Source organism: Pseudoxanthomonas suwonensis, from assembly GCF_010093235.1.
GTDB lineage: Bacteria > Pseudomonadota > Gammaproteobacteria > Xanthomonadales > Xanthomonadaceae > Pseudoxanthomonas > Pseudoxanthomonas suwonensis.
On record NZ_PDWP01000023.1, the window covers coordinates 1 to 57,671 of the forward strand.

The 57,671-nt window shown below is 69.1% G+C and carries 46 protein-coding genes and 1 tRNA gene (1 of these 47 running past the window's edge); 16 read left to right on the plus strand and 31 right to left on the minus strand.

The genetic code is table 11. The annotated features are described in order from the left end of the window. Positions 1-179 precede the first annotated feature (179 nt). A complete protein-coding gene (locus CSC68_RS11800) occupies positions 180-398 on the plus strand; it encodes a polyprenyl synthetase (protein WP_162203755.1) in 219 nt (72 codons plus the stop codon). A 195-nt stretch (positions 399-593) separates the two neighbouring features. Here CSC68_RS11800 and dcp read toward each other — a convergent pair whose 3' ends face one another. The 3 genes from dcp to CSC68_RS11815 all read right to left on the minus strand — a co-directional run bounded on the left by dcp (position 594) and on the right by CSC68_RS11815 (position 3,733). Beyond that, entirely contained in the window at positions 594-2,660 is a 2,067-nt protein-coding gene (dcp, locus tag CSC68_RS11805; RefSeq protein ID WP_425501248.1) for a peptidyl-dipeptidase Dcp, read from the minus strand. Positions 2,661-2,921: 261 nt separating this feature from the next. Continuing rightward, positions 2,922-3,155: a DUF378 domain-containing protein gene (locus CSC68_RS11810; protein ID WP_162203757.1), complete on the minus strand. Its 234-nt coding sequence runs from the start codon at positions 3,153-3,155 to the stop codon at positions 2,922-2,924. Positions 3,156-3,187: 32 nt separating this feature from the next. Then, positions 3,188-3,733, minus strand: coding sequence for a fasciclin domain-containing protein (locus CSC68_RS11815; protein WP_162203758.1), 546 nt, complete (start codon positions 3,731-3,733; stop codon positions 3,188-3,190). A gap of 114 nt (positions 3,734-3,847) precedes the next feature. Here CSC68_RS11815 and CSC68_RS11820 point away from each other — a divergent pair, with 114 nt between their 5' ends. Continuing rightward, a complete protein-coding gene (locus CSC68_RS11820) occupies positions 3,848-4,798 on the plus strand; it encodes a MerR family transcriptional regulator (RefSeq protein WP_162203759.1) in 951 nt (316 codons plus the stop codon). Here CSC68_RS11820 and htpG read toward each other — a convergent pair. The 5 genes from htpG to CSC68_RS11845 all read right to left on the minus strand — a co-directional run bounded on the left by htpG (position 4,776) and on the right by CSC68_RS11845 (position 11,668). After that, the gene (gene htpG, locus CSC68_RS11825) at positions 4,776-6,668 is read right to left on the minus strand and encodes a molecular chaperone HtpG (RefSeq protein ID WP_162203760.1); all 1,893 of its coding nucleotides are present in this window, start codon (positions 6,666-6,668) and stop codon (positions 4,776-4,778) included. The two genes, CSC68_RS11820 and htpG, sit on opposite strands and share 23 nt — an antisense overlap. Before the next feature lie 1,263 nt (positions 6,669-7,931). After that, a complete protein-coding gene (locus CSC68_RS11830; RefSeq protein ID WP_162203761.1) occupies positions 7,932-9,026 on the minus strand; it encodes an ABC transporter permease in 1,095 nt (364 codons plus the stop codon). After that, positions 9,023-9,982: an ABC transporter ATP-binding protein gene (locus CSC68_RS11835; RefSeq protein ID WP_246193551.1), complete on the minus strand. Its 960-nt coding sequence runs from the start codon at positions 9,980-9,982 to the stop codon at positions 9,023-9,025. The genes CSC68_RS11830 and CSC68_RS11835 overlap by 4 nt, the downstream gene beginning before the upstream one ends. Then, positions 9,972-10,955 (minus strand): HlyD family secretion protein, encoded by a 984-nt coding sequence (locus CSC68_RS11840; RefSeq protein WP_162203762.1) that lies wholly within the window; start codon positions 10,953-10,955, stop codon positions 9,972-9,974. The genes CSC68_RS11835 and CSC68_RS11840 overlap by 11 nt, the downstream gene beginning before the upstream one ends. After that, positions 10,952-11,668 (minus strand): TetR/AcrR family transcriptional regulator, encoded by a 717-nt coding sequence (locus CSC68_RS11845; protein ID WP_246193552.1) that lies wholly within the window; start codon positions 11,666-11,668, stop codon positions 10,952-10,954. Before CSC68_RS11845 ends, CSC68_RS11840 begins: the two co-directional genes overlap by 4 nt. A gap of 555 nt (positions 11,669-12,223) precedes the next feature. On the opposite strand from CSC68_RS11845, the gene CSC68_RS11850 reads away from it, so the two are divergent. Together CSC68_RS11850 and CSC68_RS11855 are read left to right on the plus strand one after the other, a co-directional pair. Beyond that, a complete protein-coding gene (locus tag CSC68_RS11850) occupies positions 12,224-12,775 on the plus strand; it encodes a YdeI/OmpD-associated family protein (RefSeq protein WP_162203764.1) in 552 nt (183 codons plus the stop codon). 131 nt (positions 12,776-12,906) lie between these two features. Continuing rightward, positions 12,907-13,134 carry a hypothetical protein gene (locus CSC68_RS11855; protein ID WP_162203765.1) on the plus strand — a complete coding sequence of 76 codons (228 nt, stop codon included), beginning with the start codon at positions 12,907-12,909 and terminating at the stop codon, positions 13,132-13,134. Between the two features lie 214 nt (positions 13,135-13,348). Here the strand turns inward: CSC68_RS11855 and CSC68_RS11860 are convergent, their stop codons facing one another. After that, positions 13,349-15,235: a DUF885 domain-containing protein gene (locus CSC68_RS11860; protein WP_246193553.1), complete on the minus strand. Its 1,887-nt coding sequence runs from the start codon at positions 15,233-15,235 to the stop codon at positions 13,349-13,351. 175 nt (positions 15,236-15,410) lie between these two features. Between CSC68_RS11860 and CSC68_RS11865 the strand changes: the two genes are divergently transcribed. Continuing rightward, entirely contained in the window at positions 15,411-16,535 is a 1,125-nt protein-coding gene (locus tag CSC68_RS11865) for an alpha/beta fold hydrolase (RefSeq protein ID WP_162203767.1), read from the plus strand. 4 nt (positions 16,536-16,539) lie between these two features. Here the strand turns inward: CSC68_RS11865 and CSC68_RS11870 are convergent, their stop codons facing one another. Continuing rightward, entirely contained in the window at positions 16,540-18,450 is a 1,911-nt protein-coding gene (locus CSC68_RS11870; protein WP_170296353.1) for a putative bifunctional diguanylate cyclase/phosphodiesterase, read from the minus strand. A 189-nt stretch (positions 18,451-18,639) separates the two neighbouring features. Between CSC68_RS11870 and folE the strand changes: the two genes are divergently transcribed. From folE to CSC68_RS11900, 6 genes are all read left to right on the plus strand, one after another. After that, entirely contained in the window at positions 18,640-19,233 is a 594-nt protein-coding gene (gene folE / locus CSC68_RS11875; protein WP_162203769.1) for a GTP cyclohydrolase I FolE, read from the plus strand. 4 nt (positions 19,234-19,237) lie between these two features. Further along, positions 19,238-19,633: a YchJ family protein gene (locus tag CSC68_RS11880; RefSeq protein ID WP_162203770.1), complete on the plus strand. Its 396-nt coding sequence runs from the start codon at positions 19,238-19,240 to the stop codon at positions 19,631-19,633. A gap of 285 nt (positions 19,634-19,918) precedes the next feature. Further along, entirely contained in the window at positions 19,919-21,217 is a 1,299-nt protein-coding gene (egtB, locus tag CSC68_RS11885; protein WP_162203771.1) for an ergothioneine biosynthesis protein EgtB, read from the plus strand. A gap of 11 nt (positions 21,218-21,228) precedes the next feature. After that, on the plus strand, positions 21,229-22,197 hold the full coding sequence (gene egtD / locus CSC68_RS11890; protein WP_162203772.1) for an L-histidine N(alpha)-methyltransferase: 969 nt from the start codon (positions 21,229-21,231) through the stop codon (positions 22,195-22,197). A 187-nt stretch (positions 22,198-22,384) separates the two neighbouring features. Next, on the plus strand, positions 22,385-23,326 hold the full coding sequence (locus CSC68_RS11895; RefSeq protein ID WP_246193554.1) for a D-hexose-6-phosphate mutarotase: 942 nt from the start codon (positions 22,385-22,387) through the stop codon (positions 23,324-23,326). 106 nt (positions 23,327-23,432) lie between these two features. Further along, the gene (locus CSC68_RS11900; protein ID WP_162203773.1) at positions 23,433-24,668 is read left to right on the plus strand and encodes a TCR/Tet family MFS transporter; all 1,236 of its coding nucleotides are present in this window, start codon (positions 23,433-23,435) and stop codon (positions 24,666-24,668) included. Between the two features lie 88 nt (positions 24,669-24,756). Here the strand turns inward: CSC68_RS11900 and CSC68_RS11905 are convergent, their stop codons facing one another. Beyond that, positions 24,757-25,239, minus strand: coding sequence for a PepSY domain-containing protein (locus CSC68_RS11905; protein WP_162203774.1), 483 nt, complete (start codon positions 25,237-25,239; stop codon positions 24,757-24,759). Between the two features lie 208 nt (positions 25,240-25,447). On the opposite strand from CSC68_RS11905, the gene CSC68_RS11910 reads away from it, so the two are divergent. Together CSC68_RS11910 and bphP are read left to right on the plus strand one after the other, a co-directional pair. Further along, positions 25,448-26,017, plus strand: a complete 570-nt coding sequence (locus tag CSC68_RS11910; RefSeq protein ID WP_246193555.1) for a biliverdin-producing heme oxygenase — start codon at positions 25,448-25,450, stop codon at positions 26,015-26,017. Then, entirely contained in the window at positions 26,014-27,906 is a 1,893-nt protein-coding gene (gene bphP, locus CSC68_RS11915) for a bacteriophytochrome BphP (protein WP_162203776.1), read from the plus strand. Before CSC68_RS11910 ends, bphP begins: the two co-directional genes overlap by 4 nt. Positions 27,907-29,158: 1,252 nt before the next feature. Here the strand turns inward: bphP and CSC68_RS11920 are convergent. The 7 genes from CSC68_RS11920 to CSC68_RS11950 all read right to left on the minus strand — a co-directional run bounded on the left by CSC68_RS11920 (position 29,159) and on the right by CSC68_RS11950 (position 42,082). Then, entirely contained in the window at positions 29,159-29,962 is an 804-nt protein-coding gene (locus tag CSC68_RS11920) for an NRDE family protein (RefSeq protein WP_162203777.1), read from the minus strand. 1 nt (position 29,963) lies between these two features. Beyond that, positions 29,964-30,845 (minus strand): methylglyoxal synthase, encoded by an 882-nt coding sequence (locus CSC68_RS11925; protein ID WP_162203778.1) that lies wholly within the window; start codon positions 30,843-30,845, stop codon positions 29,964-29,966. A gap of 1,788 nt (positions 30,846-32,633) precedes the next feature. Next, the gene (locus CSC68_RS11930) at positions 32,634-33,881 is read right to left on the minus strand and encodes a dipeptidase (RefSeq protein ID WP_162203779.1); all 1,248 of its coding nucleotides are present in this window, start codon (positions 33,879-33,881) and stop codon (positions 32,634-32,636) included. A 168-nt stretch (positions 33,882-34,049) separates the two neighbouring features. Beyond that, complete coding sequence (locus tag CSC68_RS11935; protein ID WP_162203780.1) at positions 34,050-35,240, minus strand: benzoate/H(+) symporter BenE family transporter; 1,191 nt, start codon at positions 35,238-35,240, stop codon at positions 34,050-34,052. 278 nt (positions 35,241-35,518) lie between these two features. After that, positions 35,519-37,018 (minus strand): FAD-dependent oxidoreductase, encoded by a 1,500-nt coding sequence (locus CSC68_RS11940; RefSeq protein ID WP_162203781.1) that lies wholly within the window; start codon positions 37,016-37,018, stop codon positions 35,519-35,521. Beyond that, positions 37,018-41,493 (minus strand): glutamate synthase large subunit, encoded by a 4,476-nt coding sequence (gene gltB / locus CSC68_RS11945; protein WP_162203782.1) that lies wholly within the window; start codon positions 41,491-41,493, stop codon positions 37,018-37,020. The genes CSC68_RS11940 and gltB overlap by 1 nt, the downstream gene beginning before the upstream one ends. Positions 41,494-41,707: 214 nt before the next feature. Beyond that, positions 41,708-42,082, minus strand: coding sequence for an I78 family peptidase inhibitor (locus CSC68_RS11950; protein ID WP_162203783.1), 375 nt, complete (start codon positions 42,080-42,082; stop codon positions 41,708-41,710). A gap of 86 nt (positions 42,083-42,168) precedes the next feature. On the opposite strand from CSC68_RS11950, the gene CSC68_RS11955 reads away from it, so the two are divergent. Continuing rightward, positions 42,169-43,305 (plus strand): DNA topoisomerase IB, encoded by a 1,137-nt coding sequence (locus tag CSC68_RS11955; protein ID WP_162203784.1) that lies wholly within the window; start codon positions 42,169-42,171, stop codon positions 43,303-43,305. A gap of 4 nt (positions 43,306-43,309) precedes the next feature. Here the strand turns inward: CSC68_RS11955 and CSC68_RS11960 are convergent, their stop codons facing one another. The 3 genes from CSC68_RS11960 to CSC68_RS11970 all read right to left on the minus strand — a co-directional run bounded on the left by CSC68_RS11960 (position 43,310) and on the right by CSC68_RS11970 (position 44,348). Next, positions 43,310-43,645, minus strand: a complete 336-nt coding sequence (locus tag CSC68_RS11960) for a hypothetical protein (RefSeq protein ID WP_162203785.1) — start codon at positions 43,643-43,645, stop codon at positions 43,310-43,312. A gap of 116 nt (positions 43,646-43,761) precedes the next feature. Beyond that, a tRNA-Arg gene (locus CSC68_RS11965) sits at positions 43,762-43,838 on the minus strand. 48 nt (positions 43,839-43,886) lie between these two features. Next, entirely contained in the window at positions 43,887-44,348 is a 462-nt protein-coding gene (locus CSC68_RS11970; protein ID WP_162203786.1) for a GDP-mannose mannosyl hydrolase, read from the minus strand. An 84-nt stretch (positions 44,349-44,432) separates the two neighbouring features. Between CSC68_RS11970 and CSC68_RS11975 the strand changes: the two genes are divergently transcribed. Beyond that, entirely contained in the window at positions 44,433-45,089 is a 657-nt protein-coding gene (locus CSC68_RS11975; RefSeq protein ID WP_125111215.1) for a phosphatase PAP2 family protein, read from the plus strand. A 260-nt stretch (positions 45,090-45,349) separates the two neighbouring features. Here the strand turns inward: CSC68_RS11975 and CSC68_RS11980 are convergent, their stop codons facing one another. Beyond that, complete coding sequence (locus CSC68_RS11980; protein ID WP_162203787.1) at positions 45,350-46,747, minus strand: mannose-1-phosphate guanylyltransferase/mannose-6-phosphate isomerase; 1,398 nt, start codon at positions 46,745-46,747, stop codon at positions 45,350-45,352. A 114-nt stretch (positions 46,748-46,861) separates the two neighbouring features. On the opposite strand from CSC68_RS11980, the gene fcl reads away from it, so the two are divergent. After that, complete coding sequence (gene fcl, locus CSC68_RS11985) at positions 46,862-47,806, plus strand: GDP-L-fucose synthase (RefSeq protein WP_162203788.1); 945 nt, start codon at positions 46,862-46,864, stop codon at positions 47,804-47,806. Positions 47,807-47,897: 91 nt separating this feature from the next. On the opposite strand, the gene CSC68_RS11990 is transcribed toward fcl, so the two are convergent. The 9 genes in view from CSC68_RS11990 to CSC68_RS12030 are tightly spaced (at most 45 nt apart) and all read right to left on the minus strand, a layout consistent with a single transcriptional unit that may run on beyond the window. Beyond that, the gene (locus CSC68_RS11990; RefSeq protein ID WP_125111978.1) at positions 47,898-48,839 is read right to left on the minus strand and encodes a glycosyltransferase family 2 protein; all 942 of its coding nucleotides are present in this window, start codon (positions 48,837-48,839) and stop codon (positions 47,898-47,900) included. Continuing rightward, positions 48,836-49,804: a nitroreductase family protein gene (locus CSC68_RS11995; RefSeq protein WP_162203789.1), complete on the minus strand. Its 969-nt coding sequence runs from the start codon at positions 49,802-49,804 to the stop codon at positions 48,836-48,838. The genes CSC68_RS11990 and CSC68_RS11995 overlap by 4 nt, the downstream gene beginning before the upstream one ends. 3 nt (positions 49,805-49,807) lie before the next feature. Then, complete coding sequence (locus CSC68_RS12000) at positions 49,808-50,374, minus strand: LbetaH domain-containing protein (RefSeq protein WP_162203790.1); 567 nt, start codon at positions 50,372-50,374, stop codon at positions 49,808-49,810. After that, positions 50,371-51,516 (minus strand): polysaccharide pyruvyl transferase family protein, encoded by a 1,146-nt coding sequence (locus CSC68_RS12005; protein ID WP_162203791.1) that lies wholly within the window; start codon positions 51,514-51,516, stop codon positions 50,371-50,373. Before CSC68_RS12005 ends, CSC68_RS12000 begins: the two co-directional genes overlap by 4 nt. Beyond that, positions 51,513-52,688 (minus strand): glycosyltransferase, encoded by a 1,176-nt coding sequence (locus CSC68_RS12010; RefSeq protein WP_162203792.1) that lies wholly within the window; start codon positions 52,686-52,688, stop codon positions 51,513-51,515. The genes CSC68_RS12005 and CSC68_RS12010 overlap by 4 nt, the downstream gene beginning before the upstream one ends. Before the next feature lie 45 nt (positions 52,689-52,733). Then, a complete protein-coding gene (locus tag CSC68_RS12015) occupies positions 52,734-54,062 on the minus strand; it encodes a hypothetical protein (protein WP_162203793.1) in 1,329 nt (442 codons plus the stop codon). Between the two features lie 24 nt (positions 54,063-54,086). After that, positions 54,087-55,310 (minus strand): lipopolysaccharide biosynthesis protein, encoded by a 1,224-nt coding sequence (locus CSC68_RS12020; RefSeq protein ID WP_162203794.1) that lies wholly within the window; start codon positions 55,308-55,310, stop codon positions 54,087-54,089. A gap of 19 nt (positions 55,311-55,329) precedes the next feature. Beyond that, positions 55,330-56,451, minus strand: coding sequence for a GDP-mannose 4,6-dehydratase (gene gmd, locus CSC68_RS12025; protein WP_162203795.1), 1,122 nt, complete (start codon positions 56,449-56,451; stop codon positions 55,330-55,332). Positions 56,452-56,484: 33 nt separating this feature from the next. Continuing rightward, positions 56,485-57,671, minus strand: partial view of a glycosyltransferase WbuB gene (locus CSC68_RS12030; RefSeq protein WP_162203796.1) — the 3' portion only. Its footprint extends 49 nt past the window's final position; 1,187 of the gene's 1,236 nt are visible here — the last part of the coding sequence; the start codon falls outside the window, past its right edge — the gene reads right to left on this strand; its stop codon occupies positions 56,485-56,487.

The following is a 57,671-nucleotide window of genomic DNA, read 5'->3' on the forward strand; positions in this document are numbered from 1 at the left end:
AGGAACGACCGAAGAAGACCTTGGGCGGTCTGACGCCGGCCGCTTATGCCGAACAGTTGGCGGCCAAAGCCGCTACGATGAAACCCGGACTCTAAAGAGCCCCGCTACTGAAAGCGGGGGGACGTCGCCGGGGCCGCATCAGGCAGAATGGCCGCCTCCCCCGCATGAACCGGATGGTCATGGACGTTGAAGATGTAATGCGCGCCGCGCTGCTCGAAGCCGGTTATGGCCCCGACGTGGTGGGCTCGGCGCTGCCGCGGATCATGCGCATCCTGCAGGCCGAGGACGTGCGCCTGGAGGTCGGCCGCACCCTGTCGCGCAAGGAACGCGAGTACGTGCGCGTGCAGCTGGAGATCGGCCTGACCGTTCCCGAGATCGTTACCAGCTTGAAGCGCTGACGGTTGCGGGGTTGCATCCCGGCATCGCGCTTACGAAAAGTCCCTCTCCCGTGGGGGGCGGGGCGGGACAGGGTCGGTTGCTGTCTGATGTAGCCGGTGCCCAGCCCTCTCCCTGGCCTTTTCCGACTGGAGGGGGAGGAAAGAAGAAGGCCCGCTTGCGCGGGCCTTCCTGCTGCTGCGATGCCGGCGCGCGGCTTACTTCAGGCCGCGGAACTCCAGCAGCGGCTCCACGCTCGGCTCCTTGCCGCGGAACTCGCGGTAGGCCTTGGCCAGGTCGCGGGAGTGGCCGATGGAGAGGATCTTCTCGCGGAAGATCTTGCCGTTCTCGCGGGTCAGGCCGCCGTTTTCGCGGAACCACTGGAAGGCGTCGTGATCCAGCACCTCGGCGCCGAAGTAGGCGTAGTAGCCAGCCGCGTAGCCGCCGCCCCAGATGTGGCTGAAGTAGTTGGTGCGGTAGCGCGGCGGAACCGCGGCCAGGTCCACCTTGTACCTGGCCAGGGCCTCCTTCTCGAACGCGTCCACGTCCTTCTTCGCGTCGCCGGCCGGCAGGGTGTGCCAGGCCAGGTCGAGCAGCGCCGCCGACAGGTACTCGGTGGTGGCGTAGCCCTGGTTGAAGGTACGGGCGCGCACGATCTTCTCCACCAGTTCCTCCGGCATCGGCTCGCCGGTCTGGTGGTGCTTGGCATAGTTGGCGAACACCTTCGGGTCCAGCGCCCAGTGCTCGTTGAACTGCGAGGGGAACTCGACGAAGTCGCGCGGCACATTGGTGCCGGCTACGCTCGGGTAGGTCGTCTTCGAGAAGATGCCGTGCAGGGCGTGGCCGAACTCGTGGAACAGGGTGGTGACGTCGTCGAAGCTCAGCAGCGCCGGCTGGCCGGGCGCGGGCTTGGTGAAGTTTTCGACGTTGTAGATCACCGGGATGGCGCCGGTCAGGCCGTCCTGCTCGACGAAGTTGCCCATCCATGCGCCACCCTGCTTGCTGTCGCGCTTGAACGGGTCGAGGTAGAACAGCGCCAGCTGGGTGCCGTCCTCGTCGAACACGTCGAACACGCGCACGTCGGGATGGTAGACCGGCAGGTCGGTGCGTTCCTTCAGGGTGATGCCGTACAGCTGGTTGGCGGCGAAGAACACGCCGTCCTCGAGCACGCGGTCGAGCTCGAAGTACGGCTTGATCTGCGACTCGTCCAGGTCGTACTCGGCCTTGCGCACCTGCTCGGCGTAGAAGTCCCAGTCGGCGGCGCCGGCGGTAAAGCCGCCGCCCTGCTGGTCGACCACCGACTGGATCCTGGCCAGCTCGGCGCGGGCGCGGGCGGTGGCCGCCGGCACGGTGTCGGTCAGCAGCTTCAGCGCCACTTCCGGAGTGCCGGCCATCTGGTCGGCGATGGAGTAGGCGGCGTAGTTCCCGTAGCCGAGCAGCTGCGCCTTGCGCGCACGCAGTTCGGCCAGGCGCTGGATGGTGGCGCGGGTGTCGTTGGCGTCGCCCTTGGCGGCGCGGTTCATCGAGGCGGCCAGCACCTCCTCGCGCAGGCTGCGGTCCTTCAGCGAGCCGAGCACCGGCTGCTGGGTGGTGTTCTGCAGCACCAGCAGCCAGCCTTCCTTGCCCGCGGCCTTGGCGGCCTCGGCGGCGGCGGCGATCGTGCCTTCGTCCAGGCCGTCCAGGCGTGCCTTGTCGGTCACCAGCACGCCGCCGGCATTGGTCGCGGCCAGCAGCTTGTTGCCGAAGGCGGTGGTCAGCGAGGACTCCTCGCTGTTGAGCTTGCGCAGCTCGGCCTGGTCGGCTTCCGACAGCAGGGCGCCGGCGCGCACGAAGGCGTCGTACTTGTGCTCGACCAGGGTCTTCTGCTCCTCGGTCAGGCCCAGGCTGTCGCGCTGGTCGTAGATCGCCTTGACCCGGGCGAACAGCTTCGGATCCAGGTGGATCGCGTCGCTGTGCTCGGCCAGCTTCGGCGCCAGGGCTTCCTCGGCGGCCTGGATGGTCGGGTTGGTGTGGGCCGAGGCCATGGCGAAGAACACCGTCACGGCGCGGTTCACCAGCGCGCCGCTGCGCTCCAGCGCCTCGAAGGTGTTGGCGAAGGTCGGCGGCTCGGGGTTGTCGGCGATGGCGCGCACCTCGGCCAGGTGCTGGCGCATGCCTTCCTCGATGGCCGGCTGGTAGTCGCGGTCGCTGATGCGGTCGAACGGCGGCGCCTGGAAGGGCAGGGGGCTGGCGGCCAGCAGGGCGTTGTCGCCCAGGACGGCGGTGGCGGAACTGGAATCGGGCATGGCGTTGTCGTTGGCGGAACGGTCGCCACAGGCGGTAAGGGCCAGGGCGATCGCCGAGGAAAGTAGCAGCTTGCGCAGCATGTAGGGCTCCGGAGGGGCCGGTCAGGATCGCCGGCCATCGTCCCAGCATGCGCCGCCCGGTGGAAGCGCAGGCAGTGCCGGAGGTCCCGGACCGGCGGCAGCGCGTGCAAAAGGAAGGCCGCCCGGCGTGGCAACGCCGGACGGCCTGGGCTGGCGGGACCGGGACGGCCGCCGCCGGGCTCAGCGGTGGGTATGGGCCTGGGCGTGGACCTCGCCGGTGTTGCCGGCGCGCAGCAGCGGTCCGATCTGCCACAGGGCGGACACGCCGACCAGGGTGTAGACCACCCGGGCCAGCGCGGCATCCTGGCCGCCGAAGATGGCCGCGACCAGGTCGAACTGGGCCAGGCCGACCAGGCCCCAGTTGATGCCGCCGATGATCACGAGGGCGAGGGTGATGAGGTTGAGGGTTTTCATGCTGGACTCCGTGGGGTTGGGCGGGCCGATGCTCAGCCCTCGGGGATGAGGACCGTGTCGATCACGTGGATGACGCCATTGCTCGCGGCGACATCGGTTGCAGTAACCCGGGCGCCGTCGACGGTCACGCCATCGCCGGAGGCGGCGATGGCCAGGTTCCCGCCCTGCACCGTGGTGGCCGAATCCATCGCGGCGACGCGCGATGCCGGAACCTTGCCGGGGACCACGTGGTAGGTGAGCACCTTCACCAGCTGCTGACGGTTCTCCGGCTTGAGCAGGTTCTCGACGGTGCCAGCCGGCAGCTTCGCGAACGCGGCGTCGGTGGGCGCGAACACGGTGAACGGGCCGGGACCCTTGAGCGTGTCGACCAGGCCAGCGGCCTTGAGCGCCGCGGCCAGGGTGTTGAACTGGCCGGCCGCCACGGCGGTATCGACGATATCGGCCTGGGCGCGGGTGTTGGCGCTGGTTGCCTTGGCGGTCTGGCCGGCGAAGGCCACGGGGCTGGCCAGGCCCAGGACGAGGGCGGCGGCCAGCACACGCAGCAGCTGCGGGCGGTTGGAACGGGCGTTGCGGGACATGGACGGCTCCGGTGGTATTGGGGAACGTGTCCAGTCTTGGGGCGGCGCCGTTACCCGCATGTCCAACCAGGCCATGTACAAGCCATGTACATCGCGTGCCCTAGCCTCCGCTGCATGTATCCGGTCAAGGTCGCTTCCACGCTCACCGGGCTGACGCCCGAGACCCTGCGCGCGTGGGAGCGCAGGCACGCTGCCGTGGTCCCGCACCGCGAGGGCGGGCGGCGTCTGTACGACGCGACGATGATCGAGCGCATCACCCGCCTGCACCGCCTGACCGCACGCGGCCATCCGATCCGCGACCTGGCGACGCTCGACGACGCGGCCCTGGATGCGCTGCTCGAGCAGAGCCGGCAGACCGGCTACGGAGCCCTGGAAACCCTGCCCGAGCGGATGCTGGACGCGGTGGCCGACTACCGCGTGGACCAGTTCGACCGCGACCTTTCGATCGCCATCGCCACCCTGCCGGTCCCGGTACTGGTGTCGCGGGTGGTGATGCCGCTGCTGCGCGAGGTCGGCCTGCGCTGGGCCGACGGCCGCCTGGCGATCGCCCAGGAGCGGCTGGTCAGCAGCCTGCTGCGCACGCGCCTGCTGTCGATCCTCAACCAGCATCCGCGCGAGCAGCGGCCGCGGGTGCTGTTCGCGACCCTGCCGGGCGAGCCGCACGAACTGGGCCTGCTGGGTGCGGCGCTGCTGGCGTACGAGGCCGCCGCTCCGGTGCTCTACCTGGGCACCGAACTGCCGGCGGAGGAACTGGTGCGGGTGGCCACGCGCCTGGATGCAGGTGCGGTGGCGGTCAGTTCGGTCGATCCGGGCCAGGCGCGCGAAGCGCTGGCGCAGCTGCGCGTGCTGGATGCCGGACTGCCGGCGCACGTGCCGGTCTGGCTGGGCGGCGCCAACGCGCGCTACCTGGGCGAGGACCTGGGGAGCGCGCGGGTGGAGGCGATCACCGATCCGCAGGCGCTGGCGCGGCGCCTGCAGCGGATGGAAGCGGCGGCCGCGCGCCGCCTGCGCGGGACAGGCGGCGGCGGACGACGCAAGGCGGTCAGTCCGCCAGCAGGCGGTTGATCCGCTGCACGAAGGCCGCCGGATCGGCCAGCGGCGCGCCGGCGGTCAGCTGCGCCTGCTCCAGCAGCAGCGTCGCCAGGTCGCCGGCCTGGGTCTCGTCTTCGGTCGCGCTGATCCGCTGCAGCAGGGCGTGGCGCGGATTGATCTCCAGCGTCGGCAGGCTTTCCGGCCCGGCCTGGCCAGCCTCGCGCAGCAGCCGCGCCAGGTGCGGCGCCATCTCGTACTCGGCCAGCGCCAGGCAGGCCGGCGAATCGGTCAGGCGCGCGGACACGCGCACGTCCCCGACCTTGCCGTCCAGCAGCTTCTTCAGCCGCTCCAGCAGCGGCGCGGCAGCCTGGGCAGCCTCCTCCTGCTGCTTCTTCTCGGCCTCGTCCAGCGGCAGCTCGCCCTTGGCCACGTGGCGCAGCGGCTTGCCGGCGTACTCGTGCAGGTGGCCGACCATCCACTCGTCGATCCGGTCGGACATCAGCAGCACCTCGATGCCCTTGCTGCGGAAGGCCTCCAGCTGCGGGCTGCCGGCGGCGGCGGCATGGCTGTCGGCGGTGACGTACCAGATCGCGTCCTGGCCGACGGCCATGCGCCCGATGTAGTCGTCCAGCGACACGGTCTGCGCCGCGTCCCCGCCACGGGTGGAGGCGAAGCGCAGCAGCTTCGCGATCCGCTCGCGGTTGGACGGATCCTCGACGATGCCTTCCTTGAGCGTGTTGCCGAAGGCCTTGAGGAAAGCGGCAAACTTCTCCGGCTCCTCGCGAGAGAGCTTCTCGATGAGGTCGAGCACGCGCTTCACGCAGGCGCCCTTGATCCGCTCCAGCTGGCGGTTCTGCTGCAGGATCTCGCGGCTGACGTTGAGCGGCAGGTCGTCGGCATCGACCACGCCGCGCACGAAGCGCAGGTAGTTGGGCAGCAGCTCCTCGGCCGCGTCCATCACGAACACGCGCTTGATGTACAGCTTCAGCCCCTTGCGCTCGTCGCGCCCGCCCATGAGCACGTCGAACGGCGGCTGCGAGGGCAGGTAGAGCAGGGTGGTGAAGCTCTGGCTGCCCTCGACGCGGTTATGGGTCCACGCCGCCGGGTCGTTGAAGTCATGACCCAGCGACTTGTAGAAGCCGCGGTAGTCCTCGTCGCTGATCTCGTTCTTCGGCCGGGTCCACAGCGCCGAGGCACCGTTGACGGTCACCCACTCCGGCGCCTCGCCGTCCTTCGCTTCCTTCGGCATGCGGATCGGGAAGGCGATGTGGTCGGAGTACTTGCGTACCAGCGAGCGCAGCTTCCAGTCCTCGAGGAACTCGTCCTCGCCGTCCTTCAGGTGCAGCACGATGGTGGTGCCGTGGCTGTCGAGGGTGGCCGGCTCCAGGGTGTACTCGCCGCGGCCATCGCTTTCCCACTTCACGCCGGCCTCCGCCGGGGTGCCGGCGCGGCGGGTGAGCACGGTGACCCGGTCGGCGACGACGAAGGCCGAGTAGAAGCCCACGCCGAACTGGCCGATCAGGCGCGCATCAGCCTTCTGGTTCTCGCCGAGGGCCTCGAGGAAACGGCGGGTGCCGGAGCTGGCGATCGAGCCGATGTTGGCGATCACCTCGTCGCGGTCCATGCCGATGCCGGTATCGCGGATGCTCAGGGTGCGGGCATCCCGGTCGTGGCTGATCTCGATCCGCAGGTCGCCCTCGCCGGCCAGCAGCTCCGGCTTGCCGATGGCCTCGAAGCGCAGCTTGTCGCAGGCGTCGGAGGCGTTGGACACCAGCTCGCGCAGGAAGATCTCCTTGTGCGAGTACAGCGAGTGGGTCACCAGGTGCAGTACCTGGGCCACTTCGGCCTCGAACCGGCGGGTCTCGGAAGCGGGGGCGGACGTTTCGGTGGTCTCGGTGGTCATCGGAAGGTCCCTTGGGACGGGGAATGCAGGGGTCCGATGTGTTGGCGGGACGGCCGTTTTCAAGGTGACGCGGCGCGCCGGCGCGTGGCCTGCCAATCTCCATGTCCCCCGGTCCGCCCCCCCGGCCAGAGCCTCTGCCTTTGCGTCCGGTCGCCAGGCCACGCGCCGCAGCGCTCCACGCATGGCTGCCGTAGCCCGGGTAAGCGCAGCGCACCCGGGGGTGTGTCCCGGCTACGATCCCGGATGCGGCCTTCGGCCTTATCCGGGCTACGCGACGGCGACGCCTCTGGCTTTTCCGGAAGGCTCCCGGCAACGGTCGAGGGCCGGGATGCGATGCCTGTTGCCCGGAAGTAAAGGAGGAGGCTCCGGCCTCGCGGAGGCCGGAGCCGGGGGACATGGAGGGCAGCAGGCATCGCGTCCCGGCGCCCAGCCACGCCCCAGCCCGAGTCCGCGCTCCGTAGCCCGGGTAAGCGAAGCGATCCCCGGGACCACGCGGCCAGGCCACTACGGTGCAGGCCGCCGTAGCCCGGGTAAGCGCAGCGCACCCGGGGTGTGTCCCGGCTAACGGCCCCGGATGCGGCCTTCGGCCTTATCCGGGCTACGCGACTGCGGTGCTTCTGGCTTTTCCGGAAGGCTCCCGCACGGTCGAGGCGGGGATGCGATGCCTGTTGCCCGGAAGTAAAGGAGGAGGCTCCGGCCTCGTGGAGGCCGGAGCCGGGGGATGGAGGGCAGCAGGCATCGCGTCCCGACGCCCAGCCACGTCCCAGCCCGAGTCCGCGCTCCGTAGCCCGGGAATGCGAAGCGCGGCCAGACCGCTACGGTGCAATGGAACCAGGCGCCGCCGTCCCCGCCCCGGATGCGGCCTTCGGCCTTATCCGGGCTACGCGACTGCGGTGCTTCTGGCTTTTCCGGAAGGCTCCCGGCAACGGTCGAGGGCCGGGATGCGATGCCTGTTGCCCGGAAGTAAAGGAGGAGGCTCCGGCCTCGTGGAGGCCGGAGCCGGGGGACATGGAGGGCAGCAGGCATCGCGTCCCGGTACCCAGCCACGCCCCAGCCCGAGTCTGTGCTCCGTAACCCGGGAAAGCGAAGCGCAGCCAGACCGCTACGGTGCAATGGAACTAGACGCCGCTGCCCCGCCCCGGATGCGGCCTTCGGCCTTATCCGGGCTACGCGACTGCGACGCTTCCCGGCGCCAGGGGACATGGAGGGCAACAGGCATGGCATCCCGGCGCCCGGCCACGCCCCAGCCGCTGGATCACCCGCTCAATCCAGCCGCTTGCGGAACCGCAGGATCGCCGCGGTCATCATCACCGCGGTGAAGACCACCAGCGCCGCCACCGACGGCCACAGCTCCCACAGGCTGGCGCCGCGCAACATCACCCCGCGCACCAGGCGCAGGAAATGGGTCATCGGCAGCACCTCCGCCACCCACTGCGCCAGCTTCGGCATGCCCGCGAACGGGAACATGAAGCCCGACATCAGGATCGACGGCAGGAACACGAAGATCGTCATCTGCATGGCCTGGAACTGCGACTGCGCCCGGGTCGAGATCAGCAGGCCCAGCGCCAGGTTGGCCACGATCAGCAGCAGCGCCGCGATGTACACATCCAGCAGGCTGCCCAGCAGCGGCACGTCGAACATCCAGATGCCCAGGGCCAGGATCAGCGTGGTCTGGACCAGGCCGATCACCGCGTAGGGCAGGACCTTGGCCACCATCAGCTCGCTGCGGTCCAGCGGCGTGGCGATCAGCAGCTCCATGTTGCCGTGCTCGCGTTCGCGCACGATCGCCATGGCGGTGAACATCACCATGGTCATGGTCAGGATGATGCCGATCAGGCCCGGCACGATGCTCACCGCGCTGCGCCGCTGCGGGTTGTAGAAGCTCACCACCTCGATCTGCGGCGTGGCCCGCGCCGGGCGTCCGCCCGAGGCGCGCTCCAGCGGCGTCTGCGCGACCTGGTTCGCCGCCGCCTGCACCACCGTGTCGGTGCCGTCGACCATCACCTGCAGCGCCGGGCGGCCGTCGGCCAGGCGCCGGTCGAAATCCGGCGGCACCGCGATGCCCACGCTGACCTCGCCCCGGCGCAGCATGTCCACCAGTTCCTGCGGGGTATCGGCCACGGCCGTGGTGCGGATGACGCCGGTGGCATTGATGTCCATCACCGCCGCGCGCGAGGTCGCGGTCATGGCCTGGTCGGCCACCGCCGCCGACAGGTTGCGCGGGTTGAAGTTGATCGCGTAGCCGAACAGCAGCAGGTCGATCACGGGGATCACCACGATCAGCGCCATGCTGATGCGGTCGCGGCGGATCTGGCGCAGCTCCTTGAGCACCACGGCCCATACCCGGCGCAGGTTCATGCCGCGTCCTCCATGCCGGCGCGGCCGCGGGTGGCGGCGACGAACACGTCTTCCAGGTTGGGCTCGGAGGCGCCCACCTCGCCGGCCACGCCCGCGCGTCGCAGCGCATCGCGCACCGCCTCCTCGACCTGGCCCGCGTCGGCGGTGGCCAGCACACGCAGGCTGTTGCCGATCTGGGCCACGCTGATCACCTGCGGCAGGCCGACCAGCACCTCGTGCGCGCGCCGCGGCTGCGGCGCCAGCACTTCCACCGTGCGTCCGGACAGCTGGCCGGCCAGTTCGCCGGGGCTGCCATCGGCCACCAGCCGGCCGCGGTCGAGGATGGCGATGCGATGGCAGCGCTCGGCCTCGTCCATGTAATGGGTGGACACCAGCAGGGTGGTGCCCGCATCGGCCAGCGCGAACAGCGCTTCCCAGAAATCACGCCGCGATTCGGGATCCACCGCGCTGGTGGGTTCGTCCAGGAACAGCAGCTCCGGCCCGTGGATCACCGCCCCGGCCAGGGCCAGGCGCTGCTTCTGGCCGCCGCTGAGGGTGCCGGCCAGCTGCTTCTGGCGGTCGCCGAAGCGGTAGCGCTCGACCAGTTCATCGATGCGCTGGCGGCTGCGCTGGCGCGGCAGGCCGTACACCGCGGCGAGGAACTCCAGGTTCTCGCGCACCGACAGGTCTTCGAACAGCGAGAACCTCTGGGTCATGTAGCCGATGCGCAGGCGCAGCGCGTCGGCTTCTTCCGGGATGCGCAGGCCTAGCACCTCGATCTGGCCCTCGCTGGGCGTCAGCAGCCCGCACAGCATGCGGATGGTGGTGGACTTGCCCGAGCCGTTGGGCCCCAGGAAGCCGTACACATGCGCGCGCGGCACGGTCAGGTCCACGCCGTCGACCGCGCGCAGCTGGCCGAAGCACTTGCTCAGGCCGCGTGCGCGGATGGCGATGGCCTCGGTGGCTTCAGCGTGCATCGCCGAATTCCACCCGCAGCGGCAGCCCTGCCGGCAGCTCGCCGGCGCCCTCGCCTTCCAGCTCGACCTCGGCCAGGTAGCTCAGGCGCGCGGCGTCCTTGCCGGTCAGCGCGTAGTACGGAGTGAACACCGGTTCGCTGCGGACCATGCGCACCCGGCCCGGGTAGCTGCGTTCGCCATCGGCGCCCACCTGCACGCGCACCGCCTGGCCGACCTGCACCCGCGGCCGCAACGGCTCGGGCACGTAGATGCGCGCGTAGGGACGCTCGCCGACCAGCAGCACCGCCAGTGGCGCGCCGACCGGGGCCTCGTCGCCGGCGCGGTAGGGCAGGCTGTCGACCCGTCCGGCGCGCGGGGCGACCACGTCCAGGCGACCGGTGGTTTCGGCCTGGCCGCGCAGCTGCGCCTCGGCGGCGGCCAACGCGGCCTCGGCCTGGGCGACCTGCTCCGGGCGCACGCCGTTCTCCAGCTCCTGCAGCGCCGCGCGTGCGGCGGCGACCTGGGCCTCGGCATTGCCGGCGGCGGCGCGGGCGCGGTCGACCTCGGCGGCCGAGACCAGCTGGCGCGCACCCAGCGGCTGCACGCGTTCGAAGTAGGCCCGCGCGTCGCGCGCCTGGGCCTGGGCGGCGGCCAGGTTGGCGCGGGCCTGGGCGATGTCCTCGCGGCGCGCGCCGTTGCGCAGTTCCTCCAGCAGCTGGCGCTGCCGCGCGACCTCGGCCTCGGCCGCGGCCAGCTGGGCGTCGCCGCGGGTGCGTTCCAGCACCAGCAGGCGCCGGCCGGGCTCGACCCGCTCGCCCTCGCGCACCTCGATGCTGGCGATGCGCTCGGCGGCCGGGGCGGGCAGGGTGATGCGGTCGTACTCCAGCGTGCCCAGCGCCTGGTCGGTGGCGGGCGTGCAGGCGCCCAGGGCGAGGGCGGCGAGCAGGGCGGCGCCGGCCGCGCGCGCGGCCATGGGGAAGGCGAAGCGGGTCATGCGGGAAGCTCCAGGCCGCGGTCGAGCAGGGCCAGGGCATGCCCGCGGATGTCGTCGATGCCCAGGTCCTCGGCGTCGAACAGCTGCCGCCAGATGGGCGTGCCGGAAGCGGGGAACAGGGTCAGCCCGACCAGCGAGACCATCAGCAGGCGCGGGTCCAGCCCGGGATTGAGCCGCCCGGCCGCCTGCTCGGTGGCAAAGCGGGCGGCCATCACCGCCGCCAGCTGCGGCGCCAGCCGCGACACCAGCAGGTCGCGCAGTTCGCCGCCCTCGCTGACCACCTCGCGGATCCACAGCGCCGGCAGCCAGGGGTGGTGCCGGACCTGGGCGCAGATCACGTCGACGAACGCCACCACCACGTCACGCAGCGGGGCGTCGGGCATGCCCAGCAGGGTGTCGCGCACCTGCTGGAACACCGGCATCAGGCGCTCGCCGATCACCGCCTGGCGCAGCCCGGCGGCGTCGCTGAAGTAGTAGTGCACCAGCGCCGGGGTGACCGACGCCTCGGCGGCGATGTCGCGCAGCCGGGTGGCGGCGATCCCATGGCGCACGTAGCAGGCCAGGGCGGCGTCCAGCAGCTGCTGGCGCAGGTCCGGTCCGTCACCCTGCGGGCGCCGGCCGCGGGCGCGGCGCGGGGTGCCCGCGGCGGCCTCTCCGGGGTGGGGTTTTGCGCGTTCGGGGCCTGGTTCGGCGCGCTGCGTGACTTTCGTCACGCGCGGCCGGGTCCTGGAAGGGGGGCTGGATGGGGTCATGCCTTGCATTTAATTGGCGAGTTAATTAAATCGCAAGTGCCTGTCCCGTGAAGGATTTGTGGAGATTCAGCGCCCCGTCAGGGAACCGGGAGACAACCCGGAGGCGCACATCGCGGCCGGCATCCTCCATACGTCGCAGGTTGGTAGCGTTCCCAGCAGCGAAAAAGCACGCTATGTTCATCCCGGGAGTGGCGCGCGACTCGGGGGAGCGCAGCGCCTCCGCCAGGCCCCGGTTTTCAGGACCGTGGCATGGCCTCCCCCCGGACTGCGCTTCGCAGGCCGGGACAGGGGTCCAAAGGGGGTTCGGGATGTTCCGGACAATTGGCTGGCAGTACCTGCCACACCGCCGACGCCACTGCGCGACGGGATGTGGTGCCGTGACGGGGGTCGCGGCTGCAATCGCCTCAACCTGGTGACCCGCTGGCCGTGGCCGCGCCCCGGGGGGAGGGGCGCGGCCACGGTGATTTCCCGGGCGGTATACGACCGCTCCATGCCTCCGGTGTAGGGTTCCAGGCCATGACCCGGACCGCTTCCGCCCGCATCCGCTTCCACGCCCGCCTGTCGCGCCCGCTGCATCCGGCCGGCGCCGACTGGACCTTCCTGGTCCTTCCCGCCGACGCCAGTGCCCGCCTGCCCACCCGCAGCCAGGTCACGGTGGACGGGACCTTCGCCGGCCACGCCTTCCAGGCCACGTTGCAGCCGGACGGGCAGGGCAGCCACTGGTTGAAGGTCGAACCCGCGCTGCGGGCCGCGGCGGGAGTGGAGCCGGGCGACGAGGTGGAGCTGGCGATCGCACCGGTGGAACACGAGCCCGAACCCGAGGTGCCGGAGGACCTCGGCCAGGCGCTGGCCGCCAATCCGCAGGCCATGGCCACCTGGCGAGACATCACCCCGGTGGCGCGCCGCGACTGGATCCACTGGATCACTTCCGGCAAGAAGGCCGGGACGCGGACCAGGCGCATCGCCAACGCCTGCGACATGCTCGCCAGCGGCAAGCGGCGGGCCTGCTGCTTCGACCGGTCCGGCATGTACAGCAAGGCCTTCTCCGCGCCCAGGGCGGCGCCCTGATCCGGAGGCGGCCGCCTGTGGTCGCCCCTGGCAGGCTCCCGTCGGCCGAACCGCGGTTCCGTCGCATCGTCCTTGCCTGACCGCATCGGGATGCACAGGCTGTTTGCACGCCTGACGGAGGACTGCCGCCAATGAAGACCCTGTTCGCCCTGTCCGCCTGGTGCGTGCTGCTGGTCCTGTGCTGGCCGCTGGCGCTGTTGGCCCTGGTCCTGTGGCCGCTGGTGTGGCTGCTGTCGCTGCCGCTGCGCCTGGTGGGCATCACCTGTTCGGCGCTGTTCGAGTTCCTGCGCGCGCTGCTGATGCTGCCGGCACGGGTCCTGGGCGGTGGGCCGCGTGAGGCCGTGATTCGGGATTCGTGATTGGTGATTCGTCAAGAGCGCTGACCGGTAGCCGGGGCGCGGTCCCGGACTTGTCGCAGCTACCTGCGCAAACGCCAACGAAGCGCTGTCGGGACACGCCCAGGCGGCGTAGCCCAGCCCCACGGTCTGGAACTGGACGGCCCTGTCCCGCCGTCATGTGGTGCAGCAAAAAGGCCCGGCTTTCGCCGGGCCTTTCCTGCTTCCTGGGCCAGGATCAGGCCTGCTTCTGCGACTCGATCCAGGCGTCCACGCGGCGCTCCAGCAGGTCCAGCGGCATCGCGCCGCCGCCGAGCACCGCGTCGTGGAAGCCGCGGATGTCGAAGCGGTCGCCCAGCGCCTGCTCGGCCTTCCGCCGCAGTTCCTGGATGCGGATCATGCCGACCTTGTACGCGGTGGCCTGGCCCGGGTTGACCAGGTAACGCTGCACTTCCGAACGGATCGCCGCGTCGGGCACCGAGCTGTTGGCGCGGAAGTAGTCCACCGCCTGCTGCTCGGTCCAGCCCTTGGCGTGCAGGCCGGTGTCCACCACCAGGCGGATCGCGCGCCACATCTCGGACATCAGCCGGCCGTATTCGGAGTACGGATCCTCGTAGGTGCCCGGCATCTCCTTGGCCAGCCACTCCGAGTACAGGCCCCAGCCCTCGGTATAGGCGGTGTCGAACATCTGGGTGCGGAACTGCGGGACGCCGGTCAGCTCCTGGGCGATGGAGATCTGCATGTGGTGCCCCGGCAGGCCCTCGTGGTACGCGATCACCTCCAGCTCGGTCTTCGGCATGGAGTTCATGTCCGACAGGTGCGCGTAGTAGATGCCCGGGCGCGAGCCGTCCGGGGTGCCGGGATAGTAGTGCTGCGCGGCGCCGTCCTGCTCGCGGAAAGCCTCCACGCGCTTGACCACCAGGTCGGCCTTGGGCAGCAGCCCGAAGTACTCCGGCAGGTGCTTCTTGATGTTCTCGATCTTGGTGGTGGCCTCGTCGATGTAGGCCTGGCGGCCGGCATCGGTGTTCGGGAACAGGCGCTTGGGATCGGACTGGACCTGCTTGAAGAAGGCCTGCAGGTCGCCCTTGACACCCAGCTGCTGCTGCACCTTCTCCAGCTCGCCACGCAGGCGCGCGACTTCCGACAGGCCCAGCTCGTGGATCTGGTCGGCGGTCATGTCGGTGGAGGTGTGGCGCTTGAGCTGGGCGGCATAGAACGCGGCGCCGTCCGGATGGGTCGTGCCGACGCCGGCCGGGTTCTCCAGGGCGTTGGGCAGCTCGGCCTCGGCGAAGGCGATCACGCGCTCGTAGGCCGGCTTGATCGATTCCAGCAGCGCGGTGCGTGCCTGGGCCTTCAGCTCCTCGGCGCGCTCGTTGCTGATCTTGCCGGCCTTGGCCAGGCCGTCGGCCTTGGCCTGGGCATCGGCCCACAGCGCGCTGTCGGCGCCGGGTCCGAACGGCGCGCCGCCGATGACCTTGCGCGACTGGTCGATCACGGCCTCCAGGGCGAACTTCGGCGGACGGATGCCGCTGGCCGCCGAGGCGCGGGCACGCTCCAGCAGCTGGTCGAAGGCGGTGCCGATCTTCTGCAGGCGGGCGACGTAGGCGACGTAGTCCTGCTCCTCGTCGACCTTGTGGAAGCCGATCAGGAACGTCGGCACCTTGTTCTGCATGCCGCCCATCTGCTCGAACGGGTAGTCATGGGCGCTGTACTGCAGCCCCACGCGGGCGTTCTCGGCCTGCTTCTTCCACAGTTCCCAGGACAGGCGGGCCTCCGGGTCGAGCTTCTGGAAGTCGAACTGCGACTCCATCTCGCGCACCGAGGCTTCCAGCCACTCCAGGCGCTTGCGCTGGCCGGCCTCGGACATGTCGTCGACCTGGTCGTACAGCTCCTTGCGGCCGAGGAAGGTCAGCTGGACGGGGCTGAACTTCAGCAGTTCCTCGTACTTGGTGTCGAACCAGGCGTTGAGGCGCTGGGTCTCGGCCTGGATGGCCGCCGCATCGGGCGCGGCCGCCTGGGTGGTGCCGGCATTGCCGGCGGGTGCTTCGCCGTCGCGGCTGCAGGCGCCAATGGCGACGGGGAGGGCGAGTGCCAGGGCGATGGCGAGGGTGCTGCGGGCAGTCACGGGACGCACTTGGAGCTCTCCGGGGTCGGGTTGTCCCCGCATTCTGCGTCATGCAGCCATCCCGGGGCACCGTGCGGATGGTCATGCCTCCGCGGTCGACCGGCGTGGGACATCCGGCATATGCCAGGCGTGGACCGGGCCCGCAGAATCGAACCAAGCCAAACCGGAGCCGTCCATGCGCCGCACCGCTTTCGCCCTGCTGGCCTGCCTTGCCTCGTGGCTGCCCGCCGCTTCCGCCGCCGATCCATGCCCCGACCGCGAGGCCTACGCGCCGGGTCGCGCCCTGATCGCCGAGCTCGACCGCATCGTCGCCCCCGGTGGCGTGCAGGAGGCCTACGAGGTCGAGGTCAATGGCGTGCGGCACTGGGTCAACGTCCGCGGCCAGGACCGGGACAACCCCCTGCTGTTGTTCGTGCACGGCGGCCCGGCCTCCCCGGTGATCCCCACCCTGTGGCAGTTCCAGCGCCCGCTGGAGGAGTACTTCACGATCGTCCACTACGACCAGCGCGCCTCCGGGCGCACCTACCGGCTCAACCCGCCGGAGGCGGTCGAGGGCACGATCAAGGTCCAGCAGTACGTGGACGACGCCATCGCCCTGGCCGAACACCTGCGGCAGCGCTACGGCAAGCGCAAGCTGGTGCTGGCCGCCCACAGCTGGGGCACGGTGGTGGGCATGCACGCCGCGCTGCAGCGGCCGGACCTGTTCCACGCCTACGTCGGCATGGGCCAGGTCATCCACGTGCGCACCAACGAACGGCTGAGCTTCGAGTACGGCCTGGCCCGCGCCCGCGCCGAGGGCAATGCCGCCGCCGTGGCGGAGATGGAATCGATCGCGCCGTACCCGGGCGATGCGCCGCTGACCCGCGACCGCATCGTCATCGCCCGCAAGTGGCCGCAGTACTACGGCGGCCTGAGCGCGTTCCGCGACAACTCCGACTGGTTCTTCCAGGGGCCGCGCCTGTCGCCCGACTACGACGACGCCGACCGCTGCGCGATCAACGCCGGCAACGTGTTCACCCTGGGCCGCCTGCTGGACGAGTTCCTGGAAGTGGATTTCCGCGGCGTGCGCGAATTCCCGATCCCGGTGGTGATGTTCATGGGCCGCCACGACTACACCACGCCGTCCGGGCCCACCGCCGAGTGGCTGCGGCAGGTGCGGGCGCCCTACCGCCACGGCGAATGGTTCGAGCGCGCCGCGCACATGATCCCGTGGGAGGAGCCGGGCCATACCCTGGCGGCCCTGCTGCAGCACGTGCGCCCGGCGGCCGTGGAGGGCGAGCGCGCCGCGCCGGCGCGCTGAGCGCTCAGCCCTGGCAGGTCTCCGGCACGCTGCGCGCCAGCCAGCGGGCCACGGCTTCGGCGGACATCGGCCGCGCGAACAGGTAGCCCTGCATCAGGTTGCCGCCCAGTTCGCGCAGCACCGCCAGCTCCTCGTGCGCCTCCACGCCCTCGATCACGCAGCCCAGCTCCATGTCGCGGCTGAGGGCCAGCAGCGAGCGCACGATCTTGATGCTGGTCGGCTTGTCCTGGATGCCGGCGACGAAGCGGCGGTCGATCTTGATCTTGGTCAGCGGCAGGGCCAGCAGCTGGCTGAGGCTTGAGAAACCGGTGCCAAAGTCGTCCAGGGAGACGCCGCAGCCCAGGCCGCGCAGCTGGCCCGCCGCGCGCTGGAGCTGGGCCATGTCGCTGAACACCGCCGTCTCGGTGATCTCCAGGTCGATCCGCGCCGGATGCACGCCGCTGTGGCGGATGGTTTCCAGCACCCGCTCCAGCTCCTCGCTGGAGCCGAGGTCGTGGATGGACAGGTTGAACGACAGGCCCACCGGTTCCGGCCAGCGGGCCGCCTCGGCCAGCGCCTTGCGCAGCAGCACGCGGGTGAGCCTGTGCACCAGGCCGGCGCGCTCGGCCACCGGGATGAAGTCGGCGGGCGAGACCTGGCCCAGCTGGGGGTGGTGCCAGCGCGCCAGCGCCTCGAACGCCAGGGCCTGGCCGCTGGCCATGCACATGATCGGCTGGAAGACCACCGACAGCTGCGCCTCCAGGTCGGCGCTGCGCAGCGCCTGCTCGATCGCCGCCTCGTGCTGGATCCGGCGCTGGTGGTCGGCCGAGAACAGGCTGACCCCGCCCCGGCGCAGGCGCTTGCCGTGGTACAGCGCATAGTCGGCGCGCTCGTACAGGTCCTCGGCGTGGCAGGCCAGGTCCGGGTACAGCACCAGGCCGATCGTCGCGGTCACCTGCAGCGACAGGTCCTCCAGCTGGAACGGCGCGCGCAGCTGCTCGCACAGGGAGCGGGCGAACGCCACGTAGGCCTCGTCCCCGCCCAGGTCCTCGGCGATCATCGCGAACTCGTCGCCGCCCAGGCGCGCCAGGTGGATGCGGCCGCTGGCCATCAGCGACAGGCGCTGGCCCACCTGCTTGAGCAGGCGGTCGCCGGCGGCGTGGCCGTACAGGTCGTTGATCGGCTTGAAGCCGTCCAGGTCGATGATGCCCACCGCCAGGCGCGTGCCGCGGGCATCGGCGCGCTCGCAGGCCTGCACCAGCGCGCCGAAGAAGGCGCGGCGGTTGGGCAGCCGGGTCAGGCTGTCGAGGTTGGCCAGGCGCAGGTTCTCCGCGCCCAGGCGCTCGGCCCGCAGCCGTGATCCGACCAGGTCGGTGAAGCGGCGGTACTGGCGCAGCAGGGTGGTGACCAGGACGAAGGTCATCAGTGCCACGCTCACCGCCATGGCCACGAAGGTCGGCTCGCCGGTGGCGGCGAAGAACAGGATGAAGCCGCCGTTGAACACCAGGGCGATGGTCAGCATCGCCGGCCGCACGTGCATCAGGTACAGCTGCGAGACCGCGGCGGTGGTGGCCATGCAGAACGCCACGTGCGAGCGCAGGAAGGCGTCGCCGTAGGGGAACAGCAGCAGCGGCCACAGGGAGAAGGCCAGGGCCACCGGCCAGGCCATCCGCCCGGCCCGGACCAGCGCGCGGTGCGCGGCCGAGGCGTCCGGCTCCTCGCGCCGTCCGCGCCACCACTGCACGCAGCGCGCCAGGCAGACGCCGGTCAACAGGGCGGGCACGCCGAGGGTCAGCCAGGCCGGCGCATGGCCGAAGTGGGTCCAGGCCAGCAGCCAGGTGTTGGCCGCGACCACGAGGTACATCAGGGGGAGCTGGCCGGCGAACGCGCGATACTGTGCCTTCAGCAGCGCCGGGTCGGCCGGCGATACAGACATCAGTTCCCGCAGCCTGGCGATGGGTCCTGCTGGTGGCATGTGGCTCCCGCTCGGGCCCCCGGCGCCGGCAATCGGTCGCACGAAGGCGTGTCGTCCCCGGGAAGAGCGGCCGCGTCCGGCGAAAGTTGAGGCCTCCGGGCGACCGGGTCGGGTACGATGCCCGTCCCCTGTCGCCTCAGCCGCATCGCCATGACTGCCAGCGTCCCCTCCCCCCAGGTCACCCGGGAACAGGCCGAGGAGGCCGTGCGCACCCTGCTGCGCTGGGCCGGCGAGGACCCGTCCCGCGAGGGCCTGCTGGATACCCCGCGCCGGGTGGCCGAGGCCTACGGCGACTGGTTCAGCGGCTACCGCGACGACCCGCGCGAGTACCTGGCCCGTACCTTCGAGGAGGTGGCCGGCTACGACGAGATGATCGTCCTGCGCGACATCGAGTACGAAAGCCACTGCGAGCACCACATGGCGCCGATCATCGGCCGGGTCCATGTCGGCTACCTGCCAGCGGGCAAGGTGGTGGGCATCAGCAAGCTGGCGCGGGTGGTGGATGCCTACGCCCGCCGCTTCCAGGTCCAGGAGAAGATGACCGCGCAGATCGCCCACACCATCCAGGACGTGCTGCAGCCGCAGGGCGTGGGCGTGGTGGTGGTCGGCGCGCACGAGTGCATGACCACCCGCGGCGTGCACAAGCGCGGGGTGAGCATGGTGACCTCGTGCATGCTCGGCAGCTTCCGCGAGGACGCCCGTACCCGTTCGGAGTTCCTGCGCTTCATCGAGGGCCGGCGCTGAGGCCATGGCCGCGCTGGAGACCCGCGACTGTCCGTGTGGCACGGGCAAGGCCTACGAGGCCTGCTGCGGACGCTGGCATGCCGGCGAGCCGGCGCCGGATGCGCTGGCGCTGATGCGTTCCCGCTACAGCGCCTACGTGCTGGGCCTGCCGGACTACCTGCGCGCCACCTGGCATCCGTCCACCCGCCCGTCGGCCCTGGACCTGGATGATCCGGACGGCCTGCGCGTGGTCTGGCTGGGCCTGGCGATCAAGTCCCACCGCAGCGCCGGCGACCGCGCCGAGGTCGAGTTCGTCGCCCGCTACCGTGCCGGCGGCCGCCCCGCGGTGCGCATGACCGAACGCAGCCGCTTCGTGCGCGAAGGCGGCCGCTGGTACTACGTCGACGGCGACGTCTCCTGAGCGCTGCACCCTCTCCGGCGGAGAGGACTGGGGCCGGTTGCGGGCCACGTCTGAGGTAGCCCGGAAAAGGCCGAAGGCCGCATCCGGGGGGCAGCCACGACCCACTCTAGCGGTGCTCCCGGGGCGCGTGGCGACGCACGCCTCGACAGTGCCCTGGCGCCGAGCGGCGCGTTGCGCTGCGCTCACCCGGGCTACGGTGTCGGCCCGTCGGCCGCGGCACGGATTCCACCTGCCCTAACGCTTCGCTGACGCAGCGCTCATGGCGCCGGGACTAGCGTGGCCGGGATGACCCTGGCCGCCCCTGTCCAAGCCCCGCTGCGCCAAGGCCAGGCCCTGGCTGCCCGCTATGCCGCCGTGCGTGCGGCGACCGTCGCCCTCGCCGCGCCACTGTCGCCCGAGGACGCGATGCTGCAGAGCATGGAGGACGCCAGCCCGGCCAAATGGCACCTGGCCCATACGACCTGGTTCTTCGAGCACTTCGTGCTCGGCGCCGCGGGCATGGAGCCGCTGCAACCGCACTGGCATTACCTGTTCAACAGCTACTACGACAGCGCCGGCCCGCGCCAGCCGCGGCCGCAGCGCGGCCTGTTGTCGCGGCCACCGCTGGAGGCGGTACTGGCCTGGCGCGAGGCGGTGGACGCCCGCGTGCTTCGCGCGCTGAAGGGCGGCGCGCTGGGGCCGGCGCAGCTGCGCCGGCTGGAGCTGGGCCTGCACCACGAGCAGCAGCACCAGGAGCTGCTGCTGACCGACATCAAGCATGGCCTGTGGAGCCAGCCGCTGCGTCCGGCCTACCGTCCCGACCTGCCGGATCCGGCCATCGATCCCGCCGTGCCGGCGCCGTTGCGCTGGATCGAGGCTGGCGGCCAGGTGGCCACGATCGGTGCCCCGGCCTGGCCGCAGGCGCCGGCCTTCGCGTACGACAACGAGTCCCCGCCGCACCAGGTGTTCCTGGCGCCGCATGCGCTGGCCAGCCGGCCGGCCAGCAACGCCGAGTACCGCCAGTTCGTCGAGGATGGCGGGTACCGCGATCCGCGGCTGTGGCTCAGCGATGGCTGGGCCCGGGTCCAGGCCGAGGGCTGGCAACGGCCGCTGTACTGGGAGCCGGACCTCGAACAGGCGTTCACCCTCGGCGGGGTGCGGGCGCTGCCGCCGCATGCGCCGGTGTGCCACGTCAGCTACTACGAGGCCGACGCCTTTGCCCGCTGGGCCGGCGCGCGCCTGCCCACCGAGGCCGAATGGGAGCGCGCCGCGCGCACCGCGGCGCCGCAAGGACGCTTCGCCGACGAGGGGATGCTCGAACCCTGCGCGACCCCGCCCGATCCCGGACACGGCTTCCTGCAGCTGTTCGGCGATGCCTGGGAATGGACCGCCAGCGCCTACCTGGCCTATCCGGGCTTCCGTCCCTGGCAGGACGACACCGGCGAATACAACGCCAAGTTCATGAGCGGCCAGTTCGTGCTGCGCGGTGGCAGCTGCGCCACGCCGCGCGGCCACGTGCGCGCCAGCTACCGCAACTTCTTCCCGCCGCACGCGCGCTGGCAGTTCTCCGGACTGCGCCTGGCCCGCGACCTGGCCCAGGCCTGACGGAGCAGCCGATGACCCCAGCCGCCGTGTTCGCCCCCGGTCCCGCCGCCGATCCGGTGCTGCGCGCCGACGTGCTGGCCGGCCTGTCGGCGCGGCCGCGCCGCCTGCCCTCCAAGTACCTCTACGACGATCGCGGCTCGGCCCTGTTCGAGGCCATCACCCGGCAGCCGGAGTACTACCTCACCCGTGTCGAGCTGGCGCTGCTGGCCGGGCACATGGGCGAGATCGCCGCCGCGGCCGGACCGGCCGTGCACGTGGTCGAGTACGGCAGCGGCAGCGGCCTGAAGACCGAACGCCTGCTGGCCGGCCTGGAAGGCCCGCTGGCCTATACCCCCGTGGAGATCTCCGCGGCCGCGCTGGAGGCGTGCGTGGCGCGCCTGCGCCCGCGCTTCCCGCAGGTGGAGATGCTGCCGTTGCGTGCCGACTTCACCCGCCCGCTGCGCCTGCCGCGACCGCGCCGCGCGCCGGCCCGCACCCTGGTGTTCTTCCCCGGCTCGACCCTGGGCAACTTCGCCGCAGACGAAGCCGTGGCCCTGCTCGCGGCAATGGCCGGGACCATCGGTGACACCGGGATGGCGCTGGTGGGCATCGACCTGGTCAAGGACCCGGCGGCGATCGAGGCCGCCTACAACGATGCCGCCGGCGTCACCGCCGCATTCACCCTCAACCTGCTGGCGCGGCTCAACCGGGAGCTGGATGCCGACTTCGACCTGGACGGATTCGCCCACCAGGCGCGGTACGTGGCCGAGCGCGAGCGGATCGAGACCCGCCTGGTGAGCCTGCGTCCCCAGCGCGTGCACGTGGCCGGCCATGCCTTCGATTTCGCCGCCGGCGAGGCCATCGAGGTCGAGTACAGCCACAAGTACCGCGATGCGGGCTTCGCCGCGCTGGCCGCGCGTGCCGGGCTGGAAGTCGCCGCCGGCTGGGGCGGCGAGCCGGAGGGTTTCGGCCTGCGCCTGCTGCGCCAGGCCGCGCGTTGACCGAGGGCAGGCCACGTGCGCCGGCTATCATGCAGCGGATTCCACGTCCGCATACCGCATGAGCCGAGCGACGTCCCGCATCCGCCTGGTCCTGTGCTGCCTGCTGGCAACCGCCTGCAGCGGGCCGGAGGCGCGTGCGCCGCTGCCGGACGCGGCGCCCGCCCCTCCCACAGCGACCGCTACCACCGTGACCAGTCCCACCGTCTTCGGCATGCCTCCCGACTTCGCCGCCTGGCAGCAGTCGCCCGCCACTACCGCCAGCGACACGGCCATCGATGTACCTGGCGTACGCCTGGGCCGGTTCGAGGGCCTGGACGCGGTGCTGGTGGAAACCCCGCACGCCAGCGCGGCGATCGCGCTGTTCGGCGGCCAGGTGCTGTCGTACGTGCCGCGCGGCGGCCAGGACGTGTTCTGGCTGTCGCCGCTGCGTGCGGAGCTGCCCACGCCGATCCGCGGTGGCACCCCGGTGTGCTGGCCGTTCTTCGGCCGCCAGGGCCAGGGCAACGACGTGCCCTCGCACGGCTTCGTGCGCACCCTGCCATGGAAACTGGTGGAGGCACGCGCGGCGGACGATGGCATCACCGTGGTGCTGGAGCCGCCGGCGCTGCAGGGCCTTGACCTGCGCCTGCGCACCGAGGTCCACGTCGGCCGCCACCTGCGCCAGGCGCTGCTGACCACCAACGCCGGCAGCGCGCCGGTGGTCTTCACCGAGGCGCTGCACAACTACTTCCGCGTCGCCGACGTGGAGCAGGTACGGGTCGAGGGCCTGGACGGGCGCACCTACCTGGACAAGAACGACGGCTACCGCGCCCACGCCCAGCACGGCGACTGGATCCTGGCCGATCCGCGCGACCCCGGCCGCAGCGACCGCACCTATCCCGCCGCCGGCGGCCGCTACCGCCTGGTCGATCCGGGCCTGGGCCGCGCGATCGAACTGCAGGTGGAGGGCGGTCGCAGCGCGGTGGTGTGGAATCCCGGCGCGCAGGCGGCGGCGAAGATGGCCGACGTCGGCCCGCACTGGCGCCAGTTCCTGTGCGTGGAGGCGGCCAATGCCGGACCGGACCTGGTCGCGCTGGCGCCCGGGCAGGCGCACGCGCTGGTGCAGGCCATCGCCGTGCAGCCGCTTTGACCGGGGCCGGCCGCGTGCGTGCCTGCGTGGTTGTCGGCACCCATCGCCGCGCGCCCGCGCGGCGTCTGCCCGATAATGCGCGCCTGTCTCCAGCCGGCCACCCCGCGTGAGTCCAATCGCTTCCCACCGGCGCACGGCCGCGCTGGTATTCATCTTCATCACCGTGCTGATCGACGTGCTGTCGTTCGGCGTGATCATCCCCGTGCTTCCGCACCTGGTGGAGGAGTTCACCGGCGGCGACGTGGCCAGCGCCGCGCGCTGGGTCGGGATCTTCGGCATGGTGTTCGCCGCGGTGCAGTTCGTCTCCACCCCGGTGCAGGGCGCGCTGTCGGACCGCTTCGGCCGCCGCCCGGTGATCCTGGTCTCGTGCCTGGGCCTGGGCCTGGACTTCGTGGTGATGGCGCTGGCCACGTCGCTGCCGATGCTGCTGGTGGCGCGGATCATCTCCGGCGTCGCCTCCGCCAGCTTCACCACCGCCAACGCCTACATCGCCGACGTGACCCCGCCGGAGAAGCGTGCGAAGAGCTTCGGCATGATCGGCGCGGCCTTCGGCCTGGGTTTCGTGGTCGGGCCGATGATCGGCGGCTGGCTGGGCGGGATCGACCTGCGCCTGCCGTTCTGGTTCGCCGCCGGCCTGTCGCTGCTGAACTTCCTGTACGGCGTGTTCGTGCTGCCGGAATCGCTGCCGCCGGAACGCCGCTCGGCGCGCTTCGACCTGGCGCACGCCAATCCGTTCGGCGCCGTCGCCCTGCTGCGCAGCTATCCGCAGGTGTTCGGCCTGGCCGCGGTGGTGCTGCTGGCCAACCTGGCGCACTACGCCTATCCCAGCGTATTCGTGCTGTTCGCCGACTACCGCTTCGGCTGGGGGCCGCGCGAGGTGGGCTGGGTGCTGGCCGGCGTGGGCGTGATGAGCATCATCGTCAACGCGTTACTGGTCGGCCGTGCGGTGCGTACGCTGGGCGAGCGCCGCACGCTCCTGCTGGGCCTGGGCTGCGGCGTGGCGGGGTTCGCCATCTATGGCGTTGCCGGTTCGCCGTGGTTGTTCCTGCTCGCGCTGCCGGTCAGCGCACTGTGGGCGCTGGCGGCACCCGCCACCCAGGCGCTGATCACGCGCGAGGTGGGGGCCGAGGTGCAGGGGCGGATCCAGGGTGCATTGATGAGCCTGGTGAGCCTGGCCGGCATTGTCGGTCCAGTGCTTTTCACCAACGTCTTCGCGCTGTTCATCGGTGCCAGCGCCCCGGTGCGCCTGCCCGGTGCACCCTGGCTGCTGGCCGCGCTGCTGCTGGGCACGGGCTTCCTGGTGGGCTGGCGGCATACGCGCCCGGCCGCCATCGGGGGCTGAAGACGCGCGTGGCCCCACCCCGGTGGCCACGACGCACTGCCTGGACAACGCCGCGCCACTCCGGTTTGCGCGGCGCGCAGGTCGCGGATCAGTCGTTCTCGACGCCGAGGATGCGGCCGTCCTTCGGATCTACCCGGAACTCTACCTTCTGCCCATCCGCGCGTTCGCCCTCGGCCTTCCAGATGCCGTCGTCGAACTCCACGTCATGGATCTTCGAGTAGCCCGCGGCCGTAAGCCGTGCCTTCACGTCGTCGGCGTTGAGGCTCGAGACCTGGTCGTCGGCGAAGATGCGGCCGTCGGCACCCACGCGCACGTCGACACGCTTGCCGTTGGCACTGGTGGCATCGGCTTCCCACATGCCCTTGTCGAACTCCAGGTCGTCGACCTTGGTGTAGCCGGCGCGGGTGAGCAGCTCTCGCACCTCCACCGCGGTAAGGGCCTTGGCGGCCGCCTGCTGCTGATCCGCCGTGGGGGCCGGGGCGGACGCGGGCCGGGCATCCTGGGCGAAAGCCGGCACGGCCAGCGCCATCGCCAGGACGGCGGGGGCGCAAAGGCTGGAGGAAGGCTTCATCGCAGTCTCCTGCTTGGGTGTGGGTGCACCGTGCCTCGCCCCGACTCAGCGCAGGGTGAACGCGTGGATGGGCCGTTCAGGAGGCGGGGCGGCGGGAGATGTCCACGCCACATTTGCTAGGCTGGATCGCATGGATGGATCCGATCCGCTTTCCCGGGGCCGCGGCTCTGCGCCCGCCGCCAGTTCCCGCGCGGGTGCCGCATGGCGCGTGCTGCAGGCCGCCACCGCACAGCTCCACGTCCCGGTCGAAGCGACCCCGCCGATGGCGGCGCTGATGTCGCCTGCCGTCGACCATGACACCTGCATCGAGGTACTGCAGCGCCTGCTGCGCATCCATGCCGGTTGGGAGGAGGCCAATGCGGCGCGCCTGCGGGCGCTGCCCTGGCCGTGGCGCCCCCGTGCACCGGGCCTGCGCGACGACCTGGTGGCGCTGGGTGCGCGCCCGGGTCCACGACTCGTGCCCGCCCCGGTCGCTGCCTGCGATGCCGAGGCCTGGGGCATGCTCTACGTGATCGAGGGCTCGGCCCTGGGTGGGCGACTGATCGCCCGCCACCTGCGCGCGTACCGGCCGGAGGTCGCTGCCGCGGTCGGCCATTTCGAGACCAGCGAGGACGGCCCGGGCTGGCCGGCTTTCCGCCAGGCGCTGGAACGGGCCCTGCCCGATGCCGGCAGCCGCGACCGCGCCGCCACCGCCGCGCAGGCCATGTTCGAACACTTCCACGGGCAGCTTGCCCCGTCCCTCGCCGTCGCCGGCGACGCAGGAACCGTCCACGCATGAGCAACGCAGCACCCGAAGCGCCCGACCTCGACGCCTGTGCGCGCGAGCCGATCCATATCCCCGGCTCGATCCAGCCGCACGGCATCCTGCTGGTGGTCGATCCCGCCGACGGCCGCGTGCTGCAGGCCAGCGCCAACGCCGCCGGCGAGCTGCTCGGTGGGGACCAGGTGCAGGGCCAGGCGTGGAATGCCCTGCTGCAGGTCGATCCCGCCCAGGCCGCGATGCTGCGGCCGGTTGAGGAGCCGGTGCACCTGGGGCATGCGCCGTGCCGGGTAGTCGCCAATGGCCAGTCACGCTGGACTGCCGCCTGGCACCTGTACCCGGAACGCTGGCTGCTGGAACTGGAACCGGCGCAGGGTGCACAGTCGCTGGCGCTGGGCGATGCGCTGCGCGCGCAGCGCGAGATCGACCGTGCGCCCAGCGTCGCCGAGGCCGCGCGCCGTGCCGCCGCGGAGATCCGCGCGCTGGCCGGATACGACCGGGTGATGGTCTACCGCTTCGACGAGGAATGGCATGGCGACGTGATCGCCGAGGTCCGCCGTCCCGGCCTGGAGAGTTACCTGGGCCTGCATTACCCCGCCACCGACATCCCGGCCCAGGCGCGCGCGCTGTACCTGCGCAACCGCATCCGCCAGATCGTGGACGTGGGCTACACCCCGGTGCCGGTGGAGCCCACCCTCGACCCGCGCGATGGCCAGCCGCTGGACCTCAGCGACTCCGCCCTGCGCAGTGTCTCGCCGGTGCATTGCGAATACCTGTCCAACATGGGCGTGGCCGCGACCCTGGTGACCTCGCTGGTGGTCAACGACCGCCTGTGGGGACTGGTGTCCTGCCACCACTACCAGACCCGCTTCGTCGACCACACCGTCCGCGAGGCCTGCGAGGCGGTGAGCCAGGCGCTGGCCGGACGCGTCGGCAGCCTCGAGGCGATCGCGCGCAGCGAGGTGGAGCTGTCGCTGCTGACGGTGCGCGAGAAGCTGATCACCGCCTTCTCCGAGGCCGAGGGCTTTGCCCCCGAACTGCTGACGGACATGGCCAGCGACCTGCTGGACGTGGTCGATGCCGACGGCGTGGCCGTGTTCCATGGCGAGCAGCTCAGCCGCCTGGGACGCACCCCGGACGAAGCCGGCCTGCGCCGCATCCGCGCCGCGCTGGAGGAAAGCGCCGGCGTGCGCCGCGAGACCGACCACGCCGGCCTCCTGCACCTGTCGGAGATCGGCCGCATGTTCCCCGAGCTGGCCGACCTCGCGCCCGAAGCCGCCGGCCTGATCTACGTGCCCCTGCAGCCCAAGGCGCGCAGCGCGCTGCTGTGGACGCGCCGCGAGCAGGTGCGCACCGTGAACTGGGCCGGCAACCCGCAGCTGGCCAAGCTCGAGAACATCCCGGGCCGCCTGTCGCCGCGCAAGAGCTTCGAGCTGTGGCAGGACACCGTGCGCGGCCGCTCGCGCGCCTGGTCGCCGCTCCACCTGGATTCGGCGCGCAGCCTGCGCGTGCTGATCGAACTGATGGAGCGCAAGCGCGACCGCCAGGACATGGTGCTGCTGGAGGCCACCCTGGCGCGGATGCGCCACGGCGTGGCGATCATCGAGCGCACCGGCGACCCCGTGCGCAGCCGCCTGGTGTTCGTGAACCCCGCCTTCGTGCGGGCCAGCGGGACCCCCGCCAGCGCCGCGCTGGGCCTGGACCTGCGCGAGCTGGACCCGGCCCTCGCCGCCGCGATCGTCGAAAGCGGCCTGGAAGCGAAGCTGGATACCGGCGAGTCGCTGCGCGAACTGCTGCCCCTGCGCGACGAGCACGGCCGCCACACTCCGTGGCTGTTCGAGTTCGAGCCCCTGCCGGAAGCCGGCTCCCACTGGCTGCTGCAGCTGCGCCCGGCGGGCGAGTCGTAACCAGGGCAGGGGAGAGGATCGGACACCAGGACACGTGTGACAGGTCACGTGCTCAGGTAGGTGCGTAGCCCGGGTAAACGAAGCGCACCGCGCCCCTGCCGTGCCAGGGCGCTGGCGAGGCCTGACGCGTCGCCACGCGCTGCAGGTTTGCCGCCGGCTGCGTAGCCCGGGTAAGCGAAGCGCACCCGGGACACACGTTCCGGACTGCGACGACGCCCGGGAAGCCGGACACCGCTGGCGCCCACCCCGGATGCGGCCTTTGGCCTTATCCGGGCTACCCACTGCGTAGCCCGGGTAAGCGAAGCGCACCGCGCCCCTGCCGTGCCAGGGCGCTGGCGAGGCATGACGCGTCGCCACGCGCTGCGGAGCCGCCGCCGCGCTGCGTAGCCCGGGTAAGCGAAGCGCACCCGGGACACGCGTTGTGGACTGCGACGACGCCTGGGAAGCTGGGCACCGCCGGCACCCATCCCCGGATGCGGCCTTCGGCCTTATCCGGGCTACTCCACTGCGTAGCCCGGGTAAGCGAAGCGCACCGCGCCCCTGCCGTGCCAGGGCGCTGGCGAGGCCTGACGCGTCGCCACGCGCTGCAGAGTCGCCGCCGGGCTGCGTAGCCCGGGTAAGCGAAGCGCACCCGGGACACACGTTCCGGACTGCGACGACGCCCGGGAAGCCGGGCACCGCTGGCGCCCACCCCGGATGCGGCCTAGGGCCTTATCCGGGCTACCCACTGCGTAGCCCGGGTAAGCACCCGGGACACACGTTCCGGACTGCGACGACGCATGGAAGCCGGACGTCGCCGCGACCCACCCCGGATGCGGCCTTTGGCCTTATCCGGGCTACCCTGCTGCTAGTTGCGTAGCCCGGGTAAGCGAAGCGCACCGCGCCCCCGCCGTGCCAGGGCGCTGGCGAGGCATGACGCGTCGCCACGCGCTGCGGAGCCGCCGCCGCGCTGCGTAGCCCGGGTAAGCGAAGCGCACCCGGGACACACTGCGACTACGCCCGGGAAGCCGGGCACCGCTGGCACCCATCCCGGATGCGGCCTAGGGCCTTATCCGGGCTACCCACTGCGTAGCCCGGGTAAGCACCCGGGACACACGTTCCGGACTGCGACGACGCATGGAAGCCGGACGTCGCCGCGACCCACCCCGGATGCGGCCTCGGCCTTGTCCGGGGCACGAAGTGCGAGGCGAAGCGCCTCTTCGTTGCAACGTAACCGACCCGCTCCCCAACCCCGCTCCCGGTGGGATAGGGACTACACCCGTCCCCAGGATGGCGCAGGGAAGATCCAGTCCGCCGCCAGCTCCATCCGTGTTTCGCCCAGCGGCGTGCCCAGCGGCCCCCAGCGGCGTTCGACGATCATGCCGCCGCCATCGCGATCGAGCAGCACCACGGTACTGGCGCGGGTGCCGTAGTCGGCGCCGCGGATGAAGGCGGACGACAGCCAGCGCTCGCGCTCCAGGCCGATGCCGGTGTCCGGCAGCGCCGCGTCCGGATGGATGCGGTCGTCGGCCAGTGCATCGAACAGGGGCGCGAGGTTGTCGCCATCGCCGCCGTCATCCAGCCATGCCTGCAGGCGCGAGCCGAGCGCCACGGCCTTCGGCCAGGCCGAATCCAGTGCGGCATTGGAAAGCGTGTGCACGCCTGGCGCGACCACGGCACGGCGCGGCGCCGGCAGGTTGCTGGTCCAGGTGCAGTGCTGGCGATCGGCCAGCAGCAGGTTGAAGGGTCGATAGGTGCCGGCACGCGCGAGCAGTTCGCGCGAGGCACCGTCGGCGTCGCGGTCGCCGCGCAGCCAGTCGCTGGCCAGCAGGCCGCGCGAGAGCCCGTCCTGCGGCGCGCGCAGGTCGCGCACATTGGTTACCAGCGCGCAGCGGCCGGCGTTGTCCACGCCCAGCCAGGTTCCGCCCGCTTCCAGGTCGCGGCCGCCAACGATCGCAGGTGCATCCTCCCAGCGCGCCAGCGCCGCGGTCGGCCGCGCATGGAACTCGTCGCGATTGCCGACCAGCACCAGCCGCCAGCGCGGATGCGCATCCCAGGCGAAGGCGACGACGCACATGTCAGGCCGGCCTCAGCGCCTGGCGCTTGCGCCCCGCGGCGATCCAGCGTGCGGCCACCGCCGGTGAGGTGATGCACACGGCCTCGTCGGTGACCGTGGTCACCGCGCGCTCCAGCAGCTGGATGTCCGCCTCGTGCTGGCGCGCCACGTGCGGATCCTCGAAGAACACCGCGCGCTGGCAGCGGTGCTCCAGCACCAGGTCGGCGATCTGGGCGTCGCCGCCCATCGGGCCGCTGAGGTAGCGGTGCACCCATGGCGTGTCCTGCGGCCACCCCCGGCTCCAGGCCATCTCGTTGAGGCGCTGGCCGGTGGTTCCCGTGGCCACGCGCCGGCGGAAGCGCGACAGCACGTCGTAGTTCTCTGCGGCGAAGGCCAGCATCTGCGGCTTCATCGCGTCGTGTGCGATCAGCGCCAGGGTCTGCGACTCGAACGCGTGGAAGCGGTCGGCATTCGGGTCCGGCGCCAGCCCGGCGTGGACGCGCTCGTTCTCGATCCAGTCGCGCGCGCTGGCCACGGTGGAGATGAAGGGCTTGCCGTGGATCACGCACTGGCGCTTGAGCGCGATCGCCTCGGGGAACACCGACGAGGGATCGACCGGATCGATCAGGTAGATCGCGCCGTCCAGGGTGCGCGCGTCGCCTTCCATGCCCACGACCTCGGCGACCAGCTTCATCAGCCCGCCTTCGCGGCCGTAGGGATAGCGCTTGAGCCCGGCATAGCCGGCCAGCATGCCGGCGCCGACGATGGCGTCGTGGGTACGGCCTACCGCGTGCAGCTCCAGGCCCAGCTCGCGGATGCCCTGGCCGCTGGCGCGCAGCAGGCGGAACAGCGCGGCGCCCTCGTTGGCGTGGTGCAGGCGGTTGGCGGCAAGGCCCAGACGCATGTGCGGCTCCATTGGGGACGGAGCGCCAGTCTAGCCGCGCCCGCCCGCTACCGGATCGCCGTCCGGCGGGGCGGAGCGGTGTGGCTGCGGGCTGCAGCACCCATGTAGCCCGGGCAAGCGAAGCGCACCGCGCCCCTGCCGCGCCAGGGCGCCGGCGAGGCCTGGCGCGTCGCCACGCGCTGCAGAGTCGCCGCCGGACTGCGTAGCCCGGGTAAGCGAAGCGCACCCGGGACACACGTTCCGGACTGCGACGACGCCGGGGAAGCCGGTCACCGCTGGCACCCATCCCGGATGCGGCCTACGGCCTTATCCGGGCTACCCACTGCGCAGTTGCGTAGCCCGGGTAAGCGAAGCGCACCCGGGACACGCGTTGTGGACTGCGACGACGCCTGGGAAGCTGGGCACCGCCGGCACCCATCCCCGGATGCGGCCCTCGGCCTTATCCGGGCTACTCCACTGCGTAGCCCGGGTAAGCGAAGCGCACCCGGGACACACGTTGCGGACTGCGACGACGCCTGGGAAGCCGGTCACCGCTGGCGCCCATCCCGGATGCGGCCTACGGCCTTATCCGGGCTACCCCACTGCGTAGCCCGGGCAAGCGAGGCGCACCGCGCCCCTGCCGCGCCAGGGCGCTGGCGCGGCCTGGCGCGTCGCCACGCGCAGCAGAGTGGCCGCCGGACTGCGTAGCCCGGGTAAGCGAAGCGCACCCGGGACACACGTTGCGGACTGCGACGACGCCTGGGAAGCCGGTCACCGCTGGCACCCATCCCGGATACGGCCTACGGCCTTATCCGGGCTACCCACTGCGTAGCCCGGGCAAGCGAGGCGCACCGCGCCGCCGCCGTGCCAGGGCGCTGGCGAGGCCTGGCGCGTCGCCACGCGCAGCAGAGTGGCCGCCGGGCTGCGTAGCCCGGGTAAGCGAAGCGCACCCGGGACACACGTTGCGGACTGCGACGACGCCGGGGAAGCCGGTCACCGCTGGCACCCATCCCGGATGCGGCCTACGGCCTTATCCGGGCTACCCCACTGCGTAGCCCGGGCAAGCGAGGCGCACCGCGCCCTGCCGCGCCAGGGCGCTGGCGAGGCCTGGCGCGTCGCCACGCGCTGCAGAGTCGCCGCCGGGCTGCGTAGCCCGGGTAAGCAAGGCGCACCCGGGACACACGTTGCGGACTGCGACGACGCCGGGGAAGCCGGTCACCGCTGGCACCCATCCCGGATGCGGCCTACGGCCTTATCCGGGCTACCCCACTGCGCAGTTGCGTAGCCCGGGTAAGCGAAGCGCACCCGGGACACGCGTTGTGGACTGCGACGACGCCTGGGAAGCTGGGCACCGCCGGCACCCATCCCCGGATGCGGCCTTCGGCCTTATCCGGGCTACTCCACTGCGTAGCCCGGGTAAGCGAAGCGCACCCGGGGACACACGTTGCGGACTGCGACGACGCCGGGGAAGCCGGTCACCGCTGGCACCCATCCCGGATGCGGCCTACGGCCTTATCCGGGCTACCCACTGCGTAGCCCGGGCAAGCGAGGCGCACCGCGCCCCTGCCGCGCCAGGGCGCTGGCGCGGCCTGACGCGTCGCCACGCGCAGCAGAGTGGCCGCCGGACTGCGTAGCCCGGGTAAGCGAAGCGCACCCGGGACACACGTTGCGGACTGCGACGACGCCGGGGAAGCCGGTCACCGCCGGCACCCATCCCGGATGCGGCCTTCGGCCTTGTCCGGGCTACGCTGCTGGCAGGGCAGGCGGCGCCTCACCCCAACCCCTCCCGCGAGGAGGGTGCTCCCGCGGCTACTTCGACTCCGCCGCCACCTTCGCCGCGTAGGCCTGCGCCTGCTCCATCACGCGCAGCACGTTGCCGCCCCAGATGTTGGCGATCTGCTGCTCGGTGTAGCCGGCCTGCAGCAGGCGTTCGGTGATGCGCGGGATCTGGGAGATGTCGGACAGGCCCTCGACCCCGCCGCCGCCGTCCCAGTCGGCGCCGATGCCGACGTGGTCGGGACCGGCGACCTCAAGGATGTGCAGCAGGTGCGCCATGTAGTCCTCGAACGTGGCCTCCCGCACCGGGTACCTGCGCTCGATCTCGCTGCGCTTGCGTGCCAGCTTGCGAAGCACGGCCGGAGTGGGGCCGCCCATGGCCTTTACGTCGTCGCCGAGCGCGCGCAGCGCTGCGCGACGCTCCGGGTTCGCCGGCGTATCGACCAGGTAGGCGCCCAGCGCGTTGACCTGGATCACCCCGCCATGCGCGGCCAGCCTGCGCAGGCGTTCGTCGTCGATGTTGCGCGGATGGTCGTACACCGCGTCGGCCGAGCTGTGCGAAAGCACGAACGGCACCTTCGACAGTTCGATCAGGTCGTCGAACACCGCATCGGCCGAATGCGACTGGTCGAGCACGATGCCCAGGCGGTTGGCCTCGGCCACCAGGGCCTTGCCGGCCGGGCTCAGCCCGCCCCACTCGGCGCCTTCGCCCTCGCGCGGGTTGGAGGAGTCACCGAACTCGTTGTTGCCGATGTGGGTGATGCCCAGCATGCGCAGGCCCTGGGCATGGAAGAACGACAGCAGGCTCGGGTCGAGCGCCAGCGGCGAGGCGTTCTCCATCGACAGGAACACGACCTTCCTGCCGGCGGCCTTGATCCGGCGCGCGTCGGCGGCGGTAAGCGCCAGTTCGAAACGGTCCGGGTGCGCGGCCACCATCTCCCGGATCTGCAGCAACCGGCCGAGTGCCTCGTCGCGGGTCCTGCGGTTGGATTCCAGGCTGCGGTCGCCCTGGCCGGTGTAGATCACCCAGAAGCCACCATCGAGCCCGCCTTCGACCATGCGTGGATAGTCGACCTGCGAGAACGCGCCCTCCTCGCGGTGGTCGTCGACGATGCTCCAGCCCGGGCGTCCCAGGTTGAGCGGCGTGTCCAGGTGGGTGTCCAGGACCAGGAAGCGGTCATGCAGAGCCCGGGCGCGGGCACTGGCCTTGTCGGCGGCGTGGGAGGGAAGGGCGGCGGCGAGCGCCAGGGCGAGCAGGGCGGGAACGGCAATCGTGCGCAACGTCGGTTTCCTGTGGCTCCGCAGGCCCACGTCCGATGGGCCTGCCGGGTGCGTTCGGCCCGGCGGGTGCACGGCCAGGCCGTGGCCACCGGGATGGACGTGCCAACTTAGTCCGGGGAGTTGGGCTTGTCGATGCGGCCGCGCCGCCGGATCGACTGCATGCCTGGCTCAGGCCTTCTTCGGCGCGCGCAGCACCAGGCGCACGATCACGCCCGCGACCAGGCCCCAGAACGCCGCGCCGATGCCCAGCAGCGACAGTCCCGATGCCGTCACCAGGAACGTCACCAGCGCCGCCTCGCGCTCGTCCGGCTCCTGCAGCGCAGTGGCGAGGCTGTTGCCCAGCGTTGCGACCAGGGCGATGCCGGCGATCGCCAGCACCAGCGCATGCGGGAACGCGGCGAACAGCCCGGCCACGGTAGCGCCGAACAGGCCCACCAGCAGGTAGAAGATGCCGGCCCAGACCGAAGCCATGTAGCGCCTTGCCGGATCGGCATGCGCTTCCGGCCCCATGCAGATCGCCGCAGTGATCGCCGCCAGGTTCAGCGCGAACGCGCCGAACGGCGCCAGCAGCAGGGTGGCCACGCCGGTCCAGCCGATCACCGGCGACACCGGCACCGGATAGCCGGAGGCGCGTATCACGGCCACGCCTGGCACGTTCTGCGAGGCCATGGTCACCACGAACAGCGGCAGGCCCACGCCCAGCACCGCGGCCAGGCTCAGCCGCGGCGTGGTCCACTCCGGTCGCGCCAGTTCCAGCCGCAGCTGGCCCACGTCCAGCTGCGCGGTCAGCGCTGCCACCACCATGCCCGCGGCGAGGGTGAGGATGATGGCGTAGCGCGGCCACAGCCGCCGCGAGGCCAGCCACACGACCAGCATGCCGAGCACCAGCAGCGGCTGCGCCTGGATCGCGCCGAATGCATCCACGCAGAACCGCAGCAGCACGCCGGCGAGCATGCCCGAGGCCAGCGACAGCGGGACCCGCCCCAGCAGCCGTTCGAATATCCCGGAGAAACCCGCCAGCGTGATCAGCACCGCCGACAGCAGGAAGCCGGCGATCGCTTCGGCCATCGGCACGCCAGCCGCACCGGCGACCAGCATCGCCGCGCCCGGCGTGGACCACGCGGTGACCACCGGCATCTTCCAGCGCAGCGACAGGACGATGCAGGTCGCGCCCATGCCCAGGCCCAGCGCCCACATCCACGAGGCGGTCTGGCCCGGCGTGGCGCCCATCGCCTGTGCGGCCTGGAACCCGATTGCCGCCGAGCTGGCGAACCCCACCAGCACGGTGACGAAGCCCGCGGCGATCGCGGACACGGACTGGTCACGCCACAGGCGCACTGGAAGGGATTCGGCCGGCATGCGGGGATTGTGGGGCAAGGGCGGCGGGCTAGTGACGGGAAGGATGCAACACTCCTTCCGGCTGGCGCCGCATAACGCGAGGTTGCGCGCGCGCGCGTGGCAGCGCGATACGCTGCGGAATCACCGCTGGACTACGTGGCGGCCGCCCCGGATGCGGCCTTCGGCCTTATCCGGGCTACGTGTTGCCGGAAGACGGAAGAGGGGACGCTGTTGTGCGTGCAGGGGAGGGCACACGGCCCTCTGCCCAACCCCTCCCCGGTGGGGGAGGGGTTTATCGCTCACGCCACCGCTTCGGCGTACTGCGGGGTGCGCACCGGGGTCTGGGTGCCCAGCAGCTCGGCGATGCTCGCGGCGGCGTCGCGGCCTTCGGCCACGGCGGTCACGACCAGGTCGGCACCGCGCACCGCGTCGCCGCCAGCGAACACGCGCGGATGGGTGGTCTGGTACGGCAGGCGGTCGTCGCCACCGGCGACGATGCGGCCGTTGGAGGTGCCCTCGATGCCGAGCTTCGTCATCCACTCCGGCACGGTCGGCGAGAAACCGAAGGCGATGATCACCACGTCGGCCTCGATCACCGACTCGCTGCCCTCGATCGGCACCGCCACGCGGCGGCCACGCGCATCCGGCTCGCCCAGCTTCGTCTCGACCACGCGCACGCCGGTGACCCGGTTCTGCTCGTCGGTCTCGATGCCCAGCGGCTGGCGGTTGAACAGGAAGCGCACGCCTTCCTCGCGGGCGTTGGCCACCTCGCGCGCCGAACCGGGCATGGAAGCCTCGTCGCGGCGGTAGGCACAGGTGACGCGGCCGGCGCCCAGGCGGATGGCGCTGCGCACGCAGTCCATGCCGGTGTCGCCGCCGCCCAGCACCACCACGCGGCGGCCGGCCAGGTCGGGCAGCTTGATGTGGTCTTCCCAGCCAGCGATCGGACGGCTCTGCGCCGTTGCCGGATCGGCGCCGGTGACGATGCGCCCGTTCTGCACCAGGAACGGCAGCGCCGGCAGCACGCCTTCGGCATCCTGGCCCGGCAGGCCGCCATCGGTGTAGCGGTAGGCGCCGGTGCCGAGGAACACGGCGTCGTATTCCTCGAGCAGCTGCTCCATGCTCACGTCGCGGCCGACCTCCACGCCCAGCCTGAACTGGATGCCCATGCCTTCCAGCACCTCGCGCCGGCGGGCGATCACCGCCTTGTCCAGCTTGAAGGTGGGAATGCCGAACTGCAGCAGGCCGCCAATCTGCTCGTAGCGATCGTAGATAACGGCCTGCACGCCCACGCGCGCCAGGCGGTCCGCGCAGGCGATGCCGGCCGGACCCGCGCCGACCACCGCCACGCGGTAGCCGGTCGGCTCCACCGCCGACAGGTCCGGACGCCAACCCTGCTCGAAGGCGGTATCGACGATGTACTTCTCCACCGCGCCGATGGTCACCGCGCCGAAGCCGTCGTTGAGCGTGCAGCTGCCCTCGCACAGGCGGTCCTGCGGACACACGCGGCCGCACACTTCCGGCAGCGGATTGGTCGAGTGGCACAGGTCCGCCGCCTCGCTGATGCGGTTCTCCTGCACCAGCTGCAGCCACTGCGGGATGGCGTTGTGTACCGGGCACTTCCAGCTGCAGTACGGGTTGCCGCAGTCCAGGCAGCGCCCGGACTGGTGGCGGGCTTCCTGCGCGCCGAAGCGGCCGTACAGCTCGCCCCAGTCGCCGGCGGTACGCAGTTCGACCGGGATGCGCCGCGGCATTTCCCGCGGCATCTCGAGGAACTGGAAGACTTGCTTGCGACTCATTACGCGGCCCTCCGCAGGCTGTCGGCCAGCGATTCGATGCTCGCGGCCTTGGGCTTGACCAGCCAGAACTTGCCCACGTAGTCGCGGAACTCGTCCAGGATCTGCTGGGCCCAGATGCTGCCGGTCAGCTCGCGGTGCCGGCTGATCAGCCGGTGCAGGTGCTGGCGATAGCTCTCGAAACCCTCCGGGCTGATGCGATGGATGTCGATCAGCTCGTGGTTGTAGCGGTCGACGAAGTCGCGGTCCTGGTCGAGCACGTACGCCAGGCCGCCGGTGAAGCCGGCGCCGAAGTTCAAGCCCACGCGGCCCAGCACCAGCACGCAGCCGCCGGTCATGTACTCGCAGCAGTGGTCGCCCGCGCCCTCGACCACCGCCAGCGCGCCGGAGTTGCGCACGCCGAAGCGCTCGCCGGCGCGCCCGGCGGCATACAGCTCGCCGCCGGTGGCGCCGTACAGGCAGGTGTTGCCGATGATCGGGGTGCTGCGCGCCTCGAAGCGCGCACCGCGCGGCGGACGCACCACCAGGCGGCCGCCGGCCATGCCCTTGCCGACGTAGTCGTTGGCCTCGCCCTCCAGCTCCATGTGCAGGCCGCCGGCGTTGAACGCGCCGAAGCTCTGGCCCGAGGTGCCGCGGAAGTGCAGGGTGAGCGGCGCATCCTCCATGCCGTGGTTGCCATGCAGGCGGGCGATCGTGCCGGACAGGCGCGCGCCGATGCTGCGGTCGGTGTTGTGGATCAGGAAGCGGTGGTCGCCGCCGGTCTTGTCCTTGATCGCACCGGCCAGCTGCACGTCCAGCTGGGTGGCCAGGCTGTCCGGCGACTCGTACAGGCGAGCGGCGGCACAGCGTTCCTCGTCGCGCGGGCTGGGCACCAGCAGCTTCGACAGGTCCAGGCGCACGCCTTCGCGCGGGGCGGCCTCGATCTGCCGCAGCAGGTCGGTGCGGCCGACGATCTCGTCCAGCGAACGCGCGCCCAGGTAGGACAGCCAGCCGCGCACTTCCTCCGCCAGCAGGCGGAAGAAGTTCTCCACCCGCTCCGGCAGGCCGGTGAAGTGGTCCATGCGCAGGCGCTCGTCCTGGGTGGCCACGCCGGTGGCGCAGTTGTTGAGGTGGCAGATGCGCAGGTACTTGCAGCCCAGCACGATCATCGGCGCGGTGCCGAAGCCGAAGCTGTCGGCGCCCAGCAGCGCGGCCTTGACCACGTCCAGGCCCGTCTTCAGGCCGCCATCGGTCTGCAGGATCGCGCGGTCGCGCAGGTCGTTGGCCACCAGCGCCTGGTGCGACTCGGCCACGCCCAGCTCCCACGGCCCGCCCGCGTAGCGGATCGAGCTGATCGGGCTGGCACCGGTGCCGCCATCGTGGCCGGACACGGTGATCAGGTCGGCGCCGGCCTTGACCACGCCAGCGGCGATCGTGCCCACGCCGGCATGCGAGACCAGCTTCACCGAAACCAGCGCCTGCGGATTGACCTGCTTGAGGTCGTAGATCAGCTGGGCCAGGTCCTCGATCGAGTAGATGTCATGGTGCGGCGGCGGGCTGATCAGGCCGATGCCCGGACGTGCGTAACGCAGGCGCGCGATCAGCTCGTTGACCTTGTGGCCCGGCAGCTGGCCGCCCTCGCCGGGCTTGGCGCCCTGGGCGACCTTGATCTGCAGCACCTCGGCGTTGACCAGGTACTCCGGGGTGACGCCGAAGCGGCCGGAAGCCACCTGCTTGATCTTGGAACGCTTCTCGGTGCCGTAGCGGGCCGGATCCTCGCCGCCTTCGCCCGAGTTCGAGCGGCCGCCGAGGCGGTTCATGGCGATGGCCAGGGCCTCGTGCGCCTCCGGCGACAGCGCGCCCAGCGAGATCGCGGCGGTGTCGAAGCGGCGCAGCAGGTCGGAGGCCGGCGCCACCTGCTCCAGCGGCGTCGGCGCTTCGGCCGGCCTGAGCTCCAGCAGGTCGCGCAGCGCCGACGGCGGACGCGAGTGCACGGCCTCGGTGTAGGCCTTCCAGTCCTCCGGACGGCCGCTTCGCGTGGCCTTCTGCAGGGTCATGACCACGTCCGGGTTGTACATGTGGTACTCGCCGCCGTGGACGTACTTGATCAGGCCGCCGACCTCGGGCTTCTTCAGCTCGTTCCAGGCCGCCGCCTGCTGCGCGCGCGCATCCGCGTCGAGCCGGGCGAAGCCGGCGCCGCCCACGCGCGAGGGCGTGCCACCGAAGCACAGGTCGACGACTTCCTTCTCCAGGCCCACGATCTCGAACAGCTGCGCACCGCGGTAGCTGGCGATGGTGGCGATGCCCATCTTCGAGATGATCTTGCTCAGCCCCTTGTAAAGGCCCTTGCGGTAGCTGCGGCCGACCTGGGCGACCTCGCCCTTCTTCAACTGCAGGATGCCGCGCCGGCCCATGTCGAACAGGGTCTGGTAAGACAGGTACGGGTACACCGCGGTGGCGCCATAGCCCAGCAGGCAGGCCATGTGGTGCGGGTCGCGCGCGGTGCCGGTCTCGATGATCAGGTTGACGTCGCAGCGCAGGCCGACGTTGCACAGGTGGTGGTGGACCGCGCCGGTGGCCAGCAGGGCGTGGACCATCGGCCGCTCCGGCACCGGGTAGCGGTCGGACAGCAGCAGGATGACGATGCCGTCGCGCGCGGCCTGCTCGGCCTCGCGGCAGATCCGCTCGATGCCGGCCTTCAGGCCTTCCTCGGGCGAGTAGGACAGGTCGATCAGCCGGTTGCGGTCCTCGTACTGCGCCATCTTCAGCAGCTGGCGCAGCTTGCGCTGGGACAGCACCGGCGAGTTGAGGATGACGTGGTTCACCGTCTCCGGGCCGGCATGGAAGATGTTGGTCTCCTTGCCGAGCTGGGTGTACAGCGACATCACGCAGTCTTCCCGCAGCGGATCGATCGGCGGGTTGGTGACCTGCGCGAACGCCTGGCGGAAGTAGTCGTACAGCGGCCGGTTGCGCTGGCTCAGCACCGCCATGGGCGTGTCGTCGCCCATCGAACCGGTGGCTTCCTGCTCGGTCTCGGCCATTGGCCGCAGCACCAGCTCCACCTCCTCGGTCGTGAGCTGGAACAGCTTGTGGTAGCTGCGCAGGGTCTTCTCGTCGAACGGCTCCTCGGCCAGCGACGGGTCGATCAGCTCGGTCTGCAGCCAGGTCACGCCCTGGTGCAGCCACTGCTTGTACGGGGCGCGGGTGCGGTTGATGCGGTCCACCGCCTCGCTGTCGAGCAGGTCGCCGCGACGCAGGTCGATGGCGATCATCTCGCCCGGGCCCAGCTTGCCCTTGCGCACGATGCGCTCGGTCGGCACCTCCCATACGCCGGCCTCGGAGGCGACGATGAAGTGGCGGTCCGAGGTGAGCATCCAGCGCGAGGGACGCAGGCCGTTGCGGTCCAGGGTGCAGCAGGCGTAGCGCGCATCCATCGACACGATGCCGGCCGGGCCGTCCCACGGCTCGGTGTTGAGGCCGTAGAACTCGTAGAACGCGGCCAGGTCAGGATCCTTGAACTCCAGCGACTGGGTCGCCGGCGGCACCAGGATGCGCAGCGCCTGGATCAGCTCCATGCCGCCGTTGACCAGCAGCTCCAGCATGTTGTCCAGGCTCTGCGAGTCCGAGCCGTGCATGGACACGATCGGCTCAAGCTCGGCGATGTCGAAGCGCGGCGTCTTCCACACCTTGCTGCGCGCCTGCGCCCAGCGGCGGTTGCCCTCGATGGTGTTGATCTCGCCGTTGTGGGCGAGCAGGCGGAACGGATGGGCCAGCGGCCAGCGCGGCAGGGTGTTGGTCGAGAAGCGCTGGTGGAAGACCACCGCGCTGGAGGCCAGCTCCGGGCGCTGCAGGTCCTGGTAGAAGCGCGAGAGCTTGTCCGGCAGGACCATGCCCTTGTAGCCGATGGCGTGCGCCGAGAGGGTCACCACGTAGTAGTCGGCCACGTCGGCCAGCTGCCTCTCGCTGCGGCGGCGGGCGAGGAACAGCGCGAGATTGAAGTTCTCCTCCTCCTGGTCCGCACCAGCCTGGACGTAGATCTGTTCGATCAACGGCAGGGTCTGGCGGGCCAGTTCGCCGCAGACGCCGGTATCGACGGGCACGTCGCGCCAGCCGGCCACGGCGACGCCGGCGCGCTGCAGTTCTTCCGCCAGCGTCTGGCGACAGCGCTGGGCCAGCGCCGCATCGTTCGGCAGGAACACAAGGCCCGAGGCGAAGCGCACGCCGGTTTCCAGCGCGATCCCGGCTTCCTGCGCGAGCGTGCGCAGGTAGTTCTCGGGGCGGCGGATGAGCAGGCCGCAACCGTCGCCGGTCAGGCCGTCGGCGGCGACGCCGCCGCGGTGGGTCATGCGCGAGAGTGCAGCGATCGCGGTATCGACGAGTGCGCGCGAAGGCTGGTCGTCGAGCTGGGCGATCATGCCGAAGCCGCATGCATCGCGCTCGGAGGAAGGATCGTAGAGCCCGTGCGGTTGCTGGTGCCCGTGGCGGTTGCGGAGGGCCATCTGTGCCTCGAGTAAAGCGTGCATCCGGGCGTGCGTTCCCGAACGCTGGCGAGGGCGGCACCGCACACGGTTTCAGAAGAAACGTGCGCTACCCGTTTGCCGCCGGAATACCCGAATTAAACACAGTTGCTGCGGTGCCGCAAGTTGCCTTGCGGCACCGGAAATACATGCATTTGCAACCGTCTTGCGCGCGCACCAGCACGTGGGCCGAGGCTTATCCGCAGCGCAGGGAAACGATGCGGTTTTCGCCATCGACTTCGACGTTGAGGCGCGCGCCGTTGAACTCCAGGGTGACCGCCTGTCCCGGCTTGAGGATGCGCGCGGTATCGGCGCCCGCATCGACGCGGGCCTGTTCGACCACTGCGTCGTCGGCCATGTCGCCAACCAGCCCCTGCACCGCAGTGGCATCGCAGCTCGGCGGCGGCGGCGTGCCGGCACCAGTGGTCTCGGATGCAGACTCGAGCGCCCGGCGTGCGGCGAGCATCGCCTGTTCCTGCTCTTCCTCCTCGCTCAGCGTGCCGTTGTTGGCGGCACAGGCGGCCATCCCCAGCAGGACCAGCGGAAGCATGAAGCTGGAACGGATGCGCATTGGCAGTCTCCGGTGTGTAGGCGGGATGAAACAGGGTAAGGGTGGCGCATTCGCTTAGCGTTAACCAGCCGGCGTTGACGCCCCCGATGCGGCCGGCCGCAGAGACTGGCGCTCCCCCGACGCGGTCCCGTCCCCTGTCCACGCCCGCTCCCGCCACCGACCCCGAAGCCGCCAGGCGCGATGCCGATCGCGCCGGACTCATATATGTAGGCGACGGCGATCCCGGCATCCGCCGCCGCCGGCAGGGGCGCGGCTTCGGCTACCGGGATGCGGATGGCCGGGCAGTGCGCGACCGCGACACCCTGGCCCGGATCCGGGCCCTGGCCATCCCGCCGGCCTGGACCGACGTATGGATCTGCGCCGACCCGCGCGGGCACCTCCAGGCCACCGGGCGCGATGCCCGCGGCCGCAAGCAGTACCGGTACCACCCGGACTGGGCCCGGCATCGCGGCCAGGGCAAGTTCGAGCGCATCGTCGCCTTCGGCAAGGCCCTGCCGGTGTTGCGGCGGCGGGTGCGCCGCGACCTGGCCCTGCCGGGCTACCCGCGGGAAAAGGTGCTGGCGATGGTGGTCGCCCTGATGGACCACACCCTGCTGCGGGTCGGCAACGAGACCTACCGCCAGCAGAACCGTTCCTATGGCCTGACCACCCTGCGCAACCACCACGTGCGCTTCCTCGCCGGCGGGCGGGCGTATATCGCCTTCCGCGGCAAGGCCGGACAGATGCAGGAGGCGGTGGTCGACGACCGCCGCCTGGCGAAACTGGTCCGGCGCTGCCGCGAGCTGCCGGGCCAGTGCCTGTTCCAGTACCGCGACGACGAGGGACAGGTGCAGCCCGTGCAGTCCAACCAGGTCAACGACTACCTGCGCGAGGTGATGGGCGAGGCGTTCACCGCCAAGGATTTCCGGACCTGGGGCGGCACCGTGGCCGCGATGCGGGCCCTGGCCGTCCTGGGCGAAGCCGCGGCCTCCGAACGCGAGTGCAGCCGGCAGCAGGTGGAAGTCGTGCGCGAGGTGGCCTCGCTGCTCGGCAACACGCCCTCGGTCTGCCGCAAGGCCTATATCGACCCCTGCGTGTTCGACGGCTGGCGGGACGGAAGCCTGGGCCGCCGTTGCGCCGGCTGCCGGGGCGACCGGCAATGGGAACAGGCGGCGCTGGCCTTCCTCCGCCGTGCCCACCGCAGGTCGGTGGCGGCCACCGGCCGCCCGCCGGCGCTGCCGTAAGAGGTCAGCCGCAGCGCAGGGCGGTGATGGCGTTGTTGCTGCCGGTCTCGATCACCAGGCGCGGCCCGCCGGCGCCCCCGGTTTCGGGCTCCGGCAAGGTGGCGCTGGCCGGGCGGTCGCCCTGGCCCCGCACCAGCAGGACCTCGGTGCTGTCGCTGTCCACCCGCGCGCGTTCGACGGTGGTGGCCGACGCCGCCAGCCCGACCGCGCCGCGCACCATGTCGGTATGGCACTGCCCGGAGACAATCCCGTCGATCGGTTCGATGGTCTGGGCCAGGGGCGAGGAAGCGCAACCGGCCAGGGCCAGGCAGCCGGGCAGGGCGAGGAGGGCAAGTCGCATGGGGGGTCTCCGCAGGGGGAATCAGGCCCGCAAGCCTGTCGCCCCGCACGTCGCAGACCGATGAAGGCCGGTGACCCCAAAAGACAAGCCCCCGCCGCAAGGCGAGGGCTTCGATATGGCGCGCCCGGAGGGATTCGAACCCCCGACCAATGGCTTCGGAAGCCACTACTCTATCCGGCTGAGCTACGGGCGCGTGGCCGGATAGCTTACCGGATAGCCGGGAGAACCCAAAGCCCCGCCATCACCGGAAATAGGCCTGGGTGTTTGGATGGACCGAGGCGTCGGTCAGTGCTTCCCCTGCCGTGACCCAGCGATAGGCGCTGTGCTGCTCGTCCGGCGGTCGAAGGTCGGCTTGTGCCACGTCAAGCCGGTGCGCCAGCACCACGTAGTGGGTACCGGCGTCGCCTCCGGTGAAATCCTCCTCGTAGAAGTGGTCGTACAGCCCGAGGAGGGAGGACGCCGCGCGCTCGATGGACGAGCCAAGTTCGGCCTCGGTGATGCGCCGGAAAGCGGCGTCCAGCGGCTCGTTCTTGCGGATCCGGCCACCGGGTACGAACCAGTAACCCTTGGCCGGGGGATTGTTGCGTCGGCCGACCAGGTAACGGCCCTCCTTATCCACCACAACCAGGTCGATGGATACCAGCGGGGCATGGCGGACAACGGCAAGGAAATCACCCACGGCGAGCGGCGGCGGTGCACTCATACGGCCTCTTGGGGAATAGAGGTGGCGTGACACAATAGGCACCGGATAACACACGGGGCAAGCCTCGGAAGGCGACGTTGCGGCATGAACTGGCAGTGGTTCGTTGCCCCGGGCAGCGCACTCTACCTTGGACCGCTGGCAATCCTTGCCGGGGCCGCAGTGCTTTATCGCGAACGCGCGCGCAAGGCGGTGATGGGCTGGTGGTCGGCGATTGCATTTGCTTGCGGCATGACCGCGGCGAGCAAGATTTCCTTCTATGGTTGGGGTACGGGCATCCGCGCCTGGGACCTGACCTGCTTCAGCGGCCATGCCGTGATATCGATGGCGGTCTGGCCGGTAGTCGGGATGCTCGCAGCGCCCACTTCGCGCCCTGGATTACGTGCAATCGGAACGGTTTCCGGGCTCGTCCTGGCGGGTCTCATCGGGTACTCGCGTATCCCGTTGGGGGCGCACCCGCCTTCCGAAGTCATCGCGGGCACCCTGCTCGGCGGCCTGGTGGGCACCGCGGGTTGCCTGTTGCTCCGCCATTACCGCCTGCCGGGGACACTTCTTCCAGCTGTCGGTCTGGTCCTGCTCGCGACGATGACCATCCCACGGGGAGCAGCTCCGGTCCTGCCAAGCGAGCGCTGGTTTGCCGCCATTGGAACGGCCCTCTCGGGGCGTGAAGCGCCCGTGAGCAGAAAGAAGTGGCGTAATGCGGATGGCATCACAATTTCACACCACGTACACTTGAGACCATAGCCCGCGCGGAAGAAGGTCTCCGCGGGAAGGTCTCAGGGGGATGCATCGATGTTGATGTTTTTTGCCGGCGTGCTGTGTGGCGCATGCTTCGGAGCTGTCGCGCTGGGCATCTGCCGCTCGTCCAGCGACGCGCGCGATACGCACTGAATGACCGGCCGGGCGCCCTGCGCCCGGCACCAGTCTCCCCGCCATGTAGACGCGGCGGGCGTGAGCCTTCCTTTATTCCGGTGCGAAACTAACCCGGGTGGATCGCGGTCGCCTCAACCCCGGCCGTACACGTCCTCGAAACGAACGATGTCGTCCTCGCCCAGGTAACTGCCGGACTGCACTTCAATCAGTTCCAGCGGCAGCTTGCCGGGATTGCGCAGGCGGTGGGTGACGCCCAGCGGGATATAGGTGCTCTGGTTCTCCGTCAACAGCACGACCTTGTCGCCGCATGTGACCTCGGCCGTGCCACTGACCACGACCCAGTGCTCGGCGCGGTGGTGGTGCATCTGCAGGCTGAGCGCTGCGCCAGGCTTGACCGTGATGCGCTTGACCTGGTGGCGATCGCCGTTGTCGATGGAGTCGTAGGCTCCCCAGGGCCGGTAGACCTTGCGGTGCAGGCTGGTTTCCGCGCGCCCCTGCGCCTTGAGCCGGGTAACGATTTCCTTGACTTCCTGCACCCTGTCCTTGTGCGCAACGAGTAATGTGTCGTCGGTATCGACGACCACGATGTCCTCCAGGCCGAGCAGGGCCACCAGGCGACCATCGCCCCACGCCAGGGTGTTGCGACAGCCGATGGAGATGACGTCGCCGTGGTGCGCATTGCCCTCGCCGTCCTGTTCGGCGACTTCCCACAGGGCCGCCCAACTGCCAACGTCGTTCCAGCCCACGTCCAGCGGAACCACCGTGGCGGCGGTGGTCTTCTCCATCACCGCGTAATCGATCGAATCCGACGGACAGGCGGAGAAGGAAGTCGCATCCAGGCGCACGAAGTCCTCGTCGCGCCGGGCGCCCTCGAATGCCGCCCGGCAAGTAGCCAGCATCTCCGGCTGCAGGCGTTCCAGCTCCTGCAAGTAACGCGATGCGCGGAACAGGAACATCCCGCTGTTCCAGTAGTAGGCACCGGCTGCAACGTACTCCCGAGCCTTGGCCAGATCAGGCTTCTCGACGAACTGTTCGACCGGCCGCGCGCCTTCGCCCGGGCCGGCCTTGATGTAGCCATAGCCAGTCTCAGGTCCGCCGGGAACGATCCCAAACGTGACCAGCCGACCCTCTTCGGCCGCGATGGTGGCCTGGTGCACTGCGTCGCGGAAGGCCGCAGCGTCACGGATGACATGGTCGGAAGGCAGGACCAGGAGCAGCGGATCGCCGCCATCGGCGACGGCCTGTAGCGCGGCCGCCGCGATCGCGGGCGCGGTGTTTCGGCCAACCGGTTCCAGTAGCACTGTCCCCGGCGTGCAGCCGGCCTGGCGCAAATGTTCGGCAACCATGAAGCGGTGATCGACATTCGCCACCACGATTGGTGGCTGGGTGGCCAGCGGTGCAACACGCCGCCAGGTTGCCTGGAGCAGGCTGTCCCCACCGAGGAGTGGAAGGAACTGCTTTGGATAGGCTTCGCGGGACAGTGGCCACAACCGCGTGCCGGAACCGCCGGAAAGGATCACGGGAATCATGGGGGGCTTCCGTGAGTGGGGGATTTTGAGAATAACAACGTGAGAAGCGTGGGTGGGGCGGGAAAAACTTGTTGCTAGAATCCATATACCCCCCCAAGTCGAGCGAGAAGTCCCATGGAAAAACAGGACCGTATTTTCGTTGCAGGGCATCGGGGCCTGGTCGGCTCGGCGGTCGTCCGCCGTCTGCAGGCGCTTGGCTACAACAACCTCCTCCTGGCCGGGCGCGATCTCCTGGATCTGCGTGACGCCGCTTCCGTGGAGGCCTTCTTCACCAAGGAAAAGCCCCAGGTGGTCATCCTCGCGGCGGCGAAGGTTGGCGGTATTCACGCCAACGACACCTATCCCGCGCAGTTCCTTTTCGAGAATCTCCAGATCCAGAACAACGTAATCGACGCCGCGTACCGCCATGGTGCGAAGAAGCTGACCTTCCTCGGGTCGTCCTGCATCTATCCGAAGTTCGCCGAGCAGCCCATCCGCGAGGATTCCCTGCTCACCGGCGCGCTGGAGCCAACCAATGAGTGGTACGCGATCGCCAAGATCGCCGGGATCAAGCTGTGCCAGGCCTACCGCAAGCAGTACGGCTTCAATGCCATCAGCCTGATGCCGACCAACCTTTACGGCCCTGGCGACAACTTTGACCTCGCCAACTCCCACGTGCTTCCAGCGCTGATCCGCAAGTTCCATGAAGCGAAGCTGCGCGGCGACGCGGAGGTTGTCATGTGGGGAACCGGGACTCCGCGACGCGAGTTCCTGCATGTGGACGACATGGCCGCGGCGACGGTCTTCCTGACCGAAACCCACAACGACCCGGGCATCGTCAATGTTGGGGTCGGCGAGGACGTCAGCATCCGGGAGCTGGCCGAACTGGTGAAGGAAGTCACCGGCTTCCAGGGCAGGATCGTGAACGACACCAGCAAGCCCGACGGCACACCACGCAAGCTGCTCGACGTCTCGCGCCTGCACGCACTGGGGTGGCGTGCACAGATCAGCCTGCGGGATGGCGTCCAGCAGACCTACCAGTGGTTCCTGGAAAACCAGACCCAACTGCGTGCTGCGTGAGCACCTGCCGGCCGGGTTGCCCTGGCTTTTCCAAGGAATCCGGCCGGAACTCAGTCTCGTGCGCATCATGGGCCGATTCCGCTGCCGTCAGTTAACTGCCGCGGATCTCGAGGCTCGCCAGCTGTTCCAGCGAGTACCCTGTGCGCCGGGACAGTTCGGCCAGGATTGCCTGCCGGTCTTCCAGATGCGCGATGGCCGCTTCCAGCTCCATTAGCTTTGCCCCCACGAGGAACCTGTACCACCAACCTTGCAGGAAGTGGTAAACCAGTCCGGAGCGTCCGTCCAGGAAGCCGAGCTGGAACACGTAGCGCCAGAGAAAGTAGAGCGTTGAGCTCACCGTGAACGGGATCCGGTTGTAGATCCTCTCCTTGGCCCAGCGTTTGAACGAAGCCTGTAGCGACGCGCCTCCACGGGTGAGCGCATGGTCGCGGGCGAACAGGCCCATGCGCTGGTTCAGCACGTCGATTGCTTCGCGGGTCGCGTACTTGTTGTGCTTCTCGGTGAAGTACGTGAGGTCCTGCAGGTTGTGGTCGGCGAAACCACCTTTGAAGGTTACGGTGCGCCCACCCCATACGATGATGTGCTCATCCATCCAGCGTTGCTCGATGCGTCCTTGGCCTCGTCGCCAGATACGGAGCATGCGCAGAGGGTAGCGGCCGCCGTGTCGAACCCATCGCCCCATGAAAATGTGCTTGCGGTCCAGGTTGACGCCAACCACATCGGTGGGAAGGCGGGGAAGTTCCCGACGGATCTCCTCGGCAAGATCCGGTTCGACCACCTCGTCCGCGTCCAGACGCATAACCCAGTCGGCCCGGATCGGGGCATTGTCCAGCGCCCACTGGAACTGCTGGGCCTGGGTCACGAACGGATGTACCAGCACCGTGGCGCCGTGCGAACGGGCGATCTGCGCCGTTGCGTCGGTAGAGCCGGAATCGATTACGAAGACTTCGGTGGCGACCTCGCGGATCGAATCCAGCGCACGCGCAAGGTGCAATTCCTCGTTGTAGGTGAGGATGACGACGGCAAGGCTCATGGCGACACGGTGCCCGTATGCATGTGGAGAACCTCATCCAACGAGCGCCTTGGCGATGCGGCGACTCGCAGTGGTTCATCGACGGTCTTTCCGAACGCGATCATCATGATCAGCCGCTCTCCCGTGGGTATGCCTCCCGCGACCTTGATCCTGCGTTCCACCGCGTTGGTGACGGCAAGGTTCAGGGGGCAGGCGCCCAATCCGAGCGCATGGCATGAAAGAAGGATGCACATGGAGAACAGCGCTCCATCCACGTAGGTCTGGTTGCGCTGGCCCGGGCCGCCCCAGGCAGCGATCTCGGACGTCACTACGAACAGGTTGCCAACGTTCTCTGAGAAGCCGCGCGATCCGCCCTGGAGGGCCAACAGCGCGTCGATCGTCGCCCGGTCCTGATACAGATGGACCTGCGTGGACTGCCGGTTGCACTGCGACGGCGCGCTCTGCGCCAGGGTGACCACCTGGCGTACCGTCTCCGCGGGCAGTGGGCGGCCATCGAACATCCGAAGGCTGGAGCGTGACTGCAGCCATGCGACAGGACCAGCAGGGTCGTGGCCTTCGAATCTGTATGGCTTGATCCCGCCACGAAGTTCAAGCTGCCGGTCCTGCCACCGTGCAAGCAGTGCGGCGACCTCGTCGAGCAAGGGGTCCTGGATGCCCTGCTCGCGGTGGAAGCGAAGGTACGCGTCCAGTGCACCCAAGGCCATCTGCGCCGGCAGCGGCGAAAAGTCTGGCTCATAGGCATCGAGCGCGGACATCACGAAGCGCACCTTGTCGCGCCCGAACAGTGTGCGCCGACGGGGCAGGGACAAGCCCTTCTCGATCGTATGCGTCTCGATGATGAGCTTGTAGAACTGGCGTCGGTTCCGCTCGACAAGTGGCGAGTAGCCGTTGTAGCGCAACGTCAGCCACAGGTCCTGGGCGTACTCGGACAGGAACTGCAGCACCTTCGCGGCTTTTGAGAACATGGTTCAGGCGCCTGTGGGGGAATCGGAAAGCGTACGTTGCCTGACAAACCTGCAGGGATTGCCGACACAAATGGACCAGGGAGGAAGGTCGCGCGTGACCACGGACCGTGCACCGACCACGGTGCCTTCGCCGATGCTGGTGCCGGGATGCACAAAGCACTCGGCGGCGATCCAGGCATGGTCTCCGATGGTGATGGGCGCAGTGGTGAGCGGCCGCAGCAGGCTCGTGACGTCGTGCGAACCCGTGCAGAGGAAGGTGCGTTGGCTCACCGCCACCTTGGAGCCGATGCGGATCCGGTCCATGGTGTAGCAGTCCACGCCGTCGGCCAACACAGACAGCGTGCCCATCTCCAGCTTCCATGGCGCCCAGATCCTGCAGCTGGGGGCGATGCGGCAGCCCGGGCCGATCCGTGCGCCGAAGAGCCGCAACAGGAGGCGACGCCATCCGTGCAGTGCCCACCGTGGAGTTGGCCGGAACGCCAACAGCCAAACCAACTCCCACAGCAACCGCCTGAGCTTGTCGCTGGCTGGCAGGGTGTCGACGTACCTGTACTGGTCGAATCCGCTCATCCGTTCTCCACCTGTGCGACCTCGTGCGCAAGGAACGAACTGCCGACCTCCCGGAGCCCCTGCTGTCTAGCTTCCACCGCATCCCAGTCGATCGGCCGCGCGAGCAGTTCATCGAGGCGGGGCAGGTCCTCCTTGCGGACGAAACGGTCCATAAGGTCGAGCTGCGAGAGCAGGTTTCGCGAGCGGGCGTTCATGGCTACGCGCGAACCTGGAAGCTCGGCAACCAGGAAGGGCTTGCGGAACAAGATCGAGAAAACCGTGCCGTGGAAGGAATTGGTGACCACGAAACTGGCGTGGGCCAGGTGCGAGACCCACTCGGCCGGGCCGGGATGCACGGTCTGACCGATCTCGCGCCAGCGGCGGTGCACGTTGTATGGGGACAGGATGGGTGTGCCGGTCATCCGCGCCGCGCCCTCGGCGACCTCGCGGATGACTTCCGCAGTGCGGAGCGCATAGCAGAACACATGTCCCTCCTGGCCGCTGGACGCGCCGGCAAGGAGCTGGTCGTATTGCTCGTGCAGCAGGGTTGGATCGGGCACGCAGGCAGCATCGCGACCGGACGCCTGCCTGACAATGTCCACACCACTCAGCTCGCGGACGGAGATGCTGGACAGAGGGCGTAGCAGCGGGCCGAGGGAGGTGATCTGGTCGGCGCCCAGCGTGTCCCGGCCGAAGCTGGCCGCGTAGGAGATCCTGCGCGCACGCGCGTCCTTCGCGAACTCGAGGAAGTAGGCCGGATCAAAGCCGTACTGAACCGACGGGCTCCAGATCTGGTCGCTGCCGGCCACGATCAGGTCATAACGGCCAGCCGCCTCGACCAGTTCCTGTCTTTCGCGCAGCGGGCTACCGGTGATCCCGAGCTGTTCCTGCCGGAAGCGTGCGAACCGCCGGGCCTGGTCCTTGTTTCCGAAGTGCTGGTGCAGGAATGCCGTGGACTTGAGGTAGAGGGTCTTGGCATTGGACTTGAACGCGGCGGGCGAAAGCGAAAGCCGCAGCGATCCGCCCTCCTCGACGTGCGTCGGGTGATAGGCGATGAACTCAGCGTCATGCCCGCGGTCGGTGAACCATCTGCGCAGCGCATACGCCTGCAACAACGCGCCGAAGTTGTCACTGAACTGGAAGGTGAGGATCCCTATCCTCATGGCGTCGTTGCTCCTCTTTCCTTAAGGCCTTCCTGGATTACGCATGCAAGATGCGTGGCGACCTGGCGGATCTGGTATCTGTCCTCGAAGCAGCAGCGTGCATTTGAAGACATGGCTTCCCTCACTTTTGGAGGAAGCGATAGCCAGGTTTGCAGCGCATCCACGATTCCCTCGAGCGTGTCGTCGCGGACGATGCCGGCGCCGTCCGCCTCGATCTCCCTCCAGATATTCACTTTGTTGGTGGTGAGGACGGGCGCGCCACACGCTAGCGCCTCGGCCACGACGATCCCAAAGTTCTCCTGGTGCGACGGTAGACAGAAGGCTTCGCAGGCGTTGTACGCGCCCCACTTGGCATCACCTTGGAGCATTCCGGGCCAAGAAATGCGGTCATCGATGCCAAGCTCCGATGCCCTTTGCCTGAGCCTGGGAATGAGGCCCGTCTTGTCCGGCCCCGCTATCACTAGGTGCAGGTCCGGGTCATTTGTTGCCACGCGTGCGAAGGCTTCCACGAGCAGGTCGCATCCCTTCTTCTCGTGGATACGGCTGAGGAACAATAATATGCGCTTCCCCTGGAGCACAGGGTGGTTGTCTAGAAACTTGTTGGCGAGGTCGGCGCCGTTGGATGGCGGACGTGCTGTTCCGTAGGAAACAACCCTCTCGTTGCAACGATAGAGCCAGAATGACTCGCGGGCCCGAATGCGCTCTTCCTCAGAGGTGAACAGAACGGCGCGCGCGTCGCGTAGCAGACGGTACTCGGCCCAAGGCCAGTACGCCCATTTCTTCAGGTGTTTGAGTGGATAAGCTTGCTTGAACCACGGGTCGAGCATCCCGTGAGTGAATACGAAGTAAGGTGTCGCGGTATGAGCCAGTGCACGCCATGCAGCGAGACCGTGGTACTGCCAGAGCCCGTTGACGATGGCAGCATCGAAGCGGCTGCGATTGGCGCGCAGCCACGGGACGAGTGTACGTGAGTACCGGTACCCGGGGCGGGCATGGTCCAGTGCGTGGACGCGTGCCGGATAGTCGTCCAAATAGGCGCTGCCGGGACGATCCAGGCATGCGACCTCCACCTCGTGACCGAGCGCCGCGAGCTCCGTGTCTATCCGCCGAGCGCCCTCCATGGGCCCGCCACCGCGGGGGTCAATGCTTGCGATGATGCGTAGAAGTCGCATACGCCTAGTCGATCCTCAGTACTGGATAAGGGCTGGATCCTGCGCTCATGACAGCCCACGCCTATTGCTGCGCGCACGCCTGAATCGAAGTACTTGGCTGTACATGAAACAGGCAACAGTCAGGCAGAAGAAGTAGCCAATGACAGCTCCCAGTGGGCCGCGGATGAGGATCGGAAGGGATCCCATGAGAATCGCGCTGAATATGGGTGATCCATCAACCACGAGGAGAGAGGAAGTAACAGTCTTTCGCCACAGATACCCAATCACGACGAACCCAGCCGCGACCCCTAAGAGCCCGAAATCCAGGTAGAGATCACCTGCGACATAGAAGGATAGGTTCTGGGTCCCTGCATACCAGTTGGTGTAGAGGTCGTTTCCCACAATCAATCCACCCACGATTGGCTTGTCGGGCCAGACCGTGCGCGGCACGAAGAAAAGTAGGATCGCCAAGGCGTTCTCACCTATCATGTAATCCATGTGTCGCATCATTCGGCAGGCATGGACGAGTGTGTCGAAAACATCCATGTCCTTGATCCTCAAGACGTCCTTCGCGTACTCGCTTTCACCGAGGAGTGCGAATCCCCCAACGCCGACTCTTGAGGTGAGGCTTGCTAAGGGCATGAACACCAGCACGCCAAAAAGCATCGCAGCGAACACAGGGACGAAGCGAAGCTTCGGCCCCAAAAGTAGCGCGATGACCGGGAACCAGGATGCGACCAAGAAGAACCGTGCCGAGTTGAGTGGATTGACGCAAACCAGAAGCAATGCGGCGCATGCGACGAATGTCGCAGTCGAGAGTAGCCCCCAAGGTCGCCTCTTCGCGGCGAGAACCATGGTCCCAACAGCCAGAACGGCGAGGAATCCAAGACGGAGAATGAATATTTCCTCTCGGCTCTTCTCCCGGCGAGGCAGCAGGACGTTAGAGATCCCGCCGGAGGAAGCGACGTAGGCGACGAAGGAAATCAGGCAGATGAAGACGATTAAGAAAAGATGGTCATCGGTGATGCACTTTCCATGGCCAAAGTTCTTTGAGGGTTCAATCCTCCGATCGAACAAGGCGAGGATCGCAACGGATATAGTGACTATGGACTGCGCTAGGACGAAGTCTTCAAGCTCATAGGAGGCACCACGGGTCGTCCCGCTCAGGAATCCGTGGTTACTTATCGACTGGATGGGGGCAATTACGAAGAAAAGCAGGATGGTCAGCCAAAGCATGTCCTGCGCAGAGAATTCGCTTCTCTTGATCGCGTTCAGTCTGAACGCGGCGATCACGAATGTTGGCAGGGTGAGGAGAACTGGCATCATCTCCGCCCCGGTAGCGATCGCGAACATCCAGAGAACTAGAGCCGCCAAGAGTCGAACATTGATTTTCATCGTTGGCTCGATGGTGCCAATGAATCACGGCGTCGCCGTGTGTGGTGAATTCGCTCCCCGGAACACGAGAGCGGCCTGGATGAAGATCGCGGCCGTAAAACCTATGGCCGCACCCGCGGCACCGTGCAGAATCGTGCCGAGCATGACGAGGATCAATAGAAGCACTGCCGAAAGCACGGAGATCCGGGCCACGAGTCCGGCCTGTTTGCGTGCCTGGAGGATCGCCGTGAATATGGCTATAAAGCTAGCTCCGGCCAGACCCAGGCACATGATCTGCAGGGGAAAGGTGGCACCCTCGAACTGTGAGCCCAGGTGCCGCGTCACGAATGGCGCTACGGCGACAAGGGCGATGTAAGGAAGACTCATCGCAACCGCGATCAGCAGCCCTATCGACATGTCCTTTCGCCTAGGCCCTCCCTGCCTGACCAGATGCGGGAGAAGCGCAGTGGCCAGTGCATCCGGGACCATGCGAAGGGGCGTCATCAGCCTTGCGCCGACTCCATAGAATGCGGCCTGCACTGGACCAGAAATGGTTGCGACCACCGCTGCATCGAGATTGCGAAGCTGATTGGCGGCTGAGTGAACCCAGTAAGGTCTGCACCGACCGAACGCAATCCCTATCGGACGGACGCGCAAAGGAACTACAGGTGGACGAGGCAGCTTCCGCCACATGACCAGCAGCACCAGGGCCGAACCGGCGAGCAAGGTCAGCGAGTATGCCCACATTATCTGGATCCCCGCGTGGAAGGCAGCGACGAACAGCACCAGCTGCGCCGTCCTGCGGGAGACAAGATTGATGGTGCCCATCCGGACGTCTCCAAGTCCGCGCGCAATGGCAGACCGGATATCGCTGCTGCGATCCAATGCGATCCACAGGCTTAGCGGTAACAGGGCGATGTACTTCGCATCCGTGGCGAACGTAAGAACGAGGACGACAGCGACGCTGAAGGCCACCACGCCAGCAATGACAATACGACTCATAAGCTCTGCGTAAGCGACCTTGCGATTCACACCATGCGCCGCGGTCTCCCTCACGATGAACATCGTCACGCCCGCATCACCAATCGCTTGCAACGTAACGGATACGCCCAAGGCGGACGAAACGAGGCCAAAGTCCTCGACCTTCGACCAGCGCGCCAGCAGGTATATGGAAGCTGCCTGGATTCCGGCTGCCACAAACCTGCCGCTAAGGAGGGTTGCAAACTGCCGGGCCAGCGAGCTTTGCCAAATGCGACTGAGGATCCTCATGGACCAGGAGTCCTGGCCGTCATTCCGGCGAGCTGTTGGTGAACTGATAGCCATGGGTATGGAGCAGGGCCGCTTTCTTGGCTTCGTGCAGGTCGTGTGTGACCATCTCCTCAACCATCGACTGGAGAGAGATGGAAGGTATCCAGCCCAGGTTCGTCTTCGCCGCCGAAGGATCGCCGAGCAGGGTTTCTACCTCGGATGGACGGAAGTAACGCGGATCGACCGCAACGATCACGTCGCCAATTTTCACGGCGGGAGCGGAGTCGCCGTCGACTGCAGTAACCACCGCCTTCTCCTCCACGCCCTTGCCTTCGAAGGATAGGGAGATGCCGAGCTCCTTGGCCGCCATCGTGATGAACTCACGGACGCTGTACTGGACGCCGGTCGCGATCACGTAGTCCTTCGGCGCCTCCTGCTGGAGCATCATCCACTGCATGCGCACGTAGTCCTTGGCGTGGCCCCAGTCACGCAGGGCATCCAGGTTGCCCATGTACAGGCAGGACTCCAGGCCTTGGGCGATGTTGGCGAGGCCGCGAGTAATCTTTCTGGTGACGAAGGTCTCGCCGCGACGTGGACTCTCGTGGTTGAACAGGATGCCATTGCAGGCATACATGCCGTAGCTTTCGCGGTAGTTGACGGTGATCCAGTACGCATAAAGCTTGGCCACGCCGTAGGGACTGCGAGGGTAGAAAGGCGTGGTCTCCCGCTGCGGGATCTCCTGGACCAGACCGAAGAGCTCGGAAGTCGATGCCTGGTAGAAGCGGGTCTTGTCGGCAAGCTTGAGGAACCGGATCGCTTCAAGCAGGCGCAGGGTGCCGATGGCATCCACGTCGGCTGTGTATTCCGGTGCTTCGAAGCTGACCGCCACGTGGCTCTGTGCTCCGAGGTTGTAGACCTCGTCGGGCTGCACCTCGGCGATGATGCGGGTCAGGTTGCTGGTATCGGTCAGATCACCGTAGTGCAGATGAAAACGCGCGCCGGACTCATGTGGATCCTGGTAGATATGGTCCACTCGCTGGGTGTTGAACGAAGAGGCACGACGCTTGATGCCATGGACCTCGTATCCCTTCTCGAGCAGGAACTCGGCGAGATAGGATCCATCCTGTCCGGTGATGCCGGTGATGAGTGCGCGTTTGGTCATTGCGATCAGTTCCTTGTATCGACTATTGGGGGATCAGGGGGCGAGCAGCGCCTGCTCGAAGCGATTGAGGATCGATTCGCGCGATAGCGTGCTGAGCGCCTGGTTCCGTGCGGCGTCGCCCAGTGACTTGCGCACTGAAGGATCGGCGGCGAGTTCCCGAAGAGCGGAGGTGAAGGCCTCGACATCGCCGGGGGGAACCACCCGCCCGCTGCGTTCCAGGGCAAGCGCAACGCCGGTACCAGGGAGTGCGGTGGCGAGCGTGGGGCGGCCGCTTGCCAGCATCCCCGTGAGCTTGGACGGCATCACGAGATCGGCCACGTCCGCGCGCTGGGGCAGCAGGTGGATGTCAGCCAGTCCGAGCCAGTCCTTGAGACGCTCGGTGGGCTGCAGACCAAGGAAGCGTACGTTCGGTAGGCCCGCGCATTGAACCTCCAGTGCGTCACGCCCTGGACCCTGGCCCCCGAACACGAAGTAGAGACGTTCTTCGTCGCGCAGGCGAAGTGCTGCTTCCCCAAGCAGTTCGAGGCCCTGTTTGAGACCCATGTTCCCAGAGTAGAGGGCCACTACGGCGTCGTCCGGGATTCCAAGCTCCTGGCGGTATGTGCTTGGTCTGGACAGAGGCTGGATCGCGTCGATGTCGGCCCAGTTCGGGAACAGGACCCGGCGCGCCGGTGCTACGCCTTTCTTACCCAGTCGCTCGACCATCTTGGGCGAGATGGTGGACACACGGTCAAAGGAGCGCAGCAGTAGACGCTCCAGGCCCATTGCCAGACGCTTCATGGGGCCTGCCTCGACAATTCCCATGTCCAGGGCGGCATCGAGTTCGAAATCCTGGATATGCAGCCAACTGCGCGCACCGGAAAGTCGGGCGACCAAGGCGGCCATGGGAGCATTTGCGAGCGTCGGCGCGATTGAAACGACGTGTGTCGGGCGCCAGCCGATGGACCAGAGCAGTGCCAATGAGGAGCTGAGCCCGAAACTGGCCAGATGCAGGATCCGGGTAATCCCGCTCGGCTTCGTCGGGACCCACAGGGGGCAGCGGATCACGTCCACCTCCGAGATGCGCTCTCGCCGGTACCACAGTGGACGATAGCCATCCCACACCATCCAGGCAGGGTAGTAGGGAGGTGCGGTGACCACACGGACGGCGCGCCCGCGTGCAGTCAGCCACTCGCACATCTCACTCGTGTACTTGCCTGTCCCGATGTTCTCGGGGGCGT

Bases quoted from the DNA above. Each gene is read 5' to 3' on its own strand.
- CSC68_RS11880 (WP_162203770.1), top strand. From the start codon at position 19,238: ATGGCCGCGCTGGAGACCCGCGACTGTCCGTGTGGCACGGGCAAGGCC.
- CSC68_RS11925 (WP_162203778.1), bottom strand. From the start codon at position 30,845: ATGCGTCTGGGCCTTGCCGCCAACCGCCTGCACCACGCCAACGAGGGC.
- CSC68_RS11835 (WP_246193551.1), bottom strand. From the start codon at position 9,982: ATGCACGCTGAAGCCACCGAGGCCATCGCCATCCGCGCACGCGGCCTG.
- CSC68_RS11940 (WP_162203781.1), bottom strand. From the start codon at position 37,018: ATGAGTCGCAAGCAAGTCTTCCAGTTCCTCGAGATGCCGCGGGAAATG.
- CSC68_RS11920 (WP_162203777.1), bottom strand. From the start codon at position 29,962: ATGTGCGTCGTCGCCTTCGCCTGGGATGCGCATCCGCGCTGGCGGCTG.
- fcl (WP_162203788.1), top strand. From the start codon at position 46,862: ATGGAAAAACAGGACCGTATTTTCGTTGCAGGGCATCGGGGCCTGGTC.
- CSC68_RS11855 (WP_162203765.1), top strand. From the start codon at position 12,907: ATGAAGACCCTGTTCGCCCTGTCCGCCTGGTGCGTGCTGCTGGTCCTG.
- CSC68_RS12015 (WP_162203793.1), bottom strand. From the start codon at position 54,062: ATGAAAATCAATGTTCGACTCTTGGCGGCTCTAGTTCTCTGGATGTTC.
- CSC68_RS11955 (WP_162203784.1), top strand. From the start codon at position 42,169: ATGCGGCCGGCCGCAGAGACTGGCGCTCCCCCGACGCGGTCCCGTCCC.
- CSC68_RS12010 (WP_162203792.1), bottom strand. From the start codon at position 52,688: ATGCGACTTCTACGCATCATCGCAAGCATTGACCCCCGCGGTGGCGGG.
- CSC68_RS11850 (WP_162203764.1), top strand. From the start codon at position 12,224: ATGACCCGGACCGCTTCCGCCCGCATCCGCTTCCACGCCCGCCTGTCG.
- gmd (WP_162203795.1), bottom strand. From the start codon at position 56,451: ATGACCAAACGCGCACTCATCACCGGCATCACCGGACAGGATGGATCC.
- folE (WP_162203769.1), top strand. From the start codon at position 18,640: ATGACTGCCAGCGTCCCCTCCCCCCAGGTCACCCGGGAACAGGCCGAG.
- CSC68_RS11800 (WP_162203755.1), top strand. From the start codon at position 180: ATGGACGTTGAAGATGTAATGCGCGCCGCGCTGCTCGAAGCCGGTTAT.
- CSC68_RS12000 (WP_162203790.1), bottom strand. From the start codon at position 50,374: ATGAGCGGATTCGACCAGTACAGGTACGTCGACACCCTGCCAGCCAGC.
- CSC68_RS11810 (WP_162203757.1), bottom strand. From the start codon at position 3,155: ATGAAAACCCTCAACCTCATCACCCTCGCCCTCGTGATCATCGGCGGC.
- CSC68_RS11840 (WP_162203762.1), bottom strand. From the start codon at position 10,955: ATGACCCGCTTCGCCTTCCCCATGGCCGCGCGCGCGGCCGGCGCCGCC.
- egtD (WP_162203772.1), top strand. From the start codon at position 21,229: ATGACCCCAGCCGCCGTGTTCGCCCCCGGTCCCGCCGCCGATCCGGTG.
- CSC68_RS11980 (WP_162203787.1), bottom strand. From the start codon at position 46,747: ATGATTCCCGTGATCCTTTCCGGCGGTTCCGGCACGCGGTTGTGGCCA.
- CSC68_RS11815 (WP_162203758.1), bottom strand. From the start codon at position 3,733: ATGTCCCGCAACGCCCGTTCCAACCGCCCGCAGCTGCTGCGTGTGCTG.
- bphP (WP_162203776.1), top strand. From the start codon at position 26,014: ATGAGCAACGCAGCACCCGAAGCGCCCGACCTCGACGCCTGTGCGCGC.
- dcp (WP_425501248.1), bottom strand. From the start codon at position 2,660: ATGCCCGATTCCAGTTCCGCCACCGCCGTCCTGGGCGACAACGCCCTG.
- CSC68_RS11905 (WP_162203774.1), bottom strand. From the start codon at position 25,239: ATGAAGCCTTCCTCCAGCCTTTGCGCCCCCGCCGTCCTGGCGATGGCG.
- CSC68_RS11935 (WP_162203780.1), bottom strand. From the start codon at position 35,240: ATGCCGGCCGAATCCCTTCCAGTGCGCCTGTGGCGTGACCAGTCCGTG.
- gltB (WP_162203782.1), bottom strand. From the start codon at position 41,493: ATGGCCCTCCGCAACCGCCACGGGCACCAGCAACCGCACGGGCTCTAC.
- htpG (WP_162203760.1), bottom strand. From the start codon at position 6,668: ATGACCACCGAGACCACCGAAACGTCCGCCCCCGCTTCCGAGACCCGC.
- CSC68_RS12005 (WP_162203791.1), bottom strand. From the start codon at position 51,516: ATGAGGATAGGGATCCTCACCTTCCAGTTCAGTGACAACTTCGGCGCG.
- egtB (WP_162203771.1), top strand. From the start codon at position 19,919: ATGACCCTGGCCGCCCCTGTCCAAGCCCCGCTGCGCCAAGGCCAGGCC.
- CSC68_RS11970 (WP_162203786.1), bottom strand. From the start codon at position 44,348: ATGAGTGCACCGCCGCCGCTCGCCGTGGGTGATTTCCTTGCCGTTGTC.
- CSC68_RS11975 (WP_125111215.1), top strand. From the start codon at position 44,433: ATGAACTGGCAGTGGTTCGTTGCCCCGGGCAGCGCACTCTACCTTGGA.
- CSC68_RS11870 (WP_170296353.1), bottom strand. From the start codon at position 18,450: ATGTCTGTATCGCCGGCCGACCCGGCGCTGCTGAAGGCACAGTATCGC.
- CSC68_RS11990 (WP_125111978.1), bottom strand. From the start codon at position 48,839: ATGAGCCTTGCCGTCGTCATCCTCACCTACAACGAGGAATTGCACCTT.
- CSC68_RS11950 (WP_162203783.1), bottom strand. From the start codon at position 42,082: ATGCGCATCCGTTCCAGCTTCATGCTTCCGCTGGTCCTGCTGGGGATG.
- CSC68_RS11995 (WP_162203789.1), bottom strand. From the start codon at position 49,804: ATGTTCTCAAAAGCCGCGAAGGTGCTGCAGTTCCTGTCCGAGTACGCC.
- CSC68_RS11960 (WP_162203785.1), bottom strand. From the start codon at position 43,645: ATGCGACTTGCCCTCCTCGCCCTGCCCGGCTGCCTGGCCCTGGCCGGT.
- CSC68_RS11820 (WP_162203759.1), top strand. From the start codon at position 3,848: ATGTATCCGGTCAAGGTCGCTTCCACGCTCACCGGGCTGACGCCCGAG.
- CSC68_RS12020 (WP_162203794.1), bottom strand. From the start codon at position 55,310: ATGAGGATCCTCAGTCGCATTTGGCAAAGCTCGCTGGCCCGGCAGTTT.
- CSC68_RS11830 (WP_162203761.1), bottom strand. From the start codon at position 9,026: ATGAACCTGCGCCGGGTATGGGCCGTGGTGCTCAAGGAGCTGCGCCAG.
- CSC68_RS11865 (WP_162203767.1), top strand. From the start codon at position 15,411: ATGCGCCGCACCGCTTTCGCCCTGCTGGCCTGCCTTGCCTCGTGGCTG.